The sequence below is a fragment of the Rhodopseudomonas parapalustris genome (genome assembly GCF_053772255.1).
Genome location: NZ_JAMKBZ010000016.1, coordinates 57,672 through 115,342, shown reverse-complemented (window position 1 = coordinate 115,342; position 57,671 = coordinate 57,672). Strand labels below are relative to the sequence as shown.

At 60.0% G+C, this 57,671-nt stretch carries 36 protein-coding genes and 1 other annotated feature (2 of these 37 cut by a window edge); of the genes, 22 read left to right on the top strand and 14 right to left on the bottom strand.

Annotated features, from left to right (window positions below; all coding sequences use genetic code 11):
* Nucleotides 1–360 carry the beginning of a hypothetical protein gene (locus tag M9H71_RS15445; protein WP_455405850.1) on the bottom strand. 726 nt of this gene lie to the left of the window's left edge, so the window shows 360 of its 1,086 coding nt (coding positions 1–360); it begins with the start codon at nt 358–360; its stop codon lies beyond the left edge, outside the window.
* Nucleotides 361–518: 158 nt separating this feature from the next.
* Between M9H71_RS15445 and M9H71_RS15440 the strand changes: the two genes are divergently transcribed.
* From M9H71_RS15440 to M9H71_RS15430, 3 genes are all read left to right on the top strand, one after another.
* Nucleotides 519–1,361 (top strand): DUF4365 domain-containing protein, encoded by an 843-nt coding sequence (locus M9H71_RS15440; RefSeq protein ID WP_455405849.1) that lies wholly within the window; start codon nt 519–521, stop codon nt 1,359–1,361.
* 239 nt (nt 1,362–1,600) lie between these two features.
* Complete coding sequence (locus M9H71_RS15435; protein ID WP_455405848.1) at nt 1,601–2,473, top strand: hypothetical protein; 873 nt, start codon at nt 1,601–1,603, stop codon at nt 2,471–2,473.
* Between the two features lie 180 nt (nt 2,474–2,653).
* A complete protein-coding gene (locus M9H71_RS15430; RefSeq protein ID WP_455405847.1) occupies nt 2,654–2,929 on the top strand; it encodes a DUF2285 domain-containing protein in 276 nt (91 codons plus the stop codon).
* 27 nt (nt 2,930–2,956) lie between these two features.
* Here the strand turns inward: M9H71_RS15430 and M9H71_RS15425 are convergent, their stop codons facing one another.
* On the bottom strand, nt 2,957–4,156 hold the full coding sequence (locus M9H71_RS15425; protein ID WP_455405846.1) for an RHE_PE00001 family protein: 1,200 nt from the start codon (nt 4,154–4,156) through the stop codon (nt 2,957–2,959).
* Between the two features lie 216 nt (nt 4,157–4,372).
* On the bottom strand, nt 4,373–4,570 hold the full coding sequence (locus M9H71_RS15420) for a hypothetical protein (RefSeq protein ID WP_455405845.1): 198 nt from the start codon (nt 4,568–4,570) through the stop codon (nt 4,373–4,375).
* Between the two features lie 124 nt (nt 4,571–4,694).
* On the opposite strand from M9H71_RS15420, the gene M9H71_RS15415 reads away from it, so the two are divergent.
* From M9H71_RS15415 to M9H71_RS15370, 10 genes are all read left to right on the top strand, one after another.
* A complete protein-coding gene (locus M9H71_RS15415; RefSeq protein WP_455405844.1) occupies nt 4,695–4,973 on the top strand; it encodes a type II toxin-antitoxin system Phd/YefM family antitoxin in 279 nt (92 codons plus the stop codon).
* A complete protein-coding gene (locus M9H71_RS15410; protein WP_455405843.1) occupies nt 4,970–5,407 on the top strand; it encodes a PIN domain-containing protein in 438 nt (145 codons plus the stop codon). Before M9H71_RS15415 ends, M9H71_RS15410 begins: the two co-directional genes overlap by 4 nt.
* Nucleotides 5,404–6,495 carry a hypothetical protein gene (locus M9H71_RS15405; RefSeq protein ID WP_455405842.1) on the top strand — a complete coding sequence of 364 codons (1,092 nt, stop codon included), beginning with the start codon at nt 5,404–5,406 and terminating at the stop codon, nt 6,493–6,495. The genes M9H71_RS15410 and M9H71_RS15405 overlap by 4 nt, the downstream gene beginning before the upstream one ends.
* 8 nt (nt 6,496–6,503) lie before the next feature.
* Nucleotides 6,504–7,682, top strand: a complete 1,179-nt coding sequence (locus M9H71_RS15400; RefSeq protein ID WP_455405841.1) for a site-specific integrase — start codon at nt 6,504–6,506, stop codon at nt 7,680–7,682.
* A 207-nt stretch (nt 7,683–7,889) separates the two neighbouring features.
* A complete protein-coding gene (gene repA, locus M9H71_RS15395) occupies nt 7,890–9,104 on the top strand; it encodes a plasmid partitioning protein RepA (RefSeq protein ID WP_455405840.1) in 1,215 nt (404 codons plus the stop codon).
* A complete protein-coding gene (gene repB, locus M9H71_RS15390) occupies nt 9,101–10,123 on the top strand; it encodes a plasmid partitioning protein RepB (protein WP_455405839.1) in 1,023 nt (340 codons plus the stop codon). Before repA ends, repB begins: the two co-directional genes overlap by 4 nt.
* Before the next feature lie 195 nt (nt 10,124–10,318).
* A complete protein-coding gene (gene repC, locus M9H71_RS15385) occupies nt 10,319–11,551 on the top strand; it encodes a plasmid replication protein RepC (protein WP_455405838.1) in 1,233 nt (410 codons plus the stop codon).
* A gap of 101 nt (nt 11,552–11,652) precedes the next feature.
* The gene (locus M9H71_RS15380) at nt 11,653–12,267 is read left to right on the top strand and encodes a hypothetical protein (RefSeq protein ID WP_455405837.1); all 615 of its coding nucleotides are present in this window, start codon (nt 11,653–11,655) and stop codon (nt 12,265–12,267) included.
* Between the two features lie 164 nt (nt 12,268–12,431).
* Entirely contained in the window at nt 12,432–13,142 is a 711-nt protein-coding gene (locus tag M9H71_RS15375; RefSeq protein ID WP_455405836.1) for a DUF1353 domain-containing protein, read from the top strand.
* A 512-nt stretch (nt 13,143–13,654) separates the two neighbouring features.
* Nucleotides 13,655–13,978: a single-stranded DNA-binding protein gene (locus M9H71_RS15370; protein WP_455405835.1), complete on the top strand. Its 324-nt coding sequence runs from the start codon at nt 13,655–13,657 to the stop codon at nt 13,976–13,978.
* 62 nt (nt 13,979–14,040) lie between these two features.
* On the opposite strand, the gene M9H71_RS15365 is transcribed toward M9H71_RS15370, so the two are convergent.
* Nucleotides 14,041–14,412, bottom strand: a complete 372-nt coding sequence (locus M9H71_RS15365; protein ID WP_455405834.1) for a helix-turn-helix domain-containing protein — start codon at nt 14,410–14,412, stop codon at nt 14,041–14,043.
* A gap of 56 nt (nt 14,413–14,468) precedes the next feature.
* Nucleotides 14,469–14,810, bottom strand: coding sequence for a helix-turn-helix domain-containing protein (locus M9H71_RS15360; protein ID WP_455405833.1), 342 nt, complete (start codon nt 14,808–14,810; stop codon nt 14,469–14,471).
* A gap of 307 nt (nt 14,811–15,117) precedes the next feature.
* Here M9H71_RS15360 and repC (M9H71_RS15355) point away from each other — a divergent pair, with 307 nt between their 5' ends.
* Both repC (M9H71_RS15355) and M9H71_RS15350 read left to right on the top strand, forming a co-directional pair.
* The gene (gene repC / locus M9H71_RS15355) at nt 15,118–16,323 is read left to right on the top strand and encodes a plasmid replication protein RepC (protein WP_455405832.1); all 1,206 of its coding nucleotides are present in this window, start codon (nt 15,118–15,120) and stop codon (nt 16,321–16,323) included.
* A gap of 336 nt (nt 16,324–16,659) precedes the next feature.
* Complete coding sequence (locus M9H71_RS15350; protein ID WP_455405831.1) at nt 16,660–17,106, top strand: DUF3846 domain-containing protein; 447 nt, start codon at nt 16,660–16,662, stop codon at nt 17,104–17,106.
* A 324-nt stretch (nt 17,107–17,430) separates the two neighbouring features.
* Here M9H71_RS15350 and M9H71_RS15345 read toward each other — a convergent pair whose 3' ends face one another.
* Nucleotides 17,431–17,862 carry a hypothetical protein gene (locus M9H71_RS15345; protein ID WP_455405830.1) on the bottom strand — a complete coding sequence of 144 codons (432 nt, stop codon included), beginning with the start codon at nt 17,860–17,862 and terminating at the stop codon, nt 17,431–17,433.
* Nucleotides 17,859–18,548, bottom strand: coding sequence for a ParA family protein (locus tag M9H71_RS15340; protein ID WP_455405829.1), 690 nt, complete (start codon nt 18,546–18,548; stop codon nt 17,859–17,861). The genes M9H71_RS15345 and M9H71_RS15340 overlap by 4 nt, the downstream gene beginning before the upstream one ends.
* 141 nt (nt 18,549–18,689) lie before the next feature.
* Between M9H71_RS15340 and M9H71_RS15335 the strand changes: the two genes are divergently transcribed.
* The 4 genes from M9H71_RS15335 (at nt 18,690) to M9H71_RS15320 (ending at nt 25,142) form a co-directional block, all read left to right on the top strand.
* Nucleotides 18,690–18,959 (top strand): hypothetical protein, encoded by a 270-nt coding sequence (locus M9H71_RS15335; RefSeq protein WP_455405828.1) that lies wholly within the window; start codon nt 18,690–18,692, stop codon nt 18,957–18,959.
* 141 nt (nt 18,960–19,100) lie between these two features.
* Complete coding sequence (locus tag M9H71_RS15330; RefSeq protein WP_455405827.1) at nt 19,101–19,529, top strand: hypothetical protein; 429 nt, start codon at nt 19,101–19,103, stop codon at nt 19,527–19,529.
* Nucleotides 19,526–21,844: a relaxase/mobilization nuclease domain-containing protein gene (locus M9H71_RS15325; RefSeq protein ID WP_455405826.1), complete on the top strand. Its 2,319-nt coding sequence runs from the start codon at nt 19,526–19,528 to the stop codon at nt 21,842–21,844. Before M9H71_RS15330 ends, M9H71_RS15325 begins: the two co-directional genes overlap by 4 nt.
* Before the next feature lie 640 nt (nt 21,845–22,484).
* Nucleotides 22,485–25,142 (top strand): hypothetical protein, encoded by a 2,658-nt coding sequence (locus M9H71_RS15320; protein ID WP_455405825.1) that lies wholly within the window; start codon nt 22,485–22,487, stop codon nt 25,140–25,142.
* Between the two features lie 211 nt (nt 25,143–25,353).
* Here M9H71_RS15320 and M9H71_RS15315 read toward each other — a convergent pair whose 3' ends face one another.
* Nucleotides 25,354–27,660, bottom strand: a complete 2,307-nt coding sequence (locus M9H71_RS15315; RefSeq protein WP_455405824.1) for a hypothetical protein — start codon at nt 27,658–27,660, stop codon at nt 25,354–25,356.
* Between the two features lie 101 nt (nt 27,661–27,761).
* Between M9H71_RS15315 and M9H71_RS15310 the strand changes: the two genes are divergently transcribed.
* Together M9H71_RS15310 and M9H71_RS15305 are read left to right on the top strand one after the other, a co-directional pair.
* Nucleotides 27,762–28,577: a hypothetical protein gene (locus M9H71_RS15310; RefSeq protein WP_455405823.1), complete on the top strand. Its 816-nt coding sequence runs from the start codon at nt 27,762–27,764 to the stop codon at nt 28,575–28,577.
* The gene (locus M9H71_RS15305) at nt 28,532–29,734 is read left to right on the top strand and encodes a GNAT family N-acetyltransferase (RefSeq protein WP_455405822.1); all 1,203 of its coding nucleotides are present in this window, start codon (nt 28,532–28,534) and stop codon (nt 29,732–29,734) included. The genes M9H71_RS15310 and M9H71_RS15305 overlap by 46 nt, the downstream gene beginning before the upstream one ends.
* On the opposite strand, the gene M9H71_RS15300 is transcribed toward M9H71_RS15305, so the two are convergent.
* The 5 genes from M9H71_RS15300 to M9H71_RS15280 all read right to left on the bottom strand — a co-directional run bounded on the left by M9H71_RS15300 (nt 29,720) and on the right by M9H71_RS15280 (nt 42,798).
* Complete coding sequence (locus M9H71_RS15300; protein WP_455405821.1) at nt 29,720–30,274, bottom strand: hypothetical protein; 555 nt, start codon at nt 30,272–30,274, stop codon at nt 29,720–29,722. The two genes, M9H71_RS15305 and M9H71_RS15300, sit on opposite strands and share 15 nt — an antisense overlap.
* Nucleotides 30,275–30,502: 228 nt before the next feature.
* Complete coding sequence (locus M9H71_RS15295) at nt 30,503–30,763, bottom strand: hypothetical protein (RefSeq protein WP_455405820.1); 261 nt, start codon at nt 30,761–30,763, stop codon at nt 30,503–30,505.
* A gap of 308 nt (nt 30,764–31,071) precedes the next feature.
* The gene (locus tag M9H71_RS15290; protein WP_455405863.1) at nt 31,072–39,363 is read right to left on the bottom strand and encodes a S8 family serine peptidase; all 8,292 of its coding nucleotides are present in this window, start codon (nt 39,361–39,363) and stop codon (nt 31,072–31,074) included.
* A gap of 21 nt (nt 39,364–39,384) precedes the next feature.
* A complete protein-coding gene (locus M9H71_RS15285) occupies nt 39,385–41,820 on the bottom strand; it encodes a cadherin-like domain-containing protein (RefSeq protein ID WP_455405819.1) in 2,436 nt (811 codons plus the stop codon).
* Between the two features lie 204 nt (nt 41,821–42,024).
* Nucleotides 42,025–42,798 (bottom strand): tetratricopeptide repeat protein, encoded by a 774-nt coding sequence (locus M9H71_RS15280; RefSeq protein WP_455405818.1) that lies wholly within the window; start codon nt 42,796–42,798, stop codon nt 42,025–42,027.
* A gap of 287 nt (nt 42,799–43,085) precedes the next feature.
* Here M9H71_RS15280 and M9H71_RS15275 point away from each other — a divergent pair.
* Nucleotides 43,086–44,317, top strand: a protein-coding gene (locus M9H71_RS15275; protein ID WP_455405817.1) for an IS3 family transposase whose coding sequence is annotated in 2 segments (ribosomal slippage) — nt 43,086–43,377 and nt 43,377–44,317 — 1,233 coding nt in all. Because the reading frame shifts where the segments join, the coding sequence is not laid out codon by codon here.
* Nucleotides 43,370–43,486 (top strand) — a sequence feature (AL1L pseudoknot). It overlaps the preceding gene by 117 nt.
* A 609-nt stretch (nt 44,318–44,926) precedes the next feature.
* Here the strand turns inward: M9H71_RS15275 and M9H71_RS15270 are convergent.
* Nucleotides 44,927–57,671, bottom strand: the 3' portion of a protein-coding gene (locus M9H71_RS15270) for a tandem-95 repeat protein (protein ID WP_455405816.1). The gene runs 17,021 nt beyond the window's last position; the window shows 12,745 of its 29,766 coding nt (coding positions 17,022–29,766); its start codon lies off the right edge, out of view; its stop codon occupies nt 44,927–44,929.

Below are 57,671 nucleotides of genomic sequence, written 5' to 3'. Positions count from 1 at the left end.
CACTGGAGCCGGCTCGAAATCTGTGATCCGAGCTTTCTCGAACGCCATATAGAAGTGATACGACGCGCAGGTTACGCGATGTCCGAAGCGGGCGACCGAAGCGACATCGCTGCGCTCGCGCTCGAGCGCAAAGATTAGATCGACGTCGTATGGGTCGCGACCGGTTACGAAAACGTTTGCGAACGGCGAATCGCTCCCGGCAATCGCAACAGGTCGCCCAAGTTGAAAGCGCAAGTGTTCAGGGTGCGGCCCTGCCGCTCGCATAAGGATGTCTCGGAGCGGCTGATCGAGGATCGATGGCCCCTCCTGCGACATAGCGGCCGTGATGGCAACGCCGCTAATAAGATCATTAGATACCATGTTGACCTCCACCCAGTTCCATTAGCGATGGTCAGAGCGGGTTGATATGTAGGTTGATAATGGACTTTGAAACCTTGTTGTCAACCCATTTCCTTATAAGAAAATATTCCTGAAGCCGTTAGCTTCGGCGTGGTCGTCACCGCGACGAAATCAGATGGGTGGTGATCGGCGATCATTCTCGGTTTGCGGGCGACCCACCCATCAATGTATTGCTCATTGAAAGTTGGGGACGCGCGATGCAGTTCGATTGGCGGCAAAGAATCGGAAGAATCGGCGAGCGCAGGGTCGCCAGCTTCGTCGAGGAGAAACTGAAGTTCGGATACCGTAAGGTCGGCGAACCGGATATCGGGGTCGATGGTGAAATCGAGATTGCGGATGAAAATCTGAAATCCACAGGTGGCCTACTCAAGGTCCAGGTGAAGGCCACTGCGGAATCCTTTAAAGGGCGCGCTTCACTTCGAATCCCGATTGACGAGAAACACCTCGACTACTTCGCGTCGTTGATGGTCCAGCCTATTCTGGCTGTCGTGAGCATTAAGGACGACGTGATTTTGTGGAAGCCGATCCTTCACAAAAATCATTGTAAAGGCCCTCGATCCGGCTTCGGGATCACGCTGCATTCTAAAGCAGACCGATTGACCAAGCGCAGCGCTCGGTTCCTCAAGATGCTCGGTGAGCGATCGAACGCCATCATAGCGAAATATATCATCGAGGAGGCAGAGGAACTGCTCTCCGACATGGACTCTCAGTTTTCAACTGGCGAGTACGACACGATTACCGCCGATATTTGGAGCGAGACGCTGGCATCAGTTCAGTCGTCCCTACGCGACGCGCGATGTCTACTGCTTTATGAGCGACGCCATAGCGACGAGATCAAAAAGACTGACGAGCGCTTCGACGAAGTCGTTGGTCGGGTGCAGAACTGGCGGCGATGGTTCATCGAAAATCACTTCGAAGACAAGCTCGTTGAGCAGGCCAGCCGCGACGACTATTTCCGATGAATCTTTGCCGCCTCAAAGAAACCCCACGCGATACCGTCGTGTCCAATGGACTCGCGCGGACCCAGCTTCGCAACGAAAGTTGCGAATTGGCGATTCCACGCCTTTGTGCGGCCGGCGTTGGAGCTCAACGAGGATGATGCACAATTGCCCGCCTCCAATGCCGCTGCTGCAGCGGTGGCTTTCAAAAGGAACCTGGATGAGCAATCGTCGCGGCAATTTTTACGCCACGCGAGACGACGATGCCTTTTAACGAGTTCGGCTTTCAAGAAGTCGAATATCAGAAGCTCTATCGGCAGTTTGCCGCTCCCTTCCTAATCGAAGGGAACGTTGAGAATAATCTCTATTTCGTCCACGAGGCACAGCAGAATCACATCTATGGGGTGAATAATGCGCTGCTTGAGCTCACCGGAGATGCCCTGACCCTCCTGTCGCGCATAGCATTCACGCCAGAGGCTTCCCACTTTCTCCGGTTTGGTGTGATGCGTCGCCTGCGAATGATCGATTCATCGTTCAAGAGTTTCCAGGCCGTCGTCCCACCCAGTCGGACCGTTCCACTATCGCAGGAGCAATCCGACCGGGTCTGCCGCGACCTCAACGCGATTTACATCGACCTCCTCGGTCTTCTCGACAACTACGCCTGGGTTGCGGTGCATCAGCTTGGATCACCCGCAACGAAAGCCAAGAACGCGCTGTCGATCGGCCTGTTCAAGCACGCCTTCGCCGTCGATCCCTCTCTGAAACCTGTAGCCGACGCCTTGCGGCCGTTCAGCGACTGGGAGAGAGATGTCAAGACCCGGCGCAATCCGGCGGCTCATCGCATGCCGCTCTACGTGCCGCCGGCCGCGCTGACGCCTGAGGACGTTGTCGAGTTCGAGCGGTTCGAGGCCCTGATCTCACAAGCGCTCCACGCCCAGGAATTCGAGAAGATGGACGCACTGCGAGAGGGCCGTCGGCGTTTCGGAACGCTCGTCCCGAAGTTCCTGCACGACCCTGGCGAACCGGTGATCGATATCTATCCCACCGTCCCGGAGGACATTGGCCAGGCCGTGAAGATCGGCAGGACCGTGCAGACCTTCCTTCTAGAAATGGGGGCTGTAGCGGTTCAACCTTGATAGGCGAAAGGGCTGCCTTCGAAGAGTGCGATCAATCGTCGTCGTGTGAGGATCGTGACTGCGGGGCCGTCGAGTTCGTCGATCTCGGCCAATTGCTTGGCGAGCTCGAAATGCCGGTCTTTCGCTGTTCTCCAAATCCGCTACTCTGACCGAGGGCGGACTTGAGTGGAGTTTTGTCGAATGCAGCAGCCACCTCTCGATCCTGATGTCGCCAACGAAGCGCCGAGCGCACCGGTCCTGACCGGATACGACGAGGCGCATCTGGTCACCTATCTGCGGCTGCTTGATGCCGAGAACGACGATGCCGAGTGGGGGGAGGTCGCGCTCGTCGTGCTGCACATCGATCCGGTTCGCGAACCTGTGCGGGCACGTCGCGCCTGGGAGAGTCACCTCGCCCGTGCCCATTGGATGACCAAGAATTACCGGCAATTGCTGCGCGGCGGGGCGCCACACTAGCGGTTCACAAATTGCCTTCCGCTACTTCTATAAAATCGCCCAGGCCCGATACCGGTCACGGCCTGTCGCCTCGCGCAGCCCGAGCTGCGCGACGAGATCCTGCGCTGCGCGCGGAGTGATCTTTAGTTCCTTGGCGATCATCCCCGCAGAGACGACCGGCCGCGTCAGCACGTAGTCGAGCAGGTCCGGCAACCGGGAGGTGGATCGTCGGCCGTCGAGCTTGCGGGCGAGCAGGTTGCGGGCGTTGACCCAGCGGTCATGATCTTTCAGCCCGGCCTCGCCGGCGGCGCCCAAGGCTTCGAGGTGCGCGGCCAGCCGCACCGGTGCGGCGAGTGCGCGCCGGCGCTCACGCGGCACGAGCTTCAGACCGACATGGATGCATGGCAGGTGCCGTCGTGCCTTGCCCCGCTCGCGTAGCACCGCGGCGGCAAGCAGCCGGCCAAGCCAGTGCGCGTGCTCCAATGGAGTGAGCATGTCCCATGCATCGAGAGCGACGGCCGCCGCCAATGTCGGCGGCAGCGCCCTCGCCTGATTGACGATTGCGCGCCACCGATCGAGCCGGCCGCCTTCGTCCCAGTCGGGATCGTAGAGCAGCGGATCCCGGTCCCTTTCGCTCGACCGGTCGCGAATACCCTTGTCGGTCAGGGTCCGATCGGCATTGGCGATCGCGGCGTCGACCGCGGCCAGCGCATCGGCCAGGCGATGATCGGCTTCGACAACCGGCGCAGGTTCTCCGGGTTGATCTTCCAAGCCGTCGTCTCCACCCTCGCCCGGCATGTCGATCCCCTCCGCGGAGGTGGTTGCCTCCAGCGGACCACCACGCGGTTTGCCGCGTCCCCGGAGTCCTGAAAGCCCGGCCGGAGACAACGCCCAGCCCGGCTCGGCGTCGGCGATGCGCCGGCGGGCGCGCAGCACCGCGTGCGCCAGGGTCAGTTCGTGCGTCGGCGTGCGAATATCCATGTGTGAATCGTGCAGCACGAGATCGTCGAGATGGACCAGCTCGCCATCCACCCATAGGCTGGCGCAGGCGTCGGCGAAATGAGTCCGTGCGATCCAGCCGTCGCGGATCGGGCTTTTGGCCAGCCGCTCGTCGAGGCGTGCGAGCGCATCTTCGGCGGCGGCCAGTGGACCGACGATCTCGGCCCAGGGCAGCGGATCGGGGATATGGTAGGCCGGCAGCAAGACTTTGATAACCTTAACGGGAATTGCCGAAACGGAAGCTATCACGCATTTAGCCTCCGTCATAGCGATTGCTCTCGGCGGAATCTCTGACTATTGATAACTACCCCTTATCGATAGTGTTGGACACGGAATCGCAAATCAGCGATTCTGGCTGTCCTCAGGCCGGAAATTCGCATCGGCCGGGCCTCCGATCGACGAGAGGACGCGCCCGCTGTCAGCCCCCTCCCCTTTTCTGGACGTCATCGGCGGCCGCCGTCGGCCTCAGGCATCGTCGACCTCGATGTTGAGGTGCTCGAAGCCCGGCCTCATCTCGCGGGCCTCGATCGCGGCGATGTCCTCGTCGGTCAGGTCGACAGTCAGGACGGCCCGCCGATCGCGGGCGGCGGCCTGGTGCCAAGCGGCCACTCCCTCCTCATCAGTCGCGTGCGTCCGGATACGGTTTTTTGGGCCGTTGGCCATGGTGCGTCCTTCCGTGCCCCCCCGCAATCATAGCGGAGTTGCGCCCTTCCGGCGCGGCCGCCGTTGAAAATCGCCACAGGGACTCATATAGTCATAATAGTCAATATAGTCATAGGAGCAGAGCGTGACAGCCTCCCGAAAGACCCCGGCGCACGAATCGGGTCACTGGACCGTCGCCGGCGCCAAGGCGCGCTTGTCCGAAGTGATCGAGCGCGCCCAAAGCGATCCCCAGATCATCACCCGCCATGGCAAGCCGAGCGTCGTCATGGTCTCGGCCGAGGAATGGGCACGTAAAACCGTCCGCAAGGGCACGCTGGCCGAATTCCTGATGGCCTCGCCCCTGCGTGACGCCGAGCTCGATCTCGATCGGGTCCACGACCAGCCGCGCGACCTCGATCTATGAATGTCCTGCTCGATACCAACGTGCTCTCGGAGGTTCGCCGGCCGGCCCCGGAGCCAAGAGTGCTGCAATGGCTCGACGCGATCGACGAGGACCGGACGTTCATCAGCGTGGCGTCGATCGCCGAACTTCGACGTGGCATCGCATTGATGGACGACGGCCGGCGGCGCGACGCGCTGACGGCCTGGCTCGCCGACGAGTTGCCGGCGCGCTTCGACGGCCGAATCCTGCCGATCGACCTCCCGATCGCCAAGCGCTGGGGCGATCTGATGGCGCGAGCCCGCCGCAGTGGCTTTGCGCTTTCTGTCATAGACGGGTTTTTTGCGGCCACCGCGCTCGACCGGGAAATCATCCTCGCCACCCGTAACACCAAGGACTTTGCGGCGCTCGGCGTGCCCCTGTTCAACCCCTGGACCGATGAAGGAATGTCGGGATGACAGCCCCTGCCCGCCTCCCGGATGCCGCCTCGCTCGAAACCGTCCTGGCGGGGCTCGACCCGGCCTCGGTCGACGCCGACCTCGTCCCTGCGCTCGCCGCGACCTTCCCGGGCTTCGACTTCCGCCTCGCCCAGGTCGACGACGACTACTGGCGCGACACCCGGTCGGTCATCCGGCCGGACGGGACGCGCGTCGGCGAGTTGCGGCCATGGATGACGGCCGAGCTCGCCAAGGACGGCGGCGACGTCAAGGCGGTCTGGGCGCGCCTCAGGGAAACCGACCTGCAGATCACCGAGTGGCGCGGGTCGAGCGCATTCGTGTTCGCGCCGACCGGCACGGCGCCGGCGGACTATATCCAGATCGCGCTCGGCCGCGAGGTCGAATGGCGCGCCGGGCCGATCGTCAACCCGGACTATCGACCCTGGGGTGAAGAGGAACTGCTCGATCCGGGCTGGCCCCGGAACAAGTCCCTGCCCGAGACGGATCGACTCGCCGGTCCAGTCTACCGCCTCCTCGACCGCGCTGGCGGGGCGTTCATTCACGTTCGAAGCTTCCTCGATCGCTGCAGCCGGATCGAGCGTGAGAAGCGCGAAGCGCGGCGGCCCGAAATGGAGCGACGGGTGATCCGCGAAACGGGGCCGCGAGGGGCGATGCGCGAAACCCCGTTCCTCGAATTGGTGCCGGACTATTTCGAGTTCGTTCCGCGCGAGCTACGCTTCTTCCGGGATTGGGAGTCCTCGAGCGCCCGTTCGCAGCGCGTCTTCGCGCATTGGGCGCTCGACGCCCGCGACTACACCTACAAGGGCGAGCGCGAGATCGGCTTCATCCCGCGGCCGCTGAAGGTGCCGCGAGACCGCCTGCTGAAGGCCCCCGAGATGTCGGTCCACCAGTTGATGGACCGGATCGAGGCCGTCGACCGCGAGGTCGGCCTGCCCTTCGGCTGGTTCTTCCTGATGACGCATGGCCATTGGGTCGAGCCCGATGTGGGCCACGCAATCGCCGAGGGCCTCAAGGCGCAGCGCGTCCGCTTGCCGGACCCGGACGCAGCGGTGCTGCTGCGCTGGGCCGATCGGACCTACGGGTTCTGAGGCGCGACATGGACGATATCGCCAAAGGCGGCTCTCTCGACGCCGAATCCCGGCGGGCGCTGCAACTCGACACGCTGTCGGCCATCCTGCCGATGGACCGGCGTGACCGGCTGGCGCAGCTCCTCACCGACGACGACGTCGCGACGCTCAAACACCTCGCGCGCGAGGGCATGGGCGAGAACAGCCTGCGGGCGCTGGCGTCCGACCTGGCCTATCTCGAAGGGTGGGCGGCGGCCGCCACCGGCGATCCGCTGCCGTGGCCGGCGACCGAAGCGTTGGCGCTGAAGTTCGTGGCGCATCATCTTTGGGACCCGGTGAAGCGGGAGACCGATCCCCGGCATGGCATGCCGGCGGAGGTCGCGAACGATCTGCGCGCGGAGGGGCTGCTGCGCAGCGAGGGTCCGCATGCGCCGAGCACCGTGAAGCGGCGCCTGGCGAGCTGGGGGACACTCCATCGCTGGAAGGGAATCGAGGGACCATTTGGCGCACCAAGCCTTCGCTCGGCGGTGCGGCTGGCGGTGCGCGCTTCGCCGCGGCCGCGGCGGCGCAAGAGCAAGAGGGCGGTCACGCGAAATATTCTCGACAGCCTGGTCGCCACCTGTTCGACGGACCGGCTCGTGGATACTCGCGATCTCGCCATCCTGCTTCTGGCGTTTGCCTCCGGGGGGAGGCGGCGTAGTGAGGTCGCGCGCCTTCGCGTCGAACAACTAGCCGACGAGCCTGCGGTACGGATCGATCCAACGGACGAGAAATCGGCGACGCTGCCCTGTGTGTCGATCCACCTTGGCCGCACCAAGACCGGCGACGCTGACGACGAGGGCAGGGTATTCCTTGTCGGCCCCCCCGTGGACGCATTGCGCGAGTGGCTTGAGCGGGCCGACATCCAGAACGGTGCGGTTTTCCGTGCGATCGACCGGTGGGAGGCTCTTGAGGAGCGGCCGTTGACCCCGCAATCGATCAACCTGATCGTCAAGCGGCGATGCGTTATGGCGGGGTTCGACCCGGCAGAGTTCACCGCGCACGGCCTGCGGTCGGGATATCTCACCGAGGCCGCTCGGCAGGGGTTAGCGTTGCCCGAGGCGATGCAGCAATCCAGGCATCGGTCGGTGCAGCAGGCGGCGAGCTACTACAACGATGTTGAAAGAGCGTCGGGGAGAGCGGCCCGGCTCTACGACATCCGCCGGTGAGCGGGCGAGGGAGTGTCGATGTTGTCAGCGGACAACATCGACGGTCTCGTAAATGTTGTCAGCAGACAACAATGCGCCGCCGCGCGCTGGCCTTGTCGCGCGTTAACTTTTCATTAACCCTTAAACGCTTGCGGCGACTCGGGAATCGTGGTCTTTCTTGAGACGGATAAATACCGTCTGACGCAGTGAAACCGTCTTGAGATCCCGATGACGAGTGTGGTGGAAGCCGAATCGCAACGACCGGAGACCGCGAGTGCGCGCATAAACCGCCACGCCGGCATCTTGTCGGGTCAGCTACGGTCGCTCGGAACATCGCTCTTTCCCCCGGCAGCCACCAAGACGCTCCGGTCTTTTAGCTCGGGTGAAGTCGCGAAAATAGTCAGGGTGTCGGATGGCTATCTCCGCCAGTTGTCGCTTGATGGGCTTGGCCCGGCACCGGCCATCGGCCACGGGGGCCGAAGGTCTTACACGCTTGCGCAAATAAACGAGCTACGCGCCTATCTGGCCGATGCGCGCCCCAAAGAGGCGTTGGATTTTTTCCCCCGTCGGCGCGCCGGCGAGAAGCTTCAAATCATTACGGTCGCCAACTTCAAAGGGGGCTCCGCGAAAACGACGACCGCACTCTATCTCGCGCAGTATCTGGCGCTGTCCGGCTTACGGGTCCTGACGATCGATCTCGATCCGCAGGCGTCGCTCTCCGCGATGTTTGGATACCAGCCCGAGTTCGATATCGGTGAAAATGAGACGATCTACGGAGCTATCCGGTACGACGACCAGAGAAGGCCGTTGCGTGAGATCGTGCGTCCTACCTATTTCGACGGGATCGGCCTAGTCCCCGGCAATCTCGAACTCATGGAGTTCGAGCATCACACGCCGCGCGCTATGATCGAGCGCCGAGAACGCGGACACGACCTGTTCTTCCGCCGCGTGGCAACTGCGATCAACAGCGTTGCGGATGACTACGATGTTGTGGTCATCGACTGCCCGCCTCAGCTCGGCTTTCTCACGATGGGCGCTTTGAACGCCGCGACCGCCATGCTTGTAACGATCCACCCTCAGATGGTGGATGTCGCCTCGATGAGCCAATTTCTCCTCATGACGTCCGACCTGATGTCGATCATCGAGGACGCTGGCGGCAGCCTCGATCACGATTTTGTCCGCTACGTCATCACGCGCCATGATCCGAACGATGTTCCCGAGGCGCAAATCGTGGCGTTGTTGCGGAACCTCTTTGGTACCGATGTGCTGCAAGCGACGGTCTGGAAATCGACGGCGATTGCAAACGCCGGCCTGACCAAGCAGTCGCTGTACGAACTCGATCGCGGCTCGGTGGGGCGAGGGGCCTACGACAGAGCATTGGAGTCGGTTGACGCCGTCAACGCAGAGATCACTCAACTCGCAAAGAAGGTGTGGGGGCGATGAGCAAACGCACTGACACCATCAAGAGCCTCTTCACCGCGCCACCTTCCGGTGCGTTGTCCACTGACAACACTCTGCCGGGGGCGCCCGCGCGAGTCACGGCGGGCGCCGTTCGTTCGCTCAGGGACTCGTTCTCCGACGTCGAGCGAGAAAATCAGGAACTGCGGGAGAAAATTGCGGCCGGGGCGATCATCGTTGAGATCGATGCCAATCTTGTCGATCCGTCTCCGGTTGCGGACCGGTTTCGCGACGACGACATGACGTCCTATGAGCTTCTGAAGCAATCCATCGCGCAGCGTGGGCAAGAAGTTCCGGTCCTGGTGCGACAGCACCCCGCGATCGCCGGCCGATATCAGAGCGCCTACGGACATCGCAGGGTTCGGGTCGCACGCGAGCTGGCAATTCCGGTGCGCGCAATCCTGAAACAATTGAGCGACGAGGAGCTGGTCGTCGCGCAAGGCTTGGAAAACGCGCCGCGCGAGGATCTGAGTTTCATCGAGCGCGCCATTTTCGCGGTGCATATTGAAGATGCGGGGCACAAGCGATCCGTTGTCCAGGAGGCGCTCGCGATCGATAGAGCAGAGGCGTCGAAACTGATCGCCGTCGCACACGCAATTCCGCGCGACATCGTCGATGCGATTGGCAAAGCGCCGAAAATCGGGCGCGGCCGATGGCAGACCTTCGCTGATTTGCTCGCCGACAGCGCCGCCGCCAAACGAGTCAGGGCGGCGATTGCTGATGCATCGTTTGCAACGGGAGAATCAGATCATCGGTTTGTGACGGCTTTCAATGCAGCCGCTCGACAGGTCGAACCAGATTCTGCGAGGAAACCCCGATTACAGCCCGTGGTTGGGCATGACGGACAACCCATTGCCAAGGTCCAGCGAAGCGCTCGCGACCTCAAGCTCTCCATCGACAAGAAGGTGCCCGCGACATTCGCGGACTTTCTCGTCGGCCAACTCCCAAACCTGTTCGAAGCCTTCACAAAATCGGGCAGCGATCAGGAGAACGACGAGGCGTAGCCGCCTCACCCCGAAACCGCGAACCAGGAGCAGCACGGCAAAAGAAAAAGGCCCCCGAAACTATCCGTCCCGGAAGCCTCTCTCACAGTTTGGCGACTTGTAGAGAATCACTTTCGCGAATCGCAGTCAAGAGTCTCATAAGAGACGGCGTCGTTTTGGCGAGCAAATTTTCTTTGCCTCAATGAGGGCAAGGACATGGAGACACATACCCCGACGACGCCTTTCGGGCGGCGATCGCTGACGCTTGCTCATGTGGCGACCCAGATGGCCGCGTCATCACGCCCGCCCGAGAAGGTCGTGCATAAATGGAAGATCTTCCACGCCATCTGTTTGGCACGGCCGAGCCTCGGCGTTACCGAACGCGCGCTTTCGGTGTTGAACGCGCTTCTCACCTTCCACCCTGAGACAGCGCTGACCGGTGAGGAAGACCTCATCGTCTTCCCATCGAACCGTCAGCTCTCGTTGCGCGCGCACGGCATGCCGGCGTCGACGCTGCGTCGGCACCTGGCAGTTCTGGTCGACGCCGGTTTGGTTATCCGGCGCGATAGCCCCAACGGCAAGCGTTACGCGCGCAAGGGTGCCTCGGGTGACGTCGAACTCGCCTTCGGCTTCGACCTGTCGCCGCTCGTCGTCCGCGCGGAGGAGTTCGAGCGCCTGGCGGCCGCTGTCGAGGCCGAAGCACGTGAAATCAAGCTCGCACGCGAGCGCATCACGCTTTGTCGGCGCGATATCGCCAAGATGATTGCGACCGGGATCGAGGAAGGTGTGCCAACGCGCAGGGAAGGGCAGGGGCCCGCCGACTGGACGGAGGTGCACGCCGGCTTCCGCGCGATCGTGGAAGGGATTCCCCGCACGGCGTCCCTTGCGGAGCTTCAGTCTGCTGCGGAGGAATTGGCTCAATTGGCCGACGACGTCCTCAACCTCCTGGAAACACATATTAAAACTCAGGATATGAGCGCCAATGAGTCCAGCAATGAGCGCCACATACAGAATTCAAAACCAGACCCCTTAATTGATCTTGAACCTGGCTTTCGAGAAAGCGGGGCGGCGAGGGCGGTGCCACAATCGCAAACGGTACGGGTTGTGGAGATGGCCTATCCACTTGGCATGGTGATGAGCGCGTGCCCGGACATCGCCGACTACGCCAAGGGCGGGATTTCGAACTGGCGCGATCTGCTGGCGACCGCGGCCGTCGTACGCCCGATGCTCGGTATTAGTGCGAGCGCCTGGGAAGACGCGAAGTCAGTCATGGGCGAAATGCAGGCCGCCGTCGTGGTTGCCTGCATCCTCCAGCGCGGCCCCGCGATCCGATCGGCCGGCGGTTATTTGCGCGGCCTGACACGAAAAGCTGAAACGGGCGAATTCTCGATCGGGCCAATCCTCATGGCGCAGATCAATTCGCAGCGCCGCGAAAAGCGACCAGCGTGACAAGCAAGCTCGATGAGCATCGACTCCACACGGTCCGGCCGACTCGGATATCGTGCTTGCGATGTTCGGCCTCGTCAGCGCGAACTACGGGGGATATTGATATGTCCGGAACGACCATGTCCGTCGGCCAGGCCATCGCCGCAGCGCTGGATCGGGCGGAGGCACTGAGAAATACGAGCGAGCGTCCTGCCCGCGTGCGGATCATGACGATTTTCGGCGACGATCGGTCCGGCCTCACGATCAATGCGCGGATCGCAGCACGGTCGCCGGCTGAAAATCGCGCGCAGCAGGGCCTGGGGACACGCTGTATCCCGTGGAAGGAACTCGATGTCCGCGCGCATGAGATCGTTGGCCTTGTGGACGAGGTCGTCGGAGAGGTGACGCTCGCGATCAAGAACGCCCCCGTATCATTGCGGCCGAGTCGATCGGAAACTGATGTCGAACTCACGGTGTTCGACGCCTTGATTGACGAGCTTGGTGAAACCATCACGCGTGCGGCCATGGCGGTGCTGGACAAGCATCCGGAGGCGAAACTCGCGCGCGGTTTGGGAAGCGAGGCGACGATGCTCGCCGCGTTGAAATTGGCGGCGTTGTCGGCCTACACCGGAAACGTCGGCCTGAACGACGTCCAGGACGAACTTCGGTTGGCGGTCGGCGACGTGATGGGCAAAATGACTGATCCGTCCGAGATCACCGTCCGACCAGTCCTGAATTGATGGGAGCCGGGACGGTCGCGCGGGTCGCCAGTCTGCGTGGCGCGCCGGCTGATCCACAAATGGCCGAAGCTGACGAACCATCTCCCTTCGATTCTGACCGTGCAAATCAGCTTGCATCTCCGTGAAAATCGTTCAGCGTGATGGACGCAAGGGGAGGGCAGGCGATGAAAATTGCGGTGGCACTGTTACTCTGCTGCGCCAGCATCCTGTTAGCGACTGGCGATGCGTCGGCAATTACTTTGTGTAAAGCGACGAGCGACCGCAATTGCTTCACCGGAACGTTTGGGCTCGTTGATATCGCCGGAGATCCCGGCCACAAATTGCTCGCTGCGGACTTCGGGTTTGTGGACCCCGAGGGGCTCGGCTGGCAGACCAACAAGGATGCAAAAACCGACGGCGCATCAATCCCGCCGCTTCTGCAGCCCTTTGTTGGCTCGCCCTGGGAGGATGGCTATATCCGCGCCGCCGTCATTCACGACTGGTATTGCGATCGCCATGTTCGTGCATGGAGAAAGACACACCGCGTCTTCTACGACGCCATGCGTGCGAGCGGATTGAACGAGGCGAAGGCCAAGTTGCTGTTTTACGCTGTTTATGCTTTTGGACCGCGCTGGGGTTATCTCGTGCCTGGGACCAAGTGTCCCGGGACGCAGAATTGCATCCAGATGACCGGCAAGGAGGCCGTCTTCGTTCAGATGCCGGCCGCGCTCGACAATCTTGCTGGCGCGGAGGAATTAAAGGCCATGGAAACCGCGATCGAACTATCTGAGACCCATGGCGGTTTCTCGCTCGACCAATTGATGGCTATTGCGGATAGGGCACACCCGAAGCAGACGCTTCTCGACACGGCCCCCAGCGCGGGCGAGACCAAATAAGCGCCGACAGGTCACTGTACTCCCGCACGCAGGACAACCGCCGGCAGAGGACCGCAGCAAGTGCTTGGGGCTCTTTGGTGAGAAGTCTGGCCACGTCTCCAGCATCTCCCGAGTGCCATCCGCCAACGGCTTCGTGTTGAGGTGCATCCGGAATGGCGCATCGTCCTGTCGCGATGGCCCTCCCGCCATGTAGAGGCTGCCATGGCGTATGCAAATGCTTCCTCCAGTCAAGGTCAACGCTCCCGGTTGCATGGCTGGATTCCTATGGCCGTCGCCAGCACGTCGGTCCCTGCATCCCAGGAATTTTCCCCTGCCGGATCACCCCGCGAGCGGGGACCCCGATCGGCATTCCTCGCGCACGCGCCTATGGCGCCAAAATTCATGGGGCTTCGGGACGCAGCGCTGCGCTCGCCCTTCGCCCGCGTCTCGCGCGCTCCGGCTCTGTGCCGGCTTCCCGTCCATCACGGATCGCCATCGCAACGGGGCGTAGCCCCACAAGATGGAGAGAGACCATGCGCAACATCGCCGAATTCACCCTCATCGGACACGTCGGGACCATCAGAACAGTCGGCAAGACGGTTCGCGTCACCGTCTGTGCCAACTACCCCTTCAAAGACAAGGCTGGCGATTGGAAGGACGACCAGCACTGGAACGAGGTCACGATCTTCACATCGTCGATCCAGAAATACGTGAACGAGCACGTCGGTAAGGGCGACCTCGTCCACGTGCGCGGCCGGCTACGGCAGAACAGCTACGAGCGCGATGGCCAGCGGATCTACACCGTCGACCTGATCGGCCTGGAAATTGGCCGGCTCGTCAAGACCTCTGCGGCATAGCCCCAACGCGGGGAGGCGCGAGCCTCCCCGCCATCTGCGACCCCTTCGGATCGCGGAGGATGCTAAGAGGGCAACTTCCGCGACCGCGTCTGTCGGGCAAGAGCGCGTTGCGCATAATTTTTCTTCTCGATCGCCGCAACGACCTTGTCCAGATCAAGGCCCGATTTACGCATCGCGCGACGCGCGTCGTCGTTGTTGAAACCGAGAAGTTCGAAGACGCTCATGTTGAGCACCGATGCGATCCGTTCGATCGTGCGAAAGGTCGGGTTTCCGATGCCGCGCGCGATCGTGTAATAGGTTCCGCGCGCGAGCCCCAGCTTCCGTTGAAATCGCTCGGTTCCGCCGTTCTCGATCTCGAGCTGCTGCAGACGCGCCGCAAGCATTTCGCTGAGGATCGAATGATCGGTTGACCGTGGTGAGCGTACGAGCGGCATTGCTGTCTGTCTTCGAAGACGTGTTCATCCCGCGATGAAGCTGCATATCCAATATATTAGACCTTCTTGGGTCGCAAGCGCTTTCTTGCGGCTTCCCCAAGAGAAGCCCTAGCGTTGGGTGCTTCACCTGTCGTCGATCTAAAGCGGGCACACAGGAGGGTGCACGATTCGACACCCACGCTTTTTGCGATCTGTTCTACGTACTCCAATGTCGGATTGGCGGCGGCCGACATCAGATAAAAATAACTTGAGCGCGGTATTCCGAGATGTTTCGCAAATTCGTCCCGCGTCTGGTGCGCTTCGAGTCGAAGCGCCTCTAATTGCTCCTGAAATGCATGAAGCAGAGGCGATGCCGGGCGCGGCACGGGCGCATCGTCCCGTTCGATCTTTTCGCGCATCGTTCGTCACTCCGTGTCGCGTCGCCCCGCGAGCCCTCGTCACGCTGCGATTTCTCGGCGTTGGACGACTCATCAACATTCAATATAATAGACTGATCCGATTCAACCAGGAGACGCGCGACAGGACAAAGAAAAACCCGGCAGAGCCGGGTCTCTCAAGAGGGTCAGCGGGCTGGCGACGCCAATCGCCATAATGCCTCTAATCACGCATCATTATCTTAGCTCGCGCCACCCGACAGTTCAAGAGACCTGCGCATTTGCGCCACGGTCTTTGTTTGCCGCGCGCCCGCCCGCAAGGAGAGCGCGAATGCAGATGCTTGACCACAATCCGACCGCAGCCTTCGGATCGCGAAGGTTGACCGTAGCGGCGCTCAAAGCCCAACGCGCCATTCGGAATTGTCCGGCCGGGACGTCCACACACAAGTGGACCACGTTTCGCCATGTCTGCGAAGCGAAGGTCGCGCTCGGCCTGTCGGATCGCGCACTGGGAATTCTCAATGCCCTGCTCAGTTTCCACTCCGAGGCGACGCTGGTGCTCGGCGCGAACCTTGTCGTATTTCCCTCAAATCGTGAGCTTGCTTTGCGCGCCAATGGCCTCGCCATGTCTACCTTGCGGCGACACCTAGCGCATCTGGTCGACGCTGGTCTTGTTGTGCGACGTGACAGCCCCAACGGCAAACGTTACGCGCGAAGAAACCATGCCGGCGATATCGATTGCGCTTTCGGTCTGGATCTTAGCCCGCTCATCGTACGCGCCGAAGAATTGGCAGATCTTGCAGCGGGCGTCAGCGCGGCTCGTCGCGCAGCGATGATGCTGCGGGAGCGGATCACGTTGGCACGCCGCGATATCGCCAAGATGATCGCGCTGGGTGTCGAGCAGGGCGTCGACGCCGATTGGCCGACACTGCATCACGATTTCCGCAAACTCCTCGACCGCCCTTCCGGTCTGCGATCTCATGATGATCTGGAGCATGTCGTCGCAGAACTGGCCGCGATGGCGGACCGGATCCGCGCGGTTCTCGAGCAGCAATTCGACACGCCCGTTCCGGAAAAGCATGCCCGTGCACCGCAGCTTAGCTCTGGGGAGAGTGACGACTATGTCCCTCCGAACCCCGTTCCGTCGGCCCCGGAACTAACGCGTGCGACAGACATCCCCGTGCGCCTGGTCGCCGAAATATGTCCGGACTTTGCTGACTTTTCACGGGACGGATTACGCACGGCGCGCGACCTCACCGACACGGCGACACTCTTGCGCCCCTTGCTCGGTGTGAGCCCGAGCGCATGGGAGGAGGCCTGTACAGCGATGGGGCAGGGGTCCGCGAGCGTAACCTTGGCACTGATTCTTCAGCGCGGCGGCGCGATCAAGAATCCTGGCGGCTATCTGCGCACGCTCGCGCGCCGTGCCGCCGCCGGCAAGTTCTCATTCTGGCCGATGTTGCTGTCTCTTAATGCTTCGCGGCGCAAGGCGCCTGGTATGCCGCCGCCCCTTCCTTTCCCGGTCGGGAACGCGTGACGGTTTTTCGCGTGATGCCGGCGATACCGACCAGCGAACGAAATTTTTCCTTCAAGCGGTACGCCTGTTCAAACATTGAAGGGCCGGCTGGTCGCCGGGAGCGGACACGCCGCCTTTCGGCGGCGTGATTGCATCTGCTTAGACGTCCCATCATACGGACCGCGAACATCGCCTCAAGGACATCGCGGTCCCGCCAATTTTCCGCCGGCGCCCGGCGGGTGCCAGCAGAAAATCGGTTCCCCCGCTGGCCGCCTCCGGCGGTCGCTGCGCGATCCGTGACCCGACGTCCGACTTGCCCGCGCCGATCTCCCGTCATTGCAATGAAAGGAGATCAGCATGACCACTATCTCAGCCTATCTCGTCAATGTCGAACAGCGCACGATTCGCTCTGTAGCTATTGATCGTATGGACAGCCTCAAGGAAATTCGTCGGCACATCGGATGTAGCCGCATCGACATGGTTCGCATCGACCGCGACCACTGTGTGGTCGTCGACGACGACGGGCTGACCGACGAGCTACCATGCTTTACGGAGCTGACAGGTTATCGGAGCCCGCTGGCAGGCAACCTCCTCATCGTCGGAACGAACGCGGCCGGCGAAACGGTAGCGCCCCAGCGGCCGATCGAAGACTTCGCCGAGATGCTGCGAATTCGGTATCCGGTTCTCTCGCCTGTCTTCGAAACGATCCGCGGGCCGAATGTCTTCGGTAGTCGTGTCAGCGGCTTTTCCGTCGAGCTCAAGGATATGACGCCGGTGATCCTGCCGGAGGCTCACGGACACTGAACACCGCGTGTAGCAGGCGGCCTTGGTCGCCAGCCGTTTTCTTTGGAGTCGTCCGTCAACGCATGCGTCGCCATCGGGCGCACGGGATTGGAAAATCCCTTCGAACCATGTGGCGATATCGTGTTGATGACTATATCCGGGACGACCGTCGCGGCCGTCTTCCGCGCCTCGCTTCAGCGTAACGTGTCGAGGTCAATCGGAGGACCTCTACCCGGTCGACCCGTTTTGGATGTCCTTTGAGATGGGGAGGTCCCCACTATCCCTCTCCCGGACGCGGTCAGCCGGCTATCGTCCTCGCGGCAACGGTCGGCTCCGCTCGATTTCTCATCGGCGTTGTTGTTCGTCTTCCGGCTGTGGCAGGCGGCCAAGCCTGACGAGGTGCTCATAAAGCGCTCGGTCGACGATTCGAAGCGGATGCGTTCGTTGCTCGGCCGCGATCTGGCGAATCACGAGGTCGATCGAGTCAGGAAGGCGCAACGCATAGGGGCGCGACGAGGTACGCTCGCCATACGCTGAGAACGCATTGCGCCCGCTTCCGGCTTGCCCCTGGTCAGCGCTTCTCGCCCGTGGCATCGCAGTTGTCACCTGACCCGTGCTTCGCCGGCTCGCACCAACGGAATCGTCATAGGCCGGCGTGACGACTACGGGGCGAGGCGACGATTTGTCGGCATTCGCCAGCAGGGTTCGCCGAACCCGGAACACGTCGTGGAGAAGGGGAGGCAGGCCAGCCTTCTGCGGCGGCTCACTATCTGTCATCTGGCCTCCGTCCCCTGGCTTGCCGCGAGCAACTCGCGCACGACAAGATCGGCATTTACGCGCGCCTTCCTTACGGCCTCATCCTTGTCGCTCATCTGATACAGAGATCCCCATCCACTGGTCATGGTTCTGTAGGTCACCCGCCTGTAAAGTGCATTCGAGCAGACCGGCGCACGTTCCGTCTCCAGGTACGCGACCACTTCGCGAAGGGGGCGCGTGTTGCGGTCGAGGCTGTCGTATTCATTGAGCAGAACCCGGTGCTGGCTCATCGGAAGGTCGGCGGCCGCGGCGTGTTGCTCGAGATTGCGGATGGTGCGGACAACCTGCGAGGCATCGAACGTGTGGACTTTGCACGGCAGAACCACCAGGTCTGCGCGCAGCGCTGATTGAATCAGCACTTCACCATAGTAGCCGGGCGTGTCGACGACGACGACGTCGAAGGTCTCCAAGCGTTCGATTGTCTCGACGAGTTCGGCTTCGTTTGCGACGCGGATGAGGTCGATTCCCTGCGGTGAAACACCACGTGCGATCGATGATGCGTGCCACTGATAGGATGAACCCTGCGGATCAGCATCGACGATGGCGACGGAATATCCGTGCTTGGCGAACTCCCCCGCCAGGATGATGGCAATGGTTGTTTTGCCACTTCCGCCTTTCGGATTCGCGACTGCAAAGACACTCGCCACGGCGGCGTTCCTCGGTTTGGGTCCGTCATCTATTATACTGAATAATAGATATGCCTCAAGCCTGCACTCTCTCATTCCGGTAGCGTCGCATTGCGGTTGTTCGTCGTAATGGCATTGACGGGATGAAAAGGTGAGATGTTGATGGACGACCGCAATCGCGAGGTCTTGGAATACGGTATTGCGGCGTTGATGGAGTGCCGCGATACGTGTCAATTGCCGGGATTGCAAGCGTCTCTGTGCGAAAGCCGCGTTGCGCCCTCGCATCCGTTTGCGGCTTCGCGCGACCAACCACATCGCATTCGTGATGTAGCTGCCGATTGTGTGGACGCGGTTCGTGCGGCGAGTCTTGTTTTGTGCATCGTGGGTGTGGCATCGAAATGCTTGATCGTCGTTATATTGAATATTGGTTGACAAGATACCGGTTTGTGGGCCAAACCGGGGACGGCTGCTGAACGCAGCCGAAGCGCTGACGCGCGGGGCCGGGTGTTCCGGTCGTAAGCAGAGTCCTGCGCGAACGCTGCGTGTTGAGATGGCAGTCGGAGGGGAGCGACGATGGCGCGTCCTGCGAAGAATCCGCGCAACAAGCCCAGGCTTCGAACCGAGTTGTCCGAGGCCGACGAACGGCGGCTTGAGGAGGCGGTCGCGCTGTTCGGCTTGCCGAAGGCGGAGGTGGTTCGGCGCCTGATCCGTGCGTCCGTGCAGGCGGGTCCGGCTCTGTCGGCCGACAACACACGCGCCGTCGTCGAACTCGCGCAGCAGGTGCGCATGATCGGCCGCAACTTGTCGCAGGTTTTGCGCGCAATACATCGCGGGCAGGCGGTTCGCATTGAAGACACCGAACCGGTGTGGCGTGGCCTTCACGAGGTTGTCAGCGCCATCAATGATGAGCTCACGGAGATGACGGTCGCCTACGGTTCGAAGCTGCGGCGGCAGGCCCGGCTTGCGCTGCCGGCGGACGTTTCCGATCGGGAGCTTACATGAATCGCGGAACACAGATTTCCTGGTGGGTGACCCAGGTTGAAGCGGTACAGGCGGCGGTCAGTTCAGCCGCGCAGATGCGCCGCTATCTGCCTGGCCTCGATGGATTGGATGATGAGTTCAAGCGTCGCGCCTCGCGCGGAGCTCCGCCGGTGAAATCGGCGCCGACGGAACACGTCGTCGGCGGTCAAACCATCACCGGGCGCAGCGACGCGGAGCGATCGCGCTCGCTTCCGGTGACGTCGCATGGGGGAGGGGGCAGTCGTGGCGCATTGCCTCGCGCGGCTGCACCTACGCCGATCGCCGGCGGGCTCGGCGGGGCAGGGGGAGGTCTAGCTGGACGCGCCCGGCAGCTCGCTGCCGGCTACCAGCCTGCGGTCGTCAAAGTGCTCTCCTATGCGCACGGCACGGTTCGCGCCACGAAAACCGGCCAGTACGTGCAGCGCGAGGACGTACCGCTCGAAACCCACGATGGCCGTCTGCTTGGCGAACGTGAGGCTGTGGCCGACGAGATCAAGGCATGGTCGGCGACGTTCTCGAAGCGGGCCGAAAGCCAGGATGTCGGCGCGGTTCGCCTGACGCTACGCGGAGTGAAGGACTCGGAAGACGGGCGCGAGACCTACGACAATGCTGTCGCGGCCGGCTTCGCCGGGCATCGCTATGCATACCGGCTCGATGCGACACCATCGGGCGAGCTGGAAGCGCGCCTGGTCGTCGCCTTGGCCGGACCTGCGAAGGAGCGATTCCGCGTTCGCCAACAGCTTGTCGGGGATCGAGACCAAGGTGCAACCGGCAAGCGTTTCGATCTGGCATCGGAGGGTAAAATCAGGGACCGGATCGGTGCGTCGACCGGACTTGCCGCAGACAGGATTGGAATATCTCCGGGAATGACCAATCACGGGCGCGATGGCGTTACCTACCGTCTTAACAAGCTCGTCGCCCACGGAACGGCCGTCGACGACCGAGGCAAGAGTATCGTCAATGTCGCCGACAGCAGGAACGCTGCCCGAGACTGGGGACCTTCGTTACGCTCCCAGTCGGTGCGCGACACGATGCATCTGATGTTGTCGGCGAAAGCCGGCACCGATGTGGAGGCGCTGAGACGAACGGCGCGGAGCTTCCTACAGGAGCGATTCGGAGATCACAAATTCATGTTCGGCATTCACAGAGATAAGGAAGCGGCCGGACATATTCACGTCCACGCCGTCATAGCGGTCAGAAACGAGTCCGGGCAGAAGCTGCATCCGGGTCCGGAGACCTTCCGCGAGTGGCGCGAGGTGTACGCGCAGCATGCGCAGGCAGAAGGTCTTCGGATCGTGGCGACGTCCGCGCGTGAGCGCGCGTCGTCGCAAAGCTACGGTCCGAAGGATAAGGCCATTGTCGCCGCCGCCGATCGCCCACGTCCCACCCGCGAGGCGCGTGACCGGGCATACGCTACGAACCCAGCAAATCGCAGGCTTATCGACAGTGCGCGTCAGCGCATCGCCGTAGCGCGCGCCAATCCGATCCGCCTGCCGATGTCGCCCCGCGATCGCAAAGTCGTCAATGAAAGCGTCGTGGCTTGGCGCGTGGTCGCGGCGGAGCAGCCCGCCAATCCGATCGCCAAAGATATGCTTGAGCGTCTGCTGATTGCGCAGGCGGTCGGTGCGATCCTGCATACAATCGGAAATCGCGTTTCTCAGCTCGAAAAGGAGGGTGTTGCCATGGCGATCACGGCCCAGCAGATGGAAAGGGATCTGCGCCGCATGAACGAGGCCGTTTCACGCACGAGTGATCTTCTCGATGGTGAGACCAAGCGCCAGTTTCGAGAGACCTCCTCTCGCTACCTCGAGACGCTGGCGAACCGGATCGATATCCAGCGTGTGCAGGAGCGTGGTGTCGGGCAGTTGGATCGTGCTGAAGTCGAGGCGATCGTCGGTGCAAGTGCCGAGCGGTTGGTCGAGCAGGCGCAACAGGTGCGTCTCCGCGAGCAACGAGAGGCGGAGGAAGCCGGACGCCTCGTCGATCGCGCCGTGAATGCAGAACGGCATCAGGAAAACGTTGCGACCTTGCCTGCCACGTCGCAGGAGGAGACTCGCACCCAGCGCGTTGTCGTCACGGAGGCCGAGAAATCGGCGGTGCGCGAGGCGCGCGAAGCGAGCGCAGCCAATGAGGCCTTGCACGCGATCTCGCAACATCCCGCTCGGGCGCTGCCGCCCGGCCTTGTGCAAACGGATTCGCTCGCCAGGCTTCGCGCCGAGCAGGAACAGATAATACGAGACCTGGAGGCGAGCGAGCGCGGCGACAGGCAATCGATCAAGCCTCAACGTCAGACGTGATCCGCGATGTCCCGGCTCTTGCCGAAGCGAAAGTAAGAGTTTCAAGCGATTTTGTAATAGGATATCAAACGATCAGCGTTTCCTGCTCGATTCTGTGGCTTGCACGATGGCTGAAGTAAAAACGAGGTCATTGAAGGCTTGCAGCGGGTGGTTCTTCTAGTTCGAAGGCCTTCATGAAGAGGGTCGGTATAGATGAACCCCGGGCACTTGGGGCGCCCGTGATCTCGCAATCTGGAGCTCTCTCGGCGATCATCGTCGGCGAAGTGGGAAACGAGACGCTCGTCTACCCGGTCGAAGAGCTTCGGAAGGGGCGTTTGATCGATTTCGTAACGTTCGGGGACGATTGGCCCAAAGTGAAGGTCAATTCAGCGGACCGAAAACCTGCTAAGCGTGCGGGCTAGGCACGAGCTGCGATTTGTGGGCCAACTGCCAAGACCGATGTGGCCCGAACCTTTCCAGCTAGCGCTCGGCAGGCGAGGCAGCGCGCCGTCACCATCGCGACAACCTCGCCTCGCGAGTCAGCAGTCGAAACGTATGCGATACGCGTTGCTTTTTGACTCATTATCAGAAGAAATATCCATAGATTTTTCCTGTTCTAAGAATTTCAAGCACCTGGTCGCTATTTCATAGGGGAATTGGCATGAATAGATTTTTGTTGATCCTGATATTTTTGTTCCTCGCAACAATATCTGTTGCGTGGTTATCGCTGCCATATTTGGCAAAGCATTATCTTGAAGCGCAGATGGGGACACGCAAATTCTCAGAGGTCGTTAAAGAGGCCGATGCTGGCAACCGAGCAGCACTTGGGAAAATGGCGGCTCCGGATATTCTTCTCGACATTCCGGTAGAGCCGATCGCGACCGCTCTTGGCGACGAACTTCAAAACAGCCTGAATCTAGCCGACTTGGGCAATGACTGGAAGGCGAGTTTGGTGCGCAGCCCCACGGTCTCCTTCCATCCATCTGCCATCCGGGTGCTTGCGCCACTGATCCTGTCAAATGACAACATAGGAGCCGCGGCCGTGACCGTGCAGGTCGATGTTGTCCCATCTATTCAGGGCAACGAACTAGTAGCCGTCCCCTACGTCACAGCGGCTGCGCTCGATGAAGTGAGCGTTCGTGGCATTCACCTGCCCGGATGGGTCGCCAGCAATTTCAGCGAGGCGATCTCTAAGGCCCTCGATGCGCTGAACACGAAAATTCCGCGTCAGCGGGTCGCCCTGAATCTGCCTGAGCCGCTTCTCGTGCTGCCCAAGGCACAGCCCGCGTTGCTTGTGACCAATCAGTCGGTTGCGGCGCTGCTCGGCGGCTCGTCCGGTACAATCCGCGAAATTCCGGGCTCCTACGAGGATGGTTTTGTTGCGTCCGCGAAAGCGATCCTCCCGAGTTACGTTCTCGGCTCGGGCGTGATCGCGGTGCGCCCAGCCGAAAGTCCCTTGTTGCAGGCGAGCGAAAAGATGCGGGACGAAGCGTCTGCAGCCAACTTGGCCGCCCTCGAAGCAACCCTTGGCATCGATGCAGCCACGGATATCAATCATCTTGGTCAATCCGTCTTTGGCGGTCTGGTGATGGTGACTGCTGAAAGCCGTTATTTCGAGCAACAATTGAAGGAAATTGTTCTCAAGGCGATTGCAGATCTCAAGCTCAAAGACGTCGTGCTGAAAACTAAGCCTGAGGACGTTGCTGTGACTCTCAAGGCTGGTGTTGTGGAGGCGACGGCACGTGGCACGGCGATGTTTGCCGACAATAAACTCTCGGTCGATTTTACCCTGACGGTTTGGGGCATCCTTAAGCCGGGCCCTGTAGGCTTGGTCGCAAGCTACGCTCTTCGCGAGATTAAGGTCCGAAGCGTGCATGTCGCTTGGGCCGACCGCGGAGCAACATTGGCCGTTCCTTACGACATTGCTCTCGGCGACGTGGCAGCACGCTTCATTGGGCAGTTGCCAGAGACACTTCTCAAGATTCCAACCGTCCCGTTGAAAGTCAGTTCCATCGGCGGCGGAGACTTCAGGCTTGTGACCAAAGAGCCTTCTCTTTCGTTGTCGTTCAAAGGGCGGTCGGTAACGGTTGCGCCAGAACGCATCGCGATCTTCGCGCGCCCGTCATTTGATGGAGCCGGGGAGAGTGGTGCCCAACGACCGATTGCAAAAGGGCAATTGGAGCGGCTGACCGCTCTTTCGTCGAAGTCCTATCAGGCCCTCTTCGGCAATGCGAAGAGCGAAAATTTGTCCGCCGCTGTCGGCAAAGCTGGCTTTGCGGAACTCATACGAACCGCTTGGACGAGGTTGGATCCCGTCGTCACCATGCAACACGAATCGATTGATACGTTCGATCCGAAAGAAATAGAAATAATTCCAGGAGACGCGAGCTGCGGCAACCCATGTAAAGGCGTCGAGCAATGCGGAAATGTCAATCAGTGCATAAAGCTCAATTGTAGCAATGTGTGCCAATCTTTACTTGGCGGCGGATGGAATCCAGTCGCTCATCTGGTTTGCAAAAGAGTTTGCCACAATGACCGAGATGAAGGCTGCTTTTCCCATATCGCGCAGTGCGCCGCAGAAGTTGCAAAATGCACCGGCGCGTGGGGCTCAGGCCTTAAAGTAACATGCGAAGCGGCATTGGCGGCGGTCAAGCTGACCGACATGAGGGGCATCGCGAAAATTTCCGGCGGCACGACGTTGCATGCAACGGCGGCGACGGCTGCTGCGTCCCAACTGAACGTCGCTTCCGATCTTAGTGGGCTCGCCCTCGCAATCAACGCCGGCGGAGCCGCAAGCGCCGACGCGTGGCTCGACATCACCTGGACCGACTGGGGCAACCTTTTCCTTTGTCCCAGTGGTCGCCTATCAGTTCATCTCGATGTAAACGCCAAGTTGGCGACATCGCCATTGACCGCCACCATAGGCTGGCAGCCCAATGGCGACGCATTGAAAGGATCGTTTTCACTCGGCAAGGTTTCCGTCGTTGCTGATGCAACGGAAGGCCCCCTTGGCAAACTTATAACGGGCAATCCCGGTCTGCTGAGCTGCAACCTGGGCCAAACGATCGTAGGTTTGACCGCACTTGCTCTTCCGCATGTGACCCAAAATATCATAGCAGACGTCATTCGTGGTGTGGCAAAAGGCGACAAGGCTAACATAGCTGCGGCCATCATCGACGGTCACTATCGGTACGAAGGCGAAATCCCGACGACTGATTTCGACATTCCATCAACCGACATCACGTTGTTGGACAAAGCCGTGTCATTGAAGCCAAGAATGTCAGACGTAGCCGTCATTTTCGGTACGGGCGCGCAGTAGCGCCGAATCTAGAGCGGCGAAGTCCGCTGCGGAATTGCCAGCAGCGGCAAACCCAGCGGATGTTCGTCTGCGCCATAGCTGGTCGAAGATCAGTTGCCGCCTGCCAGCCCCACGCAAACCGGGCGCAAATAGTGAACAGATCGCTAAGCCCCATAGGGAACAAGACGTTAGCGGTCGCCACGAGGTTCGTCGCGACCGCCCGCGCGTACAGCTAGCTCGCCGCCGCGAAATGTTGCGATAGGGAGCTGGTTTGATCCGGATACATCCGGTCCGTCAGCTCGCCGCGTGACACTCCGAAGACCGACAGATCCTGTCGCATCATCGACAACCGCCTGCTGAACAGAAAGTCGCCCGCACTGTCACCGGCGACTTTCATTGGGTCGCCGAAATCGCGCCGGTCATGCTGGTGCTCGCCAAATCCCTTTTGAAGGGAGTTCCGCAGATCGTCGAACTGCGCCGAAAATCCTTCACCACCGGCAAAGCGATGCTCTGGCAGCGGCTTGCTTTCGGCAAAATCCGGAATCTTGCCACCGCCCGCGTGCCCTCCCGCATATGCGCCTCCGCCTCGGACGGAATCGGGATGACCCGATGGGCTCGATCCGCCGAATCTGTACCCGCTCGCGGCCCCACCGCTATCCCTGCTGCCCGTGGGCGCTCCGTGATACGCGCTGCTGGGAAACGTGCCATCGCCGTGCGCTGTTTGGAGACCGCCGCTCGTCCCATCGCCTGAGGCTTCGCCGCCGCTGCTGACCGCCATGAAAGCGCTTGAGCTGGATTCCGAAGCGCCGCCGTTTCCGGCATCGACGTCCGGGTTCGATAGGAAAATGGTCGAACCGTCGGCGAGGAACGTGATCTGCTCGATGTTGACCGCGTAGGTGTCCTGCCAGCCTCCGTATGCATGCACAGTGAGGCTGGAAGCGTCGCCGGACCAGGTGAAATCGGACTGATAGCCTTCAAGGGCGAGAACGTCCCAGCCGCTTCCGCCGTCAACCCTATTGGTGTTGGCGCCGGCACTTATCGTATCGTCACCCTGGTTGCCGTAGATGTCGTCGTCGCCGTCGTTCCCGTTTAAATAGTCATCGCCGCTACCGCCAAACAAGCGATCATTTCCGACGTCTCCGTCGACTGAATCGTTGCCGTCGCCGCCGAATATACTGTCGTCGAAGACAGAGCCCGTGACGGTATCGTTGCCGCCATGCGTAAAGACGACGTATCCGCTCAAAATGCCGTTTGTACTCGAACCCCACGCCGATAGATCGACGGTGCTGGTCGTTCCGTAGCTCAGAATGCGGATGTTCGGATCCTGGAAGTCGTCGCCGTTCGCCACCGCATCGATCACGTCGACGGCCAGTTTCGATGAGATCACACCGGTGTTGGCGTCTCGCTTGTACAGACCGAACGAGTCCTCGGCGACCGATGAGTCACCGTCGTTGTAGGTCACCCCATCGTAAGCGTTGTACCAGTTGTTTTGCTGCGAGTAAGTGTTATCCAAAACGTCGTGCGCGACGATTCCCTTCAGCGAGGAGTTGCCCCAGCTATCGAATACGCCGAGAGCCTCGGCGTACCAGTAGGCCTGATCGTTCTCGCCCAATGTGCCGGCACCGCGCATGCCTTGATAGGATGGCACGCCGAACTCGGTCACCCACAGATCTGCGCCCGAGTATCCGTAGGAATTCATCATCGATTGCATGGAATAGAGCGCGCCCTGGAAGCTGAAGTAGTGGTTCCAAGGTTCAGAGGTGGGCGACTCGATCCAGTCGGTTGGGCGCCCCGAGGCCGGCGAGCCGCCGGTAAATGCGTCGTCAGCGTAGGTCGTGTAGGGATGCACTGAAAAGCCGTCGACATTGGCGTTCAACGTTTGCAGCTTGTCAAACATCGCGTCCATGTAGGCTGGATCGTTATGAGCAATGCCAGCCCCGATAACCTTGATGTCGGGATCGATGGCGTGAACCTTGTCGGCGACCTTATCGAGATAGGTCGCATACCATTCTGCGTTGTCCGTCGACACGGTCCAGTATCTTGGACTGTCGGAAGGTGCGGTTGGATCGGACCCGTTATAGTACGATCCCGTGTACTGGTACGAGAGGTTCGGCTCGTTCCCCACTTCCCAACCGGCGATTGTATCGGCGTATTGCGGATAGGTGTCGTAGACCGCTTCGACGAGCATCGCGTAACGGTTTGCGAGTTCGTTAAGATTCGCCATCGTGTTGGGAACGTCCTGAACGGTTCCGCCCGACGGCACGAGATCGAGCGGCGTTTGCCCTGGCTCGAAGATCACCTTCAGACCGAGCGAGGCGGCCTTCTGCAAATCGCCTCCGATGTCATTGACGACGTAGGCCCAACTGCTGGGGTTTGTTAAAACTGCGGAAAGGTCCAAGGGAATGCGAATAATGGACGATCCCCCCTGCGCGGCCAAGTCGATTAAGTCCGAGTAGCTGACGCCCTGATGCGCTGTCGCGTTCGGGTTCCAGGAATTGCCAAGCACATGCATTCCGAAATCGATATTTGTGATCGACATATCGCCCTCCATTCCCGCTTCTTCACCAAATTTATACCGGTGCTCGCGATGATTGCAACTAAGATTGGCGGCACGCCTTTCGCGAACGTAAACTCCAGTACATGACGTCACAAACATTCCAAGGGACCGATGACACCAACGAGCACCGCCGCACAATCGGCATTCTTGCCGAGAGTGGCGCGAGCATCTTCGACTGGGATTTAACGCAACAGGCCATTCAATCCGGTGGCTGTCGAATCGTCTTCTTCACCGAGTTCCCGCAAAACAGCTATCGGCGGCGCTGGAGCCAGATGCCCGCGCGACTGGCGTGGAGGATGCTCGCTCGGATCGAGGACAGGGTGGCCAAGGCAGTCCACCTCAGCTTTCGGGCCGTTGACAGTATTCCGCTCGCGTGCGCGTTCGAAAGCTATTTCAAGGAATTTCCTGCCGCCGAGATCGCCAAGGTCATTGAGGCCAACGTGGATCTACTCATCCGCCTTGGCGGCCGTGGAATCTACCGCGGTTCGATTCTGGACGCGGCAAGGCACGGAATGATTTCCATCCATCATGGTGACAATCGCCTCTATCGCGGCGGTCCGCCCGGCTTTTGGGAAATCATGAACGGTGAAGCACGATGCGGCTATATCGTGCAGCGTCTAACCCGCGTGCTCGATGGCGGCGAGGTGTTGGCGCGAGGTGAAATCGCGACGGCGCGCTTTGCTGCCTTGAACCGCGTACGCCTTTTCAAAACTGCAGATGCAGCACTCGCAGCGATCGTTGCGGATTTCGTTCGCACAGGAAGGCTCCCCGAGCCGGAGCCTCCATACGAACAGCTTGGCCCCATCTACCGGATGCCGAGCTTGGTTGATCTCGTACGATATGTCTGGAGGACGTGGGTATCGCCTTCATCAGTTCGGAGAGTTTGTCCCGGGAAATGAAGCAGCCCGAACTTCAGATTGAGACCTTCAATCTGGCCGACGCATACGAGATGTGGCCTCTCGTGGACGCCGATGCCGTAAAGCTGCCTTATCAGAACCTCGACTGGCTCTGGGCGTGGACAGCGCATGTCCTGCCCAAAAACGCTCGCCCGGTGATCGTCGTTGGAACGGTCGGCGGCAAGATCGTTCTGCTCCTGCCTTTGATGATGATACAGGTCTTCGGAGTGACGGTTTGCCGATGGCTGGGCGGCAGCGTGCAAAACGTCAACGCCGGACTCTTCGATCGCGAATGGTTGGAACGTGCTCAGCCGGCCGACATGACCGCGATCTTGAAGGTCGTGGCTGGGCGTTTCCCGGAGATCGCGTTGTTTCATCTCGAACGGCAGCCCAAAGAATTGTTCGGCACGCCAAATCCCCTCGCAGTCGTCGGAAGGACAATCCGCCATTGCGACCCGCTGTATCGCGCGACCATGGGTGATGATTTTGAAGCATGGGAGAAGGTTCGGCGATCAAGAGGTTCACGCAATCGGCTGCGTCGGCGGCAAAAGCATCTGGAGGCAGCGAACGGTACTGTTCAGGTTGTGAAGGCGAGGACAAAAGATCAGGTAGCGATCATCCTTGCCGCATTTCTGCGCCAGCGCGAGCATTCCCGACGGATCGGGCGGATTCCAAATCCGTTCATGGAGAAACCGGTGCAAGATTTCGTCTTCGCCGCTGCCGTGTCCGGCCTATCCAGAAAGGAGGGGTTGCATCTTTTCGCATTGCAGGCGGGCGACCAGATCGTCGCTGTCAGCATGGCCCTGAGGAGCGGATTGCGCCATTCAGGTTTTGCGATATCGATGGACGAAACCTATTCCGAGTTCAGCCCTGGCAAGATCCTTGAGCGCGACGTACTGAAACAGCAGCATGAGGCTGGTGTTCGGGAGATCGACTTCGGCATCGGCGAAGATAGCTACAAGATGGAATGGACGGATAGGACCGAGCTTGTCGATTCGTTCATTCCACTATCTGTAGCCGGACACGCGGCCGCGCGTGTCCTCGAGCGTGTCACCCGTGCAAGGGGAATGCTCAAGCGCAGCACTTTATTCCGGTCTTCACTTCGAAAATTTCGTTCGACTATCCGGCGCGCCGGTGTGGCGAACTCAGCCCATCTTTAACGGGCCGTACATCCCGCTTTCGACCATCGCCATGTAGACCTTCTTCATAACAAGTGCCGTGTCCTGAGTGACGAACAGCGATGAGCGGCTTCCATGTGGCGCGCCCAGCAAATACGGTCGCATTGTTTCCCACCTTTCCGCCCGTGACGACCACTTCCATGCCGGAAGTTCTTTCTCGATCATCAGTGGGACAGCGAGCTTTTTCGGCACCATCTTTCCTATTTCCAGCGGAGATGACCACTCGCAACGGACCAGTACAGGCTGCACGCCGGAATTGTAAAACGGCACGTCGAGCACTTCGGCGGTAATCGAGGCGCTCGGATGGTGGGGCAGGGCATCTACGGATTCCACGATCTTCTTCCCGCTGACGTATGGGCAGGTGAGGAAACCATGCGCAAAGCAGATCGTATGATCGAGGCCGTTGTATCCGCAACGATCGCTCGGAGAGGTTTCGGGATTTCGGTCGTCATGGTTCGACACCAACGGATGCCAAGTCGGATAGCCTTCAACAACAGGGCCGCACTCGTCGATGATGTCCATCAAAACATTCCCACTTCGCTCGCGCTCAGCGGGTGTGAGATTTCTTGAGAGGAGATAGCCCTTTGCACGCTCGTACCCGTTGGCCGCCGCCTCGTCGGCTCGGAAAGCCATCGATAGTCCTCCATAACTGCTGAGTGTTACGCATGATACTTAGAATTCGTGCGTAAAATGTCAAGAAGACGCATGAGTCGCATAATATGCATTATGGAACATAACTATTTGAAATCATTATTCTTTTTTGTTTTCTGTCCAATGTGCAGCGGTGCCGCCAATATCGAGGAATCGGCCGAGAGAACGTAGATGGGCCGCGATTTCGAGCAGCAGATGGTCGCGACGGCCGTACACCTCGAAGATGCGGTCAAGTTCATCCTCGGCCGCATCCAACTCCTCCAGCTCGCCCAGCACATAGCCGCGGTGGCCAATCGCGCAAATATCGCAGCCGGCGGCGATGATCTCCTGCACGAAGCTCGGAATCTGTTCGGCAGTCATGCGTTTCCTCGTTCGTTCTCTCGGTGCCGAGATTCCAATCTACAATATTGAGGTCGTCATTCCCGTCGCGGCAATAACCGATCACTTACCCAGCACGAACCAGCGTTGATCGAAGCTGTTCTGGACGAATAGGCCACCGCGGCATGACGTCTAGCCGGGACACCAATGCGGCCGCTGCCAACGACCGCTTGATGCAGCTCGTCGACTTTCGTTCGCGCAAGCCTCAGCCCGAAACAGGCTGAGGATCAAACGGTTTCCGTGCAATCACACGATCTGGGGTCGCGGCTTTTGGAAGCGCGTGCGTCCGTTCAGCTTGCAGCCGCGAAATGCTGCCCCAGCGAGCGTGCCTCATCCGGATACATCCGGTCCGTCAGCTCACCTCGCGACACGCCGAAGACCGAGAGGTCCTGCCGCATTGTCGAAATACGCCGACTAAGCAGGAAGTCGTCCGCTCCACTCCCGAAGCTTCTCCGCGTATCGGGAAGCGGCTGCCCATGCTGCTTGTCATCGCCAAAGCCGCGCTCAAGCGCGTCACGAAGGTCCCTGACCTGTAGAGATCCTGCACTCTTGGTGCCGAAGCGTTGAGGCGATCGGCTTTCGTCATTAGCAAAGTCGGGCAGCTTCGCTCCGCCACCACCCCCTCCCCCAGGAGAGTGAGTCTCTGCATGGTTTGCGGCAGGTCCGCTCGACACGGCGCTGTTTGCAGACGGAGCGCCGGCTCCACCACCGGCAGACGGCTCCGCACCCTGGCCGGTCTCAGCCGACGCGGAGTAGGCCTGCGAGGCAAAGGTTTCGGCAGTCGAGCTGTCGGCACTGTCAGACTGCCGTTGTGACATGCTTTGGCTACTTGCATCGAAGATGAAATCGTCAGCGAGCGTGATATGTCCCGTCGCGACGCCTGCAAGCCACACTTGCGAGGTGCCGTACTCAACCAACACACCATCCCCGGCATACTCCGTAACGGTGACATCCTGTGCAGCCGTATCGATGGTTACACCGGTGCCCCGCAGGTCGATCTTGTCATTGCCGTCGGTAAAGTCGTCGACCTGAAGGTCGCCGCTATCCGCATGGAGGACGATGATGTCGTTCCCTGCGCCGGTCGTGATCCACTTCGTTCCGCCCTGCCCCTCGAACGTGTCGTCGCCATCGCCGCCCTCCATGATGTCGTCGCCGGCGCCTCCGCGCAGCGTATCATTGCCTCCTAGTCCTGCGAGGACGTTATCGCCGGAGTCCCCAATCAGAGTGTCGTCGGACGCGCCGCCAACCACGTTCTCGATCGAGATCAATGTTTCGGTCGTGTTGTCCTCACCGACCGCTTGCCCGGTCGAGAGATCAAGTGTCCACGACATCGTATTGTAGCTGAAGTCAGCGGTATCGATGCCGTCACCGCCATCGAAGGTGTTGACTCCCAAGCCACCGTCCAGGGTATCGTCGCCATCACCTCCGAAGAGACTGTCGTTGCCATCACCTCCCATCAGATAGTCATTACCGCTATCGCCATACAACGTGTCATCGCCGTCAAGGCCGGCCAGCGTATCATAGCCGGCCTGCCCCATGAGCACGTTGGCGTCGGCGCTGCCGATCAGGCTATCGTTGGAGGTGCCTCCGATGAGATTCTCGATTGAGGTCAGTGTTTCGGTTGTAGCATCCTCACCGATCGCTTGCCCGATCGAGAGATCAAGCGTCCACGCCATGGTGTTGTAGCGGAAATCAGCGGTATCGCTGCCGGCGCCGCCATCGAAGACGTCGACGCCCAGTCCACCATCAAGAATGTCGTTGCCGTCTCCTCCGAAGAGGCTGTCATCGCCATCGCCACCGTCGAGATAATCGTCCCCGCCGTCGCCGTAGAGCGTGTCATCGCCATCGACGCCGGATATCTCGTCATCGCCGGCCTGTCCCATAAGCACGTTGGCAGTGGCGCTCCCAATCAATGTATCGTTGGATTTTCCACCGATGAGATTTTCAATTGAGATCAACGTTTCGGTCGTATTGTCCTCACCGATCGCCTGCCCCACCGCGAGATCGAGCGTCCATGCCATCTCGTTGTAGCGGAAATCAGCAGTATCGATGCCGGCGCCGCCATCAAAGTGGTCGACTCCGAGCCCACCGTCAAGGATGTCGTTGCCATCCCCTCCGAAGAGGCTGTCATCGCCATCGCCACCGTCGAGATAATCGTCCCCCACGCCGCCATACAGCGCGTCATTGCCGTCGATGCCGGACAGCGCGTCCTCACCACTGCTTCCCGTGATGATGTTGGCGAGCGCGTTCCCCTCGCCTGTGAACCCGCTGGTCGTCGTTCCAGTCAGATTTTCGACGTTCGCTCCAAGCGCATAGATCGACAATGACGTTCGGACCTCGTCAATCCCTTCGTTGGCGTTCTCGTTCACGACGTCGCCGGACGAATCTACGATGTAGAGATCATTTCCAGCGCCACCATTCATGGTGTCGTTGTCGGTTCCGCCGTCCAGAGTGTCGTTTCCACCAAGGCCGTTCAGCGTATCGTTGCCGCCGAGGCCATTGAGGACGTCCTCTTCAATCGTTCCCGTTAGCGTGTTCGCCGACGAGGTGCCATTCTCCGTACTACCCGCGACATTGGTGATATCTAACGTGAAGGACTTGTCGAGGGTCATGCCATCCTTGTCAGTGACCCGCACAGTAACGTCATGCGAGATGGCGCTCTCGTAATCCAACAATGCTCCATCAGCTACAGTAATCGTGCCGGTGTTAGCGTCGATCGCAAAGCGGCCGTTGGAATCGTCGATAAAGGTAAAGGTCGGCACATCGCCAACATCCGGGTCAACAGCCGATATTGTCCCGACGATCGAACCATTGACGGAGTTCTCAGCGACCGATGCGCCGGTGAATGTTGCGCTTGTCGGTGCATGGTCTCCTGCCGCCACGGCCGCAATATACGTACGATCCCAGGACGTGCCATCCTCGAATTCAATTATCTCGATCCCATAACCAAACAAGAGCTGGTTGTAGAGCGTAATCTGTTCGCCTGTGCTGGCGATCTCGATAGTTACATGGTTGCCGCTCGTCTGGACGACAATCCCGGATGCAGTATTGTCGGACAATCGTAATACATCTACTTCGGGAGTGGTGTCTTCGTCGATGATATCGTTTCCATCACCCGTCGCATAAATGTAGGTATCAGAGCCGTACCACCCATCTATGTAATCGTCGCCGGCTTGGGCATAGATGGTGTCGTTCCAGAATGTTCCTTTAATGCTCTCGCTGACGTTCGTCCCATACAGGATTGCGTGAGAGGCCATCGCATTCCAATCCCAGACAGTACCGTCGGTGAAGCGGACATCCCTTGGCCCTGTATTTTGCAGTACATTGTTGAGCGTAATCGTCCCGCCGTCAGCAACTTCAAATACCACCGTGGATGGATTGCTGCTGTCGCGGAAACCAACGATGTTGTCAGGAGTGATGCCCGCACCAAACATCAAAGATCCATTGCCACTCACGATAGTATCGTGTCCGTCGCCAAGACCGTAGTAGAAGACAGTCGTCTCGGAGCTGTCACCCGTGAGCGTGTCGTCGCCACCTCCGCCCCAAAGATAATCATTCGTAGATGCGCCGGCATAAGAGCCCGTTAGAACATCGGCTCCAGAGGTGGCATTGCGGCCACCGTAGAGTCTAAGGAGATCTTCGGCGAGTAGGATCGTTGAACCGTCGAACGAGACTTGTTCCACACGCGATCCAGTGTAATTGAATTGGCTGTCGATCGTCACCGTGGTGGAGCTGTTTGTAAAACTCAGAACCATATCAAGCGAATCGGAACTGGCTCGTGCAACTCGTAGATCGGCGGCGCTCAATCCCGCACTAAAAATAATCTTGTCTGTTCCAGCAGCGTCGACAGCCTCGTAAATCGTGTCAGCGCCATCGTCAAAACCGACTAGGTATGAGTCGGACCCCGAATAGCCATAGAGTGTGTCGTTGCCCGCGCTTCCAGCGATCTCATCGTCGCGACCGACAAAGCCACGGATAGTGTCGTCTCCCGCGGTCTCCATGTAGAGTATTGAGCGTGCCTTCAAATCATCGAGTGTCCAAGTCGTCCCGTTCGCGAACTCCACCCGTTCGACACCACTACCCGCGGCATCGGAGAATTCGCCATCGATCGTAATTCCTCCCGTGGAGCCCACATGGAGAATTACGTCTGTCAAGTCGCTCGGTACCCGTTCCACCGCGACGTCTTCTGGATCGATGTCCGCGCCAAAAACGATGCGATCCGTATCGCCTCCGATCGCACTCTCAAAAATGGAGTCATTGCCGTCGCCGACCGCATAGAAGTAGGTATCGTCGCCGGAGTAGCCGTACAAGCTGTCGTTGCCCTGCAGCCCGTTGAACGTATCGTCGAAGTTTCCGACCCCGTAGAGACTATCGTTGCCAGTAGTTGCGACGATACCCTCCATCTCTTGTCGCAATCGCTTGCTGGTCCAGTAAGTCTGATCTCCAAACCACAGCTCTTCGATGCCGTAGTTAAAGCTATTATAGAACTGCTCGTCGAGGAAAATGGAGCCGTCATAGCCAACGAACGATAGTGTAACGTCGTCTGTGTCTGTAACAGAGCGGGTTAGAACGATGTCCTGAGCGAGTAGGGTCTCGCCAAGGACCAGCTTATCGGTCGAAGACGAATCGACACTCTCGTAGATACTATCGGCCCCGTCGCCGGCGGCGAAGAGGTAGGTATCGGAACCACTTAGGCCACGTAAAACGTCGTCACCAGTTCCCCCATGAAGTGTATCGGCCTTGGAGCTAAAGCCCCATATGGAATCATTCCCCGAAGTCTGGACCTGGGCGAGATAGGCAGCCTCTAGGTCAGCTTCGCCCCAAATTGTTCCGTCGCTGAACTGAATGAGCCCGATCCCGTAGCCATAGCCTCCGCCATAGAATTGCTCTTCAAGAAGAACGGAGCCGCCGCCAGCGAAAAGCAACTTGACATCATCCGTATCGCTGGTGGATCTCTCAAACGTCAGATTGCCGGGCGTAATTCCTTCACCCAAGACCAGGCGATCTACCGCGGTCGTTTGCACTTCCTCAAAAATCGTGTCGTCCCCGTCTCCAAGACGATAAAGGTAAGTGTCCGACCCGGATAATCCTCTCAGAACGTCGTTGCCTTTCCCGCCCTCAAGGATGTCATCAACACCGGTGAAGGCCATGACCGTGTCATTACCGTCCGTTTGCACCTGATCCAGATAGGCAACTCGGAGATCGGCGACACTCCAGGTCAAGCCGCTGCTGAATGTAATGTCCTCGATGCCGTATCCGAATCCACCTCCATAGAATTGTTCGTCGAGGAATATCGAACCATTTCCGGCGCCAAAACTAAGCGTCAGATCGTCAGCGTCGCTGACGGACCGGATCATGGTCAGATTGCGCGGATTGATACCAACACCAAGCCTCAAGTGATCGGTGGAAGTACTATCGACGCCCTCAACAATGCTGTCAGAGCCATCGCCACGCTCGAAGCTATAAGTGTCGGATCCCCCTTGGCCGGTCAATTGATCATCTCCACCGGCTCCGGAAAGAAAGTCCGCCTTTGAGCTTCCAATCAGTTGATCGTTGAAGTTACTGCCCTCGATACCTTCGATGCTCAGAAAGACATCACCTGTCGTGTCCGCTCCAGTCATCACGCCGGTGCTGAGATTGATGGAAATGCCGGTCGTAGAGTCGAGATAGCTTGCTACATCGACGCCGGAACCACCATCGAGAGTGTCGGCACCGGTCCCCCCGCGAAGCACGTCTGCGCCGGCACCTCCATGCAAGGTATCGTCGCCGGCACCCCCGAGGAGAATGTCGCGACCCTCATCACCTGAAAGAACGTCGGATCCTGCTCCTCCATCTAACCCGTCGTCGCCCTCTAACCCCTGAAGGATGTTCGCGTTGTCGTCGCCGGTGAGATAGTCGCTCTTCGCTGACCCGGTAATGTTCTCGATATCGACCAAGACATCGCCTGACGCATCGCCTCCAGATGCGGTTCCCGCGAAAAGATCAACGATGACTGCGTGTGAAGACGCGCCATAGTCCGCGGTGTCCGTACCGGTCCCGCCATCCAGGAGATCAGATCCCGCGCCGCCTACAAGGGTATCGTCATCATCTCCGCCGTAGAGTTCATCGTTGCCAAAACCACCATCGAGATGGTCATCGCCGCCGTTGCCGTGAACAGTATCGACACTTCCCAAGCCAAGGAACGTGTCGGCGCCTGCAACTCCGGCATAAGTCACCGTGGGGTTGACGGTGACTGTAACGGTGGCCCGTCCCTCGCCGAAGTTGCCATCGGAGATGCTAAAGTCAAACGACGTCGTACCGACGAAGTCGGGAGCCACATCAAAGCGGACCAGATCGTCATCGGTTAGAGTAACGGTCCCATGACTAGATCCGAAGACGTAGAGGAGAGACAAATCGTCTCCGTCCGCATCCACGGCACCGGCCAGAAGGTCCAACTCCGACAGCGAGAGGGGCTGGCGTTGGATCAGGGTGATGGACTGCGACGCAGCGGTCGGTCCGGTGTTTGCACCGCCGATATACACCTGCTGGTCATAGAACTGAAGAACTTCAACGCTCGTGAGGGTATCCGTCCCATCGGCTCCGGTTACTGTGGTAATCCCTGATGCAGTCGAGATCGTGTAGCTTGCTGACAGCCCGACGAAATAGGCAATATCCCAGCCAGTTCCGCCGTCCAATACGTCGTCACCCGCGCCACCATTTAATGCGTCGTCGCCCTCCCCTCCTGAAAGAGAATCTGCCCCATCGCCGCCTTGCAGGAGGTCATCCCCGGTGCCGCCAACGAGAGCATCATCGCCCTCCATCCCCTGGAGATGGTTGTCATTCGCATCACCGGTCAGACTGTCTGAGAACGACGAACCGCTAAGACCGCTGATATTCATGAGAACGTCGTTGGTCGCATGCCCGCCAGAGGCGGTCCCTTGCTCCAAGTCGATCTGAACTGCGGCATCGGAGCGTTCATAAGACGCTGTGTTGACGCCTTGCGCTCCATCGAGCGTGTCGCTCCCAGCTAATCCCTCAAGAACGTCATCGCCGCGGCCACCATTGATGTAATTGTTGGCGCTATTGCCGCTGACAACGTCGTCGCCATCTCCAAGGTATGCCGCCTCGATAGTAGCGCCGCTTGCGATAACGAGAGAATTGCCAGCTAATTGACTCTCTACGCCGCTCTCCAAACTGAGAAGTGAGTTCTCAAAGATTGCAGACGCATTGATCACATCGTAGCCGGCAGTGTCCGACAAAGTCCTGCGGCTCGCATTTGCCGTCCCGGTGAGCTGTCCATAGTCCTGCGTATAAATGTAGGTGTCATCGTTTGAGGCCAAATCGCCAAAAATCTTCAACGACCAGGAGTTGAGAGTACCGACTTCGCCTGTAGCCGCATCGCGAACGACCAACGTCCAATCACCAACACTGCTCTCGCCCCAATCATGGGTCGTCGAAAAGGTCCAGTCGATACCGTCTGCGGTTGAGCCGCGATCAGTGGTGGAATCCGGGTCCACCTGGATACGGTTGAGCAGAACGCTTTTCGTTCCGTCCGGAGAAATAAGTTCAAGGACAAGATCCCCGATATTGGAGTGAGTAATATTTACCGACACCTCGACGTGATCGATCTCGATATCCTCAATGACGTAGACAGTGCTAGACGTCGTGAGACCGGTATTATCGGGAATGCTGTGACCGACTGTCTTCGAAACAGACGTCGACGCTTCGTTGCTAGATGTGCTCGTTTTCGTCCAGGTCTCAGCAAGCCGGACTGCCGCCCGCGCGTCGATAAGTCCGAATCCATAGTCGCGACTTACGTGAAGTCCCCCGCCATTCCAGTTTGTGGCACCATTTGTTTGCCAGCCGATATCCTCCGGGTCGGTATTCCAGGCGGAGTACGCGAGAATCTCTTGGACATCCCTCCAACCCAAAAGGGGATTTGCCTCGAGGAGCAGAGCGGCGACGCCCGCAACTAAAGGTGCCGCAGCGGATGTACCGCTGCCCCAGGCGAGGTCGGGGCCTACGTCCTGATTTGAACCGCCGAAGCCATTTTCCCCGGGGCGATCTGTGCTGACAATATCGCCGCCTGGTGCAACAACAAGGATTGACGTGCCAGGGCTGCTGAAATCCGACACCTTTCCATTCGCATCAATCGAGCCAACGGTAATGACGTGCCGGGAGCTTTGATCGGCGTACTGGTTGGCATCCTCCCCCGATGCGCGTTCATTGCCGGCGGCAAAGACTGTGATCGTGCCCAGTCCTCCGCGTCCCTCCTCAGCCTGCTTGCGAATTGCGTCTGTGCTTCCGGTAGGGTGATAGTCCTTGAAAATGGTGGCCCGTAGATCGACCCAGCTGTTGTTAACGACGTCAAATGCGCTGAAACTGCCGTAATCCATAAACAGGCCGGGTTGTTGACCCGTCACAAGTGTAGCGTCGTAAGCGACTCCAACGATCCCATCACCGTTCCGCGACGCACCAACAAGACCGGCAACGTATGTGCCGTGAATGCGGTCTCCCAGCGTAGAGATATATTGGGGGTCTAGATTTGGCGCGAGATCGGTCTGCGTCGAGTCAATTCCGCTGTCGTCTATGACAACCGAAATGCCTTCACCGGAATAGTCATCCTAAACATCAACGATATTAATCGCATCGAGCGCCCACTGAAGCGAGTAGAGTTTATCCGACGGTAACGCTCGCAGCAGCCGAAGCTCGCTCGTCGCTTCACCCTGCCCCCCGTGGCCATCCTCGACTCGATATGAAAAGCTGCCAATCGAGGGCGCAGTAGTGCTGGAAGAGAATGTAATGTTACCGTCCGACCGAAGTGAGACGGCCCCGCCGACCACTTTCGAGATCCCGGTGATGTGAAGGCGATCATTGTCGGCATCATTGTCGTTTTCGAGTATCGTAGCCCCGTGCAATAAGATGTCACCGGAGTTACGAACTTGCCAAACTTCGCCTTGAACATCGGGGTTGTTGTTGCTACCGCCGAGATGGATAGACCCATCGACAAATAGCAAACGCTCGACGTCCTCAACATAATCACTCCCGTCGTCGCCATCCGCCGTATTCAGATCGGTGATGTTGTAACCATCGCCCGACTGAATGACGGAGTAATCAGAAGACTGTCCCGTGTAGCCGGCAACATCCGTTCCCATCCCACCGAGTATGGTATCGTTGCCCACGCCACCGGTGAATAGATCGTCTCCATTACCTCCGGTCAGAAGATCGTTGCCGCCGCCGCCGTCCATGTCCACGCTCGTGGGTCCGCTCGCTGTAAACTGATCGTCTCCTTCATTTCCGAAGATGAGTTCGATCGAATGAGCGGTAATATCCAGCAACATGCTGTCGGGGGTCGTGACGATCGCGATATCCTGGCCATCGCCGCCGGAAACTAGAAGATCATCGGAATCGATGAAAAGGATGTCGTCGCCATCGCCGCCGTTTAGTTGGTCGGCGCCAACGCCACCCGACAACAAATCATTGTTGTCTCCGCCTAGCAGGATATCATTGCCGGCGAAGCCATACAGCGCAGCGTCGGCAGTGACGCCAACTGCCGAAAGGGTGTCGTCGCCACCGGTACCGTAAGCACCCTCGCCATTGATCGCGGCCAAGTACAACGAGATGCCGCTGGAACCGTCGAGGTAGATTAGATCATAGCCATCTCCGGCGTCGACCTCCCTCGAAAGATCGTCGCTATCGATCACCAGAATGTCGTTTCCAGCTCCAGCAATGAGCCGATCTGATCCCACTCCACCAGCAAGAAGATCATCGCCGGCGCCGCCGGTCAGGTCGTCGTCGCCATCGCCCCCCAGTAGCTGCGACGGAGCAACGCGGTCGGCGAGGAGAATGTCGTTGCCGTCCCCACCGATTGCACCGCGGTAAAGAGAACGCGAAATATCGATGGTCTCACCGACGCCATCTGCTGCGATCCGATAGCGAAGAGTGTCCCCGCTATCGTAGATGATCGAGAGCACGTTGCCATCGACGCTTCCGATGAATCCGTCGGCGTCAAATCCAAGGCTTGTAGTATATGTTTGAATGGTTCCCGTCGTCGTCGTCGCGGTCGAAGAATGGAAGACGACGGCACCGTTGAGAACTTCACCAATGATTGAACCAAGGGGAGCGTCGGCCGGGTCAGCGAAGATCTCGCTAGGATCGACAAGCGTATTTCCATTGCTGTCGAACCAGTAAATCGTTGTGTCCGGCGAAGGTGTAACCGAAGTGCCGCTCAGGCTTATGCTCGTAATCCCGGCGGCATCAAGACCGATGAGTTCGCCGCTCTCGGAAACGCCATTCTGATTCAAATCTCTCCAAAGGCGGAAATCGGCAAATTGGGTATCGTTCGAATCCAGCACCCCATCGCTGTTTGTATCGTATCCACGCAGTCGGTCGAGGTCAGTAAGCCCGGTAGCGCCACTTTCAGCAAAAGTCAGCTCCGCCGCTTGATCGATTATCCCGTCTAGGCCCAGATCAATGACGAGAAATGCGTCGTCAGCACCGATCCAGGAAGTTGAATCGAAAAAGCCGTCATCGTTCCAGTCGAATGTAACGAGTGATTGCCACGCCGGGATAAGATCAATGCCATCGCCATCGAGATCGAAGATAAGTGGCTCAGCCTTATTGAAGTTCTTTGTGACATTCTGCCTCGCCGCGCCAAGTTCAAAGTTCGATAGATCCAGCTGAAAGCTGACAAAAAGTCGCACAAGAAGAGTGATCGAGGCATCAAGAAGGAGTCCAGCGGGTCCGCCGATACGTAGAGATGCTGCTGCACTAGCTGCGCCGACACCGTCGGCAGCGGTACTCCATGCCTCATTATTGGCGTCCGCTGCATCGAGTCTGGCCACAAGCCGTTTTTTTCGTTCCTTGTCGACGTCCCCGACGTCTTTTTCAGTGGCGCCCGGGTCGTAAGGGCTCACCCCTTTCTTTGAAACTTCCACAGGATCTTCGTCCGGTTTACGGCGATCTGGGGGAAGTTTGGGTGACCAGTTTCTTGGCTCGTCAGGGGGAGGAGTCGGATCAAGACTTGGCCGAACAGCTTCTTGTTCAGTCGATTGTGTCATGGTCCCCTCCCACTAGGTCGTCCACCGATGGACGCTTACGTCAGTTCTTCCACCCAAACGTTGCATTGTATTATTTGTCTCTTGAACGCGCCCTGCGACGGCGGTGTCAAGGGAGTCTGTGAAGGTTCGGCAAGACAAGCGGAACTTGAGTCTAGCGGACGGTCGATGCGTCCGATCAGGCTCTGTGGAACCCCCTGCATCGGACTAGTTTCCCCCCAACTCGCGAATCCGTTTCGCTATAGCCTCTTCAGAAGGATCAAGTTTCAGAACTGCTTCGAAGTCAGCGATCGCTTGCTTGGTATCGCCAAGCCGTTGATAGGAAACTCCCCGCCACTTCAATACGTTGATAAAGTCGGGACTGGCGTCAAGCACGACGTTGAAATCGTTGATCGCGGCATCGTAGTTCTTCAGCCTGAAATAAGCGTGTCCCCGACCCGCTCGAAGGCGTTCTATTTCACCTTTTGAAAGATCTCCCTGGGCAAGGGCGTCCACGTAGTCCTTCAGTGCGCGTTCAGGTTGACCTGAACGATTGTACGCCTCAGCTCGCCCGAGATAGAAAGTGCCATACTTCGGATTGAGTCTTATTGCCTCGTCAAACCGGTTGATCGCCTCGCCGAATTTGCCTTGATTGGTGAGCACGAGGCCCTGTCCATTCGGAAACCTGCCGTTGTTTGGGAATAGCTTGGCTCCGGCGGTATAGTCGGCGAAAGCGAGGTCTAGGCGATTACGCCTAAAATAGAAGTCGCCGCGATAGTCATAAGCCCTTGGATCGGACTGCCCTACAAGTCCGATGACCTCTGTGTAATCAGCCTCAGCTCGATCCGGCTTTTTCGCGAGGGCGTATGCCAAGCCTCGCATCATTAATAACTCCGCCCGATCTTTTACGTCTGGCTGTTGGTTGAGGCCCGCTGAATATATTTCGATAGCACGTTCGAACTTAAGTTCGCCGATCGCTGCCGCAGCCTTTACAAGGGACATCTGAATATCAGATGCCGATGCCGCTGAACAATATGACGCAAATGATGCAGCCAGTGCGAGAATGAAGGTACTGCAGAGAGCTCGTATCGCGGCGAAAAAGCATAAGCCCGATCGTTCAATAATCTGGAGTACGCAACGTAAGCCGATAAGACGTTGAGCGATAAGATGCGTCAGATCATCACATGCGTTTCCAGGGACCAAGGGTCGTTGGGTGGGACACGTGTCAGAAACTGGTGGTGAACCGCCCCGGGTTTGCCGGAGGCTCCAACTCCTGAGAGGATGGAGCCATGACGAGCAAGACGACGAACAAATTTTCCCCCGAGGTGCGCGAGCGAGCGGTTCGGATGGTTCTGGATCACGCCAGTGAGCACCCGTCGCGCTGGGCGGCGGTGACGTCGATCGCGGCCAAGATCGGCTGCACGCCGCAGACGCTGCATGACTGGGTCAAGAAGGCGGAAGTCGACAGCGGGAAGCGGGCCGGCGTTCCGACCGAGATGGCCGAGAAGCTGAAGGCCCTGGAACGGGAGAACCGCGAGCTCCGGCAGGCCAACGAGATCCTGCGCAAGGCGAGCGCCTATTTTGCGACGGCGGAGCTCGACCGCCGATCCAAGCCATGATCGCCTTCATCGACGATCATCGTGGGGCGTATGGGGTCGAGCCGATCTGCAAGATGTTGCCGATCGCCCCCTCGACCTACCACGCTCATGTCGCCAGGCGGCGCGATCCCGCGAAGCTGTCGGCACGCGCCAGGCAGGACGCCTCCCTGAAGACCGAGGTTCGGCGCGTGTTCGAGGAGAACTTCCAAGTCTACGGCGTGCGCAAGGTTTGGCGGCAGCTCCAGCGCGAAGGCTTCGATGTCGCGCGTTGCACGGTGTCGCGATTGATGCGGCAGATGGGCCTGCAAGGGGTGATCCGCGGCAAGTCGATCAGGACCACGATCAGCGACACGGCCGCGCCGTGTCCGCTCGATCACGTCAACCGCCAGTTCAAGGCACCCAGGCCGAACGTTCTGTGGCTGTCCGACTTCACCTACGTGGCGACCTGGAGCGGATTCGTCTACGTCGCCTTCGTGATCGACGCCTATGCCCGCCGGATCGTCGGCTGGCGGGCTTCGCGCACGGCGCATGCTGGCTTCGTGCTCGACGCGCTGGAGCAGGCCCTGCATGATCGGCGACCGATCCATCGCGGCGGCCTCGTCCACCATAGCGACCGCGGCAGCCAATACGTCTCGATTAAATACACCGAACGCTTGGCCGAAGCCGGCATCGAACCTTCGGTCGGCAGCGTCGGCGATTCCTACGACAATGCTCTCGCCGAAACCATCAACGGCCTCTACAAAGCCGAGGTGATCCATCGGCGCGGGCCATGGCGCAGCTTCGAGGCAGTCGAGTTCGCCACCCTGGAATGGGTCGACTGGTTCAACAATCGACGGCTCCTCGAGCCGATCGGTAACATCCCGCCGGCCGAAGCCGAGCAACGCTACTACGCCAAGCTGGAGCAGCCAGCCATGGCGGCCTGACTTAAACCAAACGGCCTCCGGCAAACCCGGGGCGGTTCATGGATGTAGGATTGCAACGCTCATACACGCATTGGTAGCATGTTGAATCATGCGCGCAAGATGAATCTATGCGGTGAGCCTCGGTGAGTGGTGCTGAGACCGATGGGATGTGTGTCAAATTGTTTGCATCCCGAGTAGGTAGCGTCATTCAGTATGTTTGTGATCAGGCATATTCCTCGCCGAGTGCGCGAACGGCTGTTGAGGTTGGCTGAACTAGAAAAGTGGCGAACTGAGTTAACTGTAAGCAGCGCGGAGCCAGCGAACCATCCGCAGATCGGCGCGAGGCATGTTACGACAATATCGTGGATGCGCGAAACGCGAACACGCCTGATTTTGCCGCGAAATACTGCCCCAGCGAACTTGCGTCATCTCGCAACATCCGATCCGTCGAACGGTTATGCCGTTGACGTCGATCTCAATGGCGGGGTGACGGCGCCCTTACCGGCCCACAGGTCACCCCACAACCCTTCGCGTCACGATACATTCGGTCCTGACGAAGCCGTTTCCGACAATAGGCTGCACCGCAAATCTGCGACGAAGACGGCCTTGCTGCTGCAAGGCTGTCTAGGCTTAGCTAGCTGCCGCGAAGTGCTGTCCCAGCGAGCGAGCCTCCTCCGGATACATCCTATCCGTCAACTCGCCACGTGAAACCCCGAAGACCGAAAGGTCCTGCCGCATCATCGTAACCCGCCGATAGAGCAGGAAGTCATCCGATCCGCCTCCAACGACTCTCGGCGTCTCCGCGTAGTCCTGCTTGTGATCTTTCTGGTCGCCAAACCCGTTGGCGAGCGCATCCCGCAGCCCGTCGAGTTGGGAAGAAAGCCCGTCGCGTCCACCAAGGTGATGCTCCGGTGTCTCCTTGCTCCGGTCAGGATCCGGCAGCTTGGCTCCGCCACCACCGCCTCCACCTCCACCTCCACCTCCACTGAAGGAGGACAGCGCCTGGACAGTCGACCCGCCCGATCCGGTTTCACCATCGGCACTCGCATCACCCCCGCCAGCGGGCGTTTGGATGACCTGCTCAGGGCTGGCATCGAAGATGAAGTCGTCGGCGAAGGTGACAAGCCCGGTCGACACGCCTGCAAGCCAGATCTGGGACGTGCCGTACTCGACCAGCACCCCGCCGTCGACGTACTCGGTCAGCGTGATGTTCTGCGCGGCAGTTTCGATAGTCACGCCCGTGCCGCGCATATCGATCTTGTCGCTGCCATGCGTATAGTCGTCGACTTGGAAGTTGCCGCTATCCGTCCGGAAGATCAGCCTGTCGTTCCCCGAGCCGGTCGAAATCCACTTGGTGCCGCCCTGTCCTTCGAAGGCATCGTCGCCGTCATCGCCTTGCATGACGTCGTCGCCGGCACCGCCACGCAGCGTGTCGTTGCCACCTTCACCGAACAGCACGTCGTTGCCGACATTGCCCGTGATAACGTTGTCGAATTCGTTGCCGTCGCCCGTAAATCCGCTCGTTGTGGTTCCGGTCAGATTCTCGACGTTGGCTCCGAGGCTATAGGTCGAAAGCGAGGTTCGTACCTCATCGCTCCCTTCGTTGGCGTTCTCGTTCACCACATCGCCGGTGGTGTCGACGATATAGAGGTCGTTGCCGGCGCCACCATTCATGGTGTCGTTTCCGGTGCCGCCGTTCAGCGTGTCATTGCCGCCGAGACCGTTCAGCGTGTCGTTTCCGCCGAGGCCGTTGAGAACGTCCTCTTCGTTCGTCCCCGTCAGCGTGTTCGCGGAATTGGTTCCGTTCTTCGTGACGCCGGGGACATTGGTGAGGTTCAGCGCGAAGGCCTTGTCGAAAGTCATGCCGCCTTGATCAGTGACCCGCACCGTGACGACATGCAAAGTCGCGTTCTCGTAATCGAGCAGCGTACCGTTGGCGACGGTGATCTGCCCAGTCACCGCGTTAATGGCAAAACGGCCGCCCGCGTTTCCAATCAGACCATAAGACAGGACCGTTCCGGCATCAGGATCAACACCGGCGACCGTTCCGACGACTGTGCCGTTGGTTGCATTCTCGGCGACCGAGCCGCCGGTCAACGTGGCCCCTGTCGGCGCGAGATTGCTTCCTGCGCCCGCGCCGAAGATGAAGTCGTCGGCGAAGTTGATTACGCCCGGCGCAACGCCGGCAAGCCAGATCTCCGAAGTGCCGTACTCCACCAGCACGCCGCCGCCGGCATACTCGGTCAAGACGATATTCTGTGCCGCCGTGCCGAGAGTCAGGCCAGTGCCGCGCATGTCGATTTTGTCGCTGCCGTCGGTGAAGTCGTCGACCTGGAAGTCGCCGCTGTCCGAATGGAAGACCAATCTGTCGTTCCCGGTGCCGGTTGAGATGTACTTCGTCCCTCCCCGGCCTTCCAACGCATCATCGCCATCGCCACCCTGCATAACGTCGTCGCCGGCGCCGCCACGGAGGGTGTCGTTACCACCTTCACCGAACAGGACGTCGTTGCCGGTGTTGCCGGTGATGACGTTGTCGAGAGCATTGCCTGTGCCGGTGAATCCGCTCGTGGTCGTGCCGGTCAGATTCTCGACATTGGCTCCGAGCCCATAGCTCGAGAGCGCGGTTCGGACCTCGTCGATCCCCGAGTTTGAGTTTTCGTTCACAATGTCGCTGTTGGAATCGACGATGTAGACGTCGTTGCCGGCGCCACCGTTCATGGTGTCGTTTCCGGTCCCGCCATCGAGGATATCGTTGCCGCCAAGTCCGTTCAGCGTATCGTTGCCGCCCAGCCCATTGAGGACATCTTCCTCATTCGTTCCGGTTAGCGTATTCGCCGACTTGTTTCCGGTGCTGGTGATCCCAGCGACGTTGGTGAGGCTCAGCGTGAAGGCCTTGTCATAGGTTAGGCCTCCCTGGTCGGTGACCCGGACGGTGACGACGTGCGCGGAGGCGCTTTCGTAGTCAAGCAGCGAGCCGTCCGCGACGGTGATCTGGCCACTCGCCGCGTTGATGGCGAACCGTCCGCCGGCGTTGTCGGCCAGCGAATAGCTGAGCACCGCTCCGGCATCGGGATCGGCGCCGGTGACGGTACCAACAACGGTGCCGTTCGCCGAATTCTCTGCCACAGAGCCGCCGGACAGCGTCGCGCCGTTCGGAGCCTGATTGGATGGGACGATCGTGTAGGTGATCGTTGAGCGTGCCGCGCCACCATGACCGTCCGATACGTCAATGGCAAAGCTGTCTGTACCGGTGTAGCCGGCCGTTGTCGCGAAACTATAAGCGCCGGTCTGTGCATTTACCGTCACCGTGCCATGGGCGGCCTGGACTGCGACCGCGTAGGTCAACACGTCTCCGTCGACGTCGGAAGCAGCGACCTGCCCCGTTGCAGTCTGACCACTTCCCACCGTGCCTGACGCGTCGATTGCGACAGGCGCGTCATTGACATTCAGGATTGTCAGGTTGAACTCGTCCGACACCTCGGCAAGACCGTCGGAGGCCGTGATCCGCAGCGACACCACTCCGTTGAAGTCTGCCGGCGGCGTGCCGACAAGTGCAAAGGCGTTGGCATCGAAACTCAGCCACGAAGGCAGCGGCGAGCCGTCGCTCAGCTTCACGCTATAGGTAAGGCTATCGCCATCGACGTCCGTCACCAGGCCGGTCTGGAGAGCGATATTGAACGCTGTCTCCTCATTGGCGAACCGATCGGAGTACGGCGCTTCGAGAACAGGTGCGTCGTTAACCGGGTCGATCACGAGGTCGAAGGCGCGGGTTGTCGAAAGTGTCCCGTCGCTGGCAACGAGTTGCAGGGCAATCGTCCCGGCCATGTCCTGGGGCGGCGTTCCGCTTATGCGGCCCGTGGCGGCGTCAAACGTGAGCCAGGACGGCAGTGCTGTGCCGCCGGCACGTTGGAGCGAAAGCATCAACGTGTCACCGTCGGCATCGCTCGCCGTTCCCCCCGGAAATGTAAAATCGATCACGGCGTCTTCATTGGAGTGAATGGTGGCGATCGGCCCAATCACCGGAGCCGAGTTGGCCGCGCTGACGGTCACCGTCACCGACGACTGGGATGTCAGCGATCCGTCGCTCACCGTGTAGTTCAGGACGAGCTGTCCCGACTGCTGCGGATCACGGTTGATGACGACATTGCCCTGTCCATCGAGAGCGGCCGTGAAGCCGTCGCCGTTCGCCACACCGGTCACCTGCAGGGTGTCGCCATCGACGTCAGAGTCGTTGGCAAGCAGCAGGGCAACCGGAATGGTGATGAGGGTGGCTGTGCCGGCGTCGTAGCTGTCTGGAGCGGCCACGGGGGCATCGTTGACCGGCGTGATCGTCAACGTGATCGGCTTCACGGTCGTGACGATGTTGTCGTCTGCGGTCAGCTCCAGCGAGATTTCGCCGTTGAAGTCGGCGGGCGGATTGCCGGAAAGGGTCAGCGTGCGCCGATCGAAGCTCAGCCAGCCCGGCAGTGGGCTGCCGCCCGGGCCCTGCAGGTCGACCAGCAGCAAATCTCCGTCTGCATCGGTCACCAGCGAAGCCGGCAACGTCACGCTGAATGTCTGGTCCTCGGCCCCGACCAGCGCCGGGACGGTCCCAATGACCGGAGCATCGTTGACCGAAGCGACCGAGATCGCCACGCGAGCTGTCGCCGTTGCACCGGTGGAATCCTGGATTTCGTAGTCGAACCAGGCCGGTCCATTGCGATTGGCGGCAGGCGTGATGATGAGATGGCCAATGCCGTCCTCGGTGACGGTGACGCCGTCGCTGCCCACCACGCGGTTGAACACGATGCCCTGGTAATCTGCATCGTAGTCGTTCGCCAGAAGACTTGTCGCCAGAATGGTCAACGGCGTGTCTTCTGTCATGCTCAGCGTGTCGCCGACCGCGACCGGATCGTCGGCAACGGGCAGCACGTCGATGGTGACGGTGGTCGAAGCCTCATATCCGGCTTGATTGGCTATGGTGTAGGTGACCGTCATTCGGCCGAAGAAATCGGCCTGCGGCGTCACCCGGTAGAGGCCGTTGCCGAGATCCACGGCCTGACCCGCTCCGAAGCCACGGAACGTCAAGGCTCCGCCGTCGGGGTCGTAGTCGTTGGCCATGAGCACAGTCGGATCGAGGTCGATGTAACCGTCCTCGAGAACTTCGTAGCCGCCGTCCGAGACTGCGATCGGCAGATCGAACTCCGGCATCACCGTCAGATTGACCCTGCCAACGCTCTCCGCGCCATGTTCGTCCCTGACCCGGTACGAGAAGGAGGCGTTGCCGTAATAGTCGGCGCGCGGCGTGAAGACTGCTGTGTTGCCGTCAAGAACCACGGTGCCGTTGTCACCGTCGAACACCTCGACGATCGAGAATGAATCGCCTTCGACGTCGTGGTCGTTGGCCAGCAGCGTCGCCAGGCTGATCGCAATCGGCGTATCTTCCGTCGTAACAAATCCGTCGTCGGTGATCGCAATCGGTGCGTCGTTGACCGCGGCAAAATTCAATTGAATCGTGCCGGTGCCGGTGCGGCGGCCGTCGGAGATCGTATATTCGAACGTGACGAGGCCATTGACGTTCTCGTCGGGCACGAACTGCAACTTGCCGCCCGGAAGAGTGTAGACGCTGGCATCGTCGCTGATGTCGCGAACCGAAACAAACTGGAACGTATCTCCGTCCGGATCGAAATCGTTCGCAACAAGGTCGGCGATGTCGACGACGAGAGGCGTGTCCTCAATCCCGTCGAACGTATCGGTGACCACGACCGGCGCCTGATTGGTCGACTGGACGAAAACCTCTACGTGGCCGACCGAGCTGCCGTCCGTCCCATCACTGACGGTGTAGTCGAATCCGGCATAACCGTCGAAATTGTGGTCAGGCGTGAAGATGACGTTGGTGCCGTCGAACGCGACGGTCCCGTGGATGGCATTGCTGACATCAATCAGCGTGAGGGTGTCGCCGTCGACGTCGGAATCGTTGGCAAGCAAGGTCGCCGGGTCGATAACGAGCGGCGTGTCCTCGATTGCGACGACAGAGTCGTTCTCGGTGACAGGCGGGTCGTTCACTGCTGCGACCTCGATGGTCACAGTCGCCTGGGTGCTGCCGTCCTTGTTGTCGGTGATCGTATAGATGAAGCTGTCCGTGCCCGAGAAGCCGGGCGTCGGGACATACGTCAACGTTGCGCCGATATTGCCGTTGAAGAACGACTTGGCGTTAAGGGTCGCAACCACTCCCGTGTCGTCGGAGACGCTGTAGGCGAACTCGAGTTCACCACGATAGGTGAACGGCACCGTGGCCGTGAGCTGACCGGTCTGCGCATCGACAGTAATCCAGTCGGGAAGTGCGGAACCGTCCGCCATTGTAACGGCGTAGGTGCCGCCTGCGACTGTCGGCAGATCCTCGGGTGCGTCGATCGTCTTGACCGCAAGATTGAGCGTCAGTTGGCCATGCGCCGGCTGACTGATGCTGGTGGCCTGGAACGCGTCGCCATCGTCATCACGGTCGTTGGCAAGCAATGCCGCCATATCAAACGTTGCCGTCTGATCTTCGGTCGCAAACACCGTGTCGTTGCCGGCGTCGGGGATTTCCGGCGTCGGCCGGACGTTCATGACGATGATCGCGGGGTCGGCCGAGACCGCACCCTTCTCGTCTCGGGCGGTATAGACGATCGCGATCGAGCCATTGAAGTCCTCGGGCGCGGAAACGTTGATCCGCTCGGCAAGGACATCGGCCGAGAATCCCGTCTTCTCATCGACGTGATAGGTTGCGTCGACGCGCAGATCGGTGATCACCGACATTGTCGGCATGCCCGCGCCGTTGCCGGCGATGTCGATCCGCACGGGGATCGCGCCGACAAATTCCGGTGGCGGGACGCCTTCGAAGGCCAGAGTTTCGCTGTTGAATGTCAGCCAGGACGGCAGTTCCACGAGGCTTTCGCGGCTTGCCGTGAGGGCGCTGGCGTCCCCAAGATCGAGTGCGAACAGGCCCTGGGCCGCGAAATAAGCGTCGTTCGCCAGAAGCGCGTTGATCGCAGGATCGAGCGGTACGGTGGGATCGATCACGAACTCGAGCGCAAAACCGCGTTTGCTCGACGCGTAGGTGTCCTGCGGCAAGGTCGTCTCGGTCGGCGTGAAGATGATCTGCACGCGCGCTGGCTCGGCATCGGGCTGCGGCGGAATGCCGGTCAGTTCGACCGTCATCGTTTCCGCGTTGAAGGTGAGCCAGGACGGAAGCGGACGCCCGTTTGCCAATCGGGCCGTGAAGGTGCCATGCCCGATGTCGAAGAGGGCGATGTCGCTGTCGTAGGCAATACCTTCGGGGGCGAGCGCCGGGTCGATCGTCATCGTCTCGACGAACGTGACGGCGTCCACCATACCTGCCTTCTGGTAGGTGAAGGTCAGGCTGACGTCGAAGGGGTCGGTCGTTCCCACCGGAGCGGTTCCGGAGAATGTCAGAGTGTCCGGGTCGAACACCAGCCAGGCAGGCAGAGACGTGCCGTCGGAGAGTTTGGCGGTGACGGTCGTATCAGACGTGAGCGACTGTGCACCGAACTCGAACGCGGCCGTATAGTCGCCGCGGACCTGATATCCCTGCAGAACTTCGGAAAGATACGAAATACCGCCGGCAAGATCGCCGGCGTCTTCGGCGTCAAATGTAATCCGATGCACGAAAGCTGAATCGGAGGCCGGATCATAGACCTTGATGAGGACCGAAACAGGCCCCTCTCCAACGGGCATAACGCCCTGGAACGTCATCGTCAGGTCATCGAACGTCAACCAGTCCGGCAGCGGATCGCCGTTGTTCAGGCTGGCGGAATAAACGGCGTCGGCCGACAGGAACTTGTTGTTGTCGAGAACGCCCATGATGCCGGCGCTCTCGAAGAACAGGACATCGCCGTCCGGCTCCATGTCGTTGCCGAACGCTTCGGCGGCCAGCACGAAGATCGCGCCGTCTTCGACGCCATAAGCCATGTCGTCGCGCAGGATCGGGGCGTCGTTGTCCGGCATCACCGTGATGGAGACAAACGCTTCGTCGTAACCGCCATTGCCGTCGGAAACGTAATAAACGAAGCCGGCTTCGCCGTTGTAGTCGGCGCGTGGCGTGAAGACGATCATGCCGTCTTCGCGGATCGTCACCTTGCCGTTGAGCGGGAAGCGCTCGACACCCGACAGCATGACGATATCGTCCAGCGGATCCGTGTCGTCGGTGTCGTTGGCGAGCAGAGTGGCCGGGTCGATGACGATCGCCTGGTCCTCCAGGGTCACGAAGCCGCCATCGTCGCGCGCGATCGGCGCGTCGTTGAGCGGGATGACCTTGATCTTGACGGTAATGGTCGAGGCCGCGCCCCGTTCGTCAAGCAGATCGTATTGGAAGGTGGCGTCGCCGAGCGCATCCGGTGTGAACGAGATCGTCCCGGTCTGCGCGTTCAGGAGAGCGGTGCCGTTGGTCGCGGAATGAATGCCGACGAAGGTGAAACCGTCGTCCTCGATGTCGTAGTCGTTCGCGAGCAGGCTCGCGACCGTGATATCCGTGGTCCGCTCGAGCCGGATCGTACGCCTGTCCTCGCCGCTGCGCGGCGCATCGTTGACCGGATTAAAGTAGAGCTGAACAGTCGCCGTCGAGGTCAATCCATCGGGATCGGCGACGATGTAGGTGAAGCCGGCATAGCCAAAATGGTCGAAGGCCGGCAAGAACTCGATGTAGTCGCCTTTGATCCATGCGGCAACATTCGTTCCTTTCTGCAGATATGGAGCGGAGAAGAACGGATAGAGCGGCTGGCCGGCCTCGTCGAAGAGCGGCATCGTGCCGATGATCGTCAGCTCATCGCCATCCACGTCGATGTCGTTGGCGACCAGAACGGAAATCGGAATCTGGAAGATCGTGTCTTCATCGAAGTAGAAGATCGTGTCCTCATTAACGCCGACCGGCGCGTCATTGACCGGTGCAAGGTCGACCTCGACTGTGGCCGTCGATTCCCGTCCGAACTCGTCAACGACGGTGTAGTCGAAGAACGCATCGCCGGTGAAGTCCTTGGCGCCGAGGAACGCGATGGATCCGTCGGGGCGGATGCTGACCGTGCCGTTGACTGCGTTCTGGACCGAGACCAGGTGAAGGTTCTCCTGGCCTTCGGCGGCATCGTTCACGAACAGATCGGCCGGATTGATAATGACCTCGACGTCTTCGGTCCCGAACAGATAGGTGTCGTCCTCGGCGTTGAAGCGTCCGACCCGCTGTAGATCGTCGATGCGCTGGCGGTCCCAGATGGTGCCGTCGGAGAAGACGACCTCCTCGATGCCGGATTCACGGCCGAGGAAATGGTCCTTGATCCGCATCGTATCGATCAGGAAGCCGTCGTCACGCTCCAGTTCGAGGAGAAGGTCATCGCCTTCCCGGATGACAGAGAGGTCCTTCGGCAGAATCGTCGAGCCCAGAACAACGCGATCGGTGTCCCCGGTATCGCCGACTTCGGTGACGGTGTCCTCGCCACTGTCGTAACCGAACAGATAGGTGTCGGAGCCGAGCCCGCCGCGCAGGTCGTCATCGCCGAAGCCGCCGTCGAACGTTTCGCCGCCGGCGCTGCCGATAAAGGTGTCCGCGAAGATCGAGCCTTGCAGCTTTTCGATGCTGATGAGCGTGTCGCCGAGTGCTTCTCCCGCCAGGCCCTGGCCGAGCGACAGGTCGACCGTGACTGCCTCATCGGCGAGCGAATAGTCCGCGGTGTCGAACCCGCCTCGGCCGTCCAGCACGTCGGCGCCGCGGCTGCCACGGAACCGGTTGTCGCCGTCGTCGCCACGGATGACGTCGTCGTGGAAGGAACCCTGAATGATTTCAATGCCGCTGAAGGTATCGCCTTCGGCGTCACCGCCGCCGACCGCCGCGTTGGCCATGTCGACCGTTACGCCTTCGACCGAAAGCGTGTAATCGGCGATGTCGACGCCGGCGCCGCCGATCAGGGTGTCGCCATCGCGGCCGCCGATCAGGATGTCGTCGCCGTCACCGCCGTTCAGAACGTCCGCTCCGCGGCCGCCATTGAGGGTGTTGGCGCCGGCGTCGCCGGTCAGCACGTCCGCGTAATCCGAACCCGTCAGGTTTTCGATGCTGACAAGCGTGTCGCCGGCCGCATCGCCCCCGGATGCTGTCCCATCGGCCAGCGAAATGGAGACGCCCGCTGTCGAATTGAAGTACGACGCGGTGTCGGAGCCGGCTCCGCCGTCGAGCAGATCGGCGCCGGTGCCGCCATCGAGCGTATCGTCGCCGTCACCGCCGAGCAGCGTGTCGTTGCCCGCCCGTCCCTCCAACGTATCGCGTCCGCCGCGGCCCTCGAGCCGGTTGTCGCCGGCGTCGCCGCCCAGCGTGTCGTTGAACTCGGTGCCGGCCAGGGCCTCGACGTTGAGATAAACGTCGCCTTGGGCAAAACCGCCCTGCCCCACCCGGGACTCCAGATCTGCGCGCACCCCGGTATTCGAGCTCACAAAGTCGACGGTGTCATATCCGTTGCCGCCGTCGATGGCGTCGGCGCCGTCTCCGCCGATGATCAGGTCATCGCCGTCGCCGCCTTGAATGGTGTCGTCGCCAAGCCCGCCTTCAAGACGGTCGTTTCCGGCGAGGCCCTGAATGAGGTCGTTGCTGTCTCGTCCGATGATCGTGTCGTTGCCGCTGTTACCGATCAGCAGGTCGATCAGATTCGTTCCCGTAAGGGTGCCGCTGTACGAACTCGCGACGTGCGCGGTAATGAACCCGATATCGTCCAGACCGGTCGAATCCGCGATGCGGTACTGGATCGTGATGTCGCCGGTGAATCCCGCTGTCTGGCGCACGACGATGAATTTCTCGCCGTTCACCTCGACGATCTCGAACGTGCCGTTGCTGACGGAATCAACACCGATGAAGCGCAAATTCGGGTCCGGTATGATGAGTTCGTCTCGGAAGTTCACATCGTCGACGTCGTAGTCGTTCTTCATGATGTCCGACACCCGGATGACGACCGGAATGTCGAGCGGCGTTGTCGCCACTTCGTCGTTAACGGCCGTGGGGTCGTCGTCGACCGGGATCATCTGGAGATCGACCCAGCCGACCGACTCGCCATCGCGGTCATCGGTGATGTGGTAATAGAATCCGGACGCATGAATCATGTTCGCGAACGGCGTGAAGACCAGATCGCCGTTCTCGTTGTAGGTGATCGTGCCGTTGAGCGGGCCATCGGAGAGGGTCGGCGGGCTCCAGCTCAGATAGCGGATTGGATCACGATCGATATCAGTGTCGTTGGCCAACAGGGTCGCGATCGGGATGATGACCGGAACATCCTCATAGACCTGGATGGTATCGCTGACAGCGACCGGCGGGGCGTCGCCGACATTGTCGAACCACAGGGTAACCGTTGCGTCATCAACCGCACCCTCGGGATCCGAAACCAGATAGCTGAAGGTCGCATAGCCCCAGTAATCCTGGTCAGGATGGAAGATGATGGTGCCGTGATCGGTGATCTCGATGTCGCCGTTGATGGCGTTACCGGCGCTCACGAACGTCAGGCTGAGAGACTCGACGTCGTGGTCATTCTTCATCAGCTCGGTGATCGGGATCTCGAGCGCCGTGTCCTCAAGCCCGCGCAGCATCACGCGTAGAGACGGATCTGTGAGGGAATCGACGCTGTCGTCGCGAACGACGGGAATGTCGTTCACCGCTTGGTACACGATCGTGGCGCGCGACGTGCTTGTGCCGCCCTGGCCATCGTCGATCGTATATTCGAACCAGGCTTCTCCGTTGAAATTTGCCCACGGCGTGAACAGCACGGTGTGGTTTTCGAGGAGTTGCGCGTTGCCGCCGTAGGTTCTGCCCACACTGGTGACGGTGATCGGATCGCCATCGCGCTCGATGTCGTTCGCGATCAGGTCGAGAACGTTGACGACAACCGGGTTGTCCTCGCGAATGGGCTGGCCTTCGTCCGTCTCGATCCGGTCCGGGTTGGCCTCAGGCGGATCGTTGACCGGGGTAACGGTGATGTTCACGCGTGCAGTTGCGGTCGCCCCTGACGGATCTTCGATGGTGTAGTCGAAATAACCCTGTCCAAAGAAATAGTCGCGCGGCTTGACGATCAGAACGCCGTCCGGGCTGATGGAGACGTCCATGTTGACGCTCGGCGTCACCGAGCGCAGCGACAGCGCGTCGCCGTCGATATCGTGATCGTTCTTCAGAAGGTCTGCGACCGCAATCTGGAAAGCGTGACCCTCGGCAGTGACGAAGCTGCTGTCGGCAACGGCGACGGGCGCATCGTTGACGGGCAGAACGGTGATGTAGACGACCGCTTCGGCGCGGCCGCCCTCCGGCGTGTTGGCGACATAGGTCAACTGCGCCGTGCCATTGAAATTGGCGCTCGGCGTGAAGCTGATTTCACCGTTGCTCGACAAGCTCGCACTGCCGTGCTGAACATCGAGAACCTGGGCAACGACCATTCGGTCGCCATCGAGGTCGTTTGACAGCAGGCGTTCGCTGCGGATGGTCAGGAATCCGTCTTCGTTGACCGTGAAGCCATAGTCGTCGCGCGCGGTTGCGACCGGCCGGACGCGAATGTCGATCGTCCCTTCAGTGATACCGTTGCGGCCGTCCGAGACGCGATAGGTGATCGTGGTCGGACCCGCGTACCCGTCTGTCGCGGTGTAGACGACATCCCCATTGGCGTCGAGCTCGGCAACGCCGTTGGCGCCGCCGCTCACAGAGATGATGCGAAGTTCATCGCCGTCGGCGTCGAAATCGTTGCGCAGCAGGATCTGCTTCGAGATGGTCAGCGGCAGCCCTGTGGTGACGGAGAAATAACCGTCGCCGCCGGCAACCGGCGCATTGTTGTCGAGCAGTGGAAGAAGAGACGCCTTGTTCCAGGTAATCCCGTCCGAGAACACGTAGGATTCAATGCCTGCGCCTGTCGCGGCAAGCGCATCCACCACCGTCAGGCTGTCGTTCGCCGCACCAAAGCGGAAGACGATCGTATCGCTGCCCTTGAACAGGCGTTCGATCGTGACCTCGGTCGAGGCCACATCCTGGAAGACGACTTTGTCCAGAGATCCCGATGCGGTGTCGCTGTCCTCGACCGTGTCCTGGCCTTTGCCTCGTGAATAGACGTAGGTGTCGTAGCCAGCCCCGCCGGACATGAAGTCTTTGCCGGCTTTGGCGACGAACGTGTCGTTGCCGTCGAAGCCGTAGACATTGTCGTCTCCGGTTCCGTCGACATCGGCAAGCGCGCGCGTGCGCATCGCATCGCGATCCCAGATGGTGCCGTCGGCAAAGCGCACCGTAACGCTTGAGCTGCTCCCGTTCGACGAGCCAAGAGCGTCCTGCAAGATCAGCCGATCCCGTTCGCCCGTAAAGCGGATAACCAGATCATTGCTGGTCGGGCCGCCGCGG

What these genes read in the sequence shown, in the direction of transcription:
- M9H71_RS15435 (WP_455405848.1), top strand. Translation starts at nt 1,601, where the DNA reads ATGCCTTTTAACGAGTTCGGCTTTCAAGAAGTCGAATATCAGAAGCTC.
- M9H71_RS15430 (WP_455405847.1), top strand. Translation starts at nt 2,654, where the DNA reads ATGCAGCAGCCACCTCTCGATCCTGATGTCGCCAACGAAGCGCCGAGC.
- M9H71_RS15420 (WP_455405845.1), bottom strand. Translation starts at nt 4,570, where the DNA reads ATGGCCAACGGCCCAAAAAACCGTATCCGGACGCACGCGACTGATGAG.
- M9H71_RS15410 (WP_455405843.1), top strand. Translation starts at nt 4,970, where the DNA reads ATGAATGTCCTGCTCGATACCAACGTGCTCTCGGAGGTTCGCCGGCCG.
- M9H71_RS15405 (WP_455405842.1), top strand. Translation starts at nt 5,404, where the DNA reads ATGACAGCCCCTGCCCGCCTCCCGGATGCCGCCTCGCTCGAAACCGTC.
- M9H71_RS15400 (WP_455405841.1), top strand. Translation starts at nt 6,504, where the DNA reads ATGGACGATATCGCCAAAGGCGGCTCTCTCGACGCCGAATCCCGGCGG.
- repA (WP_455405840.1), top strand. Translation starts at nt 7,890, where the DNA reads ATGACGAGTGTGGTGGAAGCCGAATCGCAACGACCGGAGACCGCGAGT.
- repB (WP_455405839.1), top strand. Translation starts at nt 9,101, where the DNA reads ATGAGCAAACGCACTGACACCATCAAGAGCCTCTTCACCGCGCCACCT.
- repC (WP_455405838.1), top strand. Translation starts at nt 10,319, where the DNA reads ATGGAGACACATACCCCGACGACGCCTTTCGGGCGGCGATCGCTGACG.
- M9H71_RS15380 (WP_455405837.1), top strand. Translation starts at nt 11,653, where the DNA reads ATGTCCGGAACGACCATGTCCGTCGGCCAGGCCATCGCCGCAGCGCTG.
- M9H71_RS15375 (WP_455405836.1), top strand. Translation starts at nt 12,432, where the DNA reads ATGAAAATTGCGGTGGCACTGTTACTCTGCTGCGCCAGCATCCTGTTA.
- M9H71_RS15370 (WP_455405835.1), top strand. Translation starts at nt 13,655, where the DNA reads ATGCGCAACATCGCCGAATTCACCCTCATCGGACACGTCGGGACCATC.
- M9H71_RS15365 (WP_455405834.1), bottom strand. Translation starts at nt 14,412, where the DNA reads ATGCCGCTCGTACGCTCACCACGGTCAACCGATCATTCGATCCTCAGC.
- M9H71_RS15360 (WP_455405833.1), bottom strand. Translation starts at nt 14,810, where the DNA reads ATGCGCGAAAAGATCGAACGGGACGATGCGCCCGTGCCGCGCCCGGCA.
- repC (WP_455405832.1), top strand. Translation starts at nt 15,118, where the DNA reads ATGCAGATGCTTGACCACAATCCGACCGCAGCCTTCGGATCGCGAAGG.
- M9H71_RS15350 (WP_455405831.1), top strand. Translation starts at nt 16,660, where the DNA reads ATGACCACTATCTCAGCCTATCTCGTCAATGTCGAACAGCGCACGATT.
- M9H71_RS15345 (WP_455405830.1), bottom strand. Translation starts at nt 17,862, where the DNA reads ATGACAGATAGTGAGCCGCCGCAGAAGGCTGGCCTGCCTCCCCTTCTC.
- M9H71_RS15335 (WP_455405828.1), top strand. Translation starts at nt 18,690, where the DNA reads ATGGACGACCGCAATCGCGAGGTCTTGGAATACGGTATTGCGGCGTTG.
- M9H71_RS15330 (WP_455405827.1), top strand. Translation starts at nt 19,101, where the DNA reads ATGGCGCGTCCTGCGAAGAATCCGCGCAACAAGCCCAGGCTTCGAACC.
- M9H71_RS15325 (WP_455405826.1), top strand. Translation starts at nt 19,526, where the DNA reads ATGAATCGCGGAACACAGATTTCCTGGTGGGTGACCCAGGTTGAAGCG.
- M9H71_RS15320 (WP_455405825.1), top strand. Translation starts at nt 22,485, where the DNA reads ATGAATAGATTTTTGTTGATCCTGATATTTTTGTTCCTCGCAACAATA.
- M9H71_RS15315 (WP_455405824.1), bottom strand. Translation starts at nt 27,660, where the DNA reads ATGTCGATCACAAATATCGATTTCGGAATGCATGTGCTTGGCAATTCC.
- M9H71_RS15310 (WP_455405823.1), top strand. Translation starts at nt 27,762, where the DNA reads ATGACGTCACAAACATTCCAAGGGACCGATGACACCAACGAGCACCGC.
- M9H71_RS15300 (WP_455405821.1), bottom strand. Translation starts at nt 30,274, where the DNA reads ATGGACATCATCGACGAGTGCGGCCCTGTTGTTGAAGGCTATCCGACT.
- M9H71_RS15295 (WP_455405820.1), bottom strand. Translation starts at nt 30,763, where the DNA reads ATGACTGCCGAACAGATTCCGAGCTTCGTGCAGGAGATCATCGCCGCC.
- M9H71_RS15285 (WP_455405819.1), bottom strand. Translation starts at nt 41,820, where the DNA reads ATGACACAATCGACTGAACAAGAAGCTGTTCGGCCAAGTCTTGATCCG.
- M9H71_RS15280 (WP_455405818.1), bottom strand. Translation starts at nt 42,798, where the DNA reads ATGTCCCTTGTAAAGGCTGCGGCAGCGATCGGCGAACTTAAGTTCGAA.